53 protein-coding genes and 1 pseudogene (2 of these 54 running past the window's edge) are annotated in these 57,671 nt (G+C 34.0%); 48 read left to right on the top strand and 6 right to left on the bottom strand.

What is annotated here, in order from left to right; all coding sequences use genetic code 11:
* Positions 1-15: the start of an Rqc2 family fibronectin-binding protein gene (locus tag KA909_RS07050; RefSeq protein WP_193839443.1), read on the bottom strand. Its footprint begins 1,683 nt before the window's first position; only the first 15 of its 1,698 coding nucleotides appear in the window; its start codon is at positions 13-15; its stop codon lies off the left edge, out of view.
* 158 nt (positions 16-173) lie between these two features.
* Between KA909_RS07050 and gmk the strand changes: the two genes are divergently transcribed.
* The 4 genes from gmk to priA all read left to right on the top strand — a co-directional run bounded on the left by gmk (position 174) and on the right by priA (position 4,778).
* Positions 174-797, top strand: a complete 624-nt coding sequence (gmk, locus tag KA909_RS07045) for a guanylate kinase (protein WP_053029214.1) — start codon at positions 174-176, stop codon at positions 795-797.
* A complete protein-coding gene (gene rpoZ / locus KA909_RS07040; protein ID WP_011275989.1) occupies positions 797-1,009 on the top strand; it encodes a DNA-directed RNA polymerase subunit omega in 213 nt (70 codons plus the stop codon). The genes gmk and rpoZ overlap by 1 nt, the downstream gene beginning before the upstream one ends.
* 161 nt (positions 1,010-1,170) lie before the next feature.
* The gene (gene coaBC, locus KA909_RS07035) at positions 1,171-2,370 is read left to right on the top strand and encodes a bifunctional phosphopantothenoylcysteine decarboxylase/phosphopantothenate--cysteine ligase CoaBC (RefSeq protein WP_193839442.1); all 1,200 of its coding nucleotides are present in this window, start codon (positions 1,171-1,173) and stop codon (positions 2,368-2,370) included.
* The gene (gene priA, locus KA909_RS07030; RefSeq protein ID WP_193839441.1) at positions 2,370-4,778 is read left to right on the top strand and encodes a primosomal protein N'; all 2,409 of its coding nucleotides are present in this window, start codon (positions 2,370-2,372) and stop codon (positions 4,776-4,778) included. The genes coaBC and priA overlap by 1 nt, the downstream gene beginning before the upstream one ends.
* Before the next feature lie 73 nt (positions 4,779-4,851).
* Here the strand turns inward: priA and KA909_RS07025 are convergent, their stop codons facing one another.
* Positions 4,852-5,055 carry a TM2 domain-containing protein gene (locus KA909_RS07025; RefSeq protein ID WP_053029220.1) on the bottom strand — a complete coding sequence of 68 codons (204 nt, stop codon included), beginning with the start codon at positions 5,053-5,055 and terminating at the stop codon, positions 4,852-4,854.
* A gap of 177 nt (positions 5,056-5,232) precedes the next feature.
* On the opposite strand from KA909_RS07025, the gene KA909_RS07020 reads away from it, so the two are divergent.
* From KA909_RS07020 to KA909_RS06980, 9 genes are all read left to right on the top strand, one after another.
* Positions 5,233-5,721, top strand: a complete 489-nt coding sequence (locus tag KA909_RS07020; protein WP_193839440.1) for a peptide deformylase — start codon at positions 5,233-5,235, stop codon at positions 5,719-5,721.
* The gene (gene fmt / locus KA909_RS07015; RefSeq protein ID WP_193839905.1) at positions 5,714-6,646 is read left to right on the top strand and encodes a methionyl-tRNA formyltransferase; all 933 of its coding nucleotides are present in this window, start codon (positions 5,714-5,716) and stop codon (positions 6,644-6,646) included. The genes KA909_RS07020 and fmt overlap by 8 nt, the downstream gene beginning before the upstream one ends.
* Complete coding sequence (rsmB, locus tag KA909_RS07010) at positions 6,643-7,950, top strand: 16S rRNA (cytosine(967)-C(5))-methyltransferase RsmB (protein ID WP_210130070.1); 1,308 nt, start codon at positions 6,643-6,645, stop codon at positions 7,948-7,950. Before fmt ends, rsmB begins: the two co-directional genes overlap by 4 nt.
* Before the next feature lies 1 nt (position 7,951).
* Complete coding sequence (gene rlmN / locus KA909_RS07005) at positions 7,952-9,046, top strand: dual-specificity RNA methyltransferase RlmN (RefSeq protein WP_053029227.1); 1,095 nt, start codon at positions 7,952-7,954, stop codon at positions 9,044-9,046.
* 5 nt (positions 9,047-9,051) lie between these two features.
* Positions 9,052-9,795 carry a Stp1/IreP family PP2C-type Ser/Thr phosphatase gene (locus tag KA909_RS07000; protein ID WP_193839904.1) on the top strand — a complete coding sequence of 248 codons (744 nt, stop codon included), beginning with the start codon at positions 9,052-9,054 and terminating at the stop codon, positions 9,793-9,795.
* Entirely contained in the window at positions 9,792-11,819 is a 2,028-nt protein-coding gene (gene pknB / locus KA909_RS06995) for a Stk1 family PASTA domain-containing Ser/Thr kinase (protein WP_193839437.1), read from the top strand. The genes KA909_RS07000 and pknB overlap by 4 nt, the downstream gene beginning before the upstream one ends.
* Before the next feature lie 203 nt (positions 11,820-12,022).
* On the top strand, positions 12,023-12,898 hold the full coding sequence (gene rsgA / locus KA909_RS06990; protein ID WP_193839436.1) for a ribosome small subunit-dependent GTPase A: 876 nt from the start codon (positions 12,023-12,025) through the stop codon (positions 12,896-12,898).
* Positions 12,898-13,542 carry a ribulose-phosphate 3-epimerase gene (rpe, locus tag KA909_RS06985; protein WP_075108528.1) on the top strand — a complete coding sequence of 215 codons (645 nt, stop codon included), beginning with the start codon at positions 12,898-12,900 and terminating at the stop codon, positions 13,540-13,542. Before rsgA ends, rpe begins: the two co-directional genes overlap by 1 nt.
* A gap of 7 nt (positions 13,543-13,549) precedes the next feature.
* On the top strand, positions 13,550-14,191 hold the full coding sequence (locus KA909_RS06980) for a thiamine diphosphokinase (protein WP_193839435.1): 642 nt from the start codon (positions 13,550-13,552) through the stop codon (positions 14,189-14,191).
* Positions 14,192-14,251: 60 nt separating this feature from the next.
* Here KA909_RS06980 and rpmB read toward each other — a convergent pair whose 3' ends face one another.
* Positions 14,252-14,440, bottom strand: coding sequence for a 50S ribosomal protein L28 (gene rpmB / locus KA909_RS06975; protein ID WP_210130069.1), 189 nt, complete (start codon positions 14,438-14,440; stop codon positions 14,252-14,254).
* Positions 14,441-14,722: 282 nt separating this feature from the next.
* On the opposite strand from rpmB, the gene KA909_RS06970 reads away from it, so the two are divergent.
* Both KA909_RS06970 and fakA read left to right on the top strand, forming a co-directional pair.
* The gene (locus KA909_RS06970) at positions 14,723-15,091 is read left to right on the top strand and encodes an Asp23/Gls24 family envelope stress response protein (RefSeq protein WP_011275975.1); all 369 of its coding nucleotides are present in this window, start codon (positions 14,723-14,725) and stop codon (positions 15,089-15,091) included.
* Between the two features lie 20 nt (positions 15,092-15,111).
* Positions 15,112-16,770, top strand: coding sequence for a fatty acid kinase catalytic subunit FakA (gene fakA / locus KA909_RS06965; protein WP_193839434.1), 1,659 nt, complete (start codon positions 15,112-15,114; stop codon positions 16,768-16,770).
* Here fakA and KA909_RS06960 read toward each other — a convergent pair.
* Positions 16,746-17,265, bottom strand: a pseudogene (locus KA909_RS06960) (transposase); the annotation flags it as partial. The gene fakA and the pseudogene KA909_RS06960 sit on opposite strands and share 25 nt — an antisense overlap.
* A gap of 127 nt (positions 17,266-17,392) precedes the next feature.
* Here KA909_RS06960 and KA909_RS06955 point away from each other — a divergent pair.
* The 16 genes from KA909_RS06955 to rplS all read left to right on the top strand — a co-directional run bounded on the left by KA909_RS06955 (position 17,393) and on the right by rplS (position 34,213).
* Complete coding sequence (locus tag KA909_RS06955; RefSeq protein ID WP_193839433.1) at positions 17,393-18,208, top strand: thermonuclease family protein; 816 nt, start codon at positions 17,393-17,395, stop codon at positions 18,206-18,208.
* Positions 18,209-18,468: 260 nt separating this feature from the next.
* A complete protein-coding gene (recG, locus tag KA909_RS06950) occupies positions 18,469-20,520 on the top strand; it encodes an ATP-dependent DNA helicase RecG (RefSeq protein WP_193839432.1) in 2,052 nt (683 codons plus the stop codon).
* Positions 20,521-20,655: 135 nt separating this feature from the next.
* A complete protein-coding gene (fapR, locus tag KA909_RS06945) occupies positions 20,656-21,216 on the top strand; it encodes a transcription factor FapR (protein ID WP_075108534.1) in 561 nt (186 codons plus the stop codon).
* Between the two features lies 1 nt (position 21,217).
* A complete protein-coding gene (gene plsX, locus KA909_RS06940) occupies positions 21,218-22,204 on the top strand; it encodes a phosphate acyltransferase PlsX (RefSeq protein ID WP_210130068.1) in 987 nt (328 codons plus the stop codon).
* Entirely contained in the window at positions 22,197-23,126 is a 930-nt protein-coding gene (gene fabD, locus KA909_RS06935; RefSeq protein WP_193839430.1) for an ACP S-malonyltransferase, read from the top strand. Before plsX ends, fabD begins: the two co-directional genes overlap by 8 nt.
* A complete protein-coding gene (gene fabG / locus KA909_RS06930) occupies positions 23,116-23,853 on the top strand; it encodes a 3-oxoacyl-[acyl-carrier-protein] reductase (protein ID WP_053029252.1) in 738 nt (245 codons plus the stop codon). The genes fabD and fabG overlap by 11 nt, the downstream gene beginning before the upstream one ends.
* A 177-nt stretch (positions 23,854-24,030) precedes the next feature.
* Complete coding sequence (locus tag KA909_RS06925; protein ID WP_001830184.1) at positions 24,031-24,264, top strand: acyl carrier protein; 234 nt, start codon at positions 24,031-24,033, stop codon at positions 24,262-24,264.
* A 71-nt stretch (positions 24,265-24,335) separates the two neighbouring features.
* Positions 24,336-25,088 carry a ribonuclease III gene (gene rnc / locus KA909_RS06920; RefSeq protein WP_228480599.1) on the top strand — a complete coding sequence of 251 codons (753 nt, stop codon included), beginning with the start codon at positions 24,336-24,338 and terminating at the stop codon, positions 25,086-25,088.
* Between the two features lie 73 nt (positions 25,089-25,161).
* Positions 25,162-28,731, top strand: coding sequence for a chromosome segregation protein SMC (gene smc, locus KA909_RS06915; RefSeq protein WP_210130067.1), 3,570 nt, complete (start codon positions 25,162-25,164; stop codon positions 28,729-28,731).
* Positions 28,728-29,954, top strand: coding sequence for a signal recognition particle-docking protein FtsY (ftsY, locus tag KA909_RS06910; RefSeq protein WP_193839427.1), 1,227 nt, complete (start codon positions 28,728-28,730; stop codon positions 29,952-29,954). Before smc ends, ftsY begins: the two co-directional genes overlap by 4 nt.
* Positions 29,941-30,273 carry a putative DNA-binding protein gene (locus KA909_RS06905; protein WP_053029260.1) on the top strand — a complete coding sequence of 111 codons (333 nt, stop codon included), beginning with the start codon at positions 29,941-29,943 and terminating at the stop codon, positions 30,271-30,273. The genes ftsY and KA909_RS06905 overlap by 14 nt, the downstream gene beginning before the upstream one ends.
* Before the next feature lie 27 nt (positions 30,274-30,300).
* Complete coding sequence (gene ffh / locus KA909_RS06900; RefSeq protein WP_070855507.1) at positions 30,301-31,671, top strand: signal recognition particle protein; 1,371 nt, start codon at positions 30,301-30,303, stop codon at positions 31,669-31,671.
* Between the two features lie 451 nt (positions 31,672-32,122).
* On the top strand, positions 32,123-32,398 hold the full coding sequence (gene rpsP / locus KA909_RS06895; RefSeq protein ID WP_011275962.1) for a 30S ribosomal protein S16: 276 nt from the start codon (positions 32,123-32,125) through the stop codon (positions 32,396-32,398).
* Between the two features lie 119 nt (positions 32,399-32,517).
* Positions 32,518-33,021, top strand: coding sequence for a ribosome maturation factor RimM (rimM, locus tag KA909_RS06890; protein WP_070855509.1), 504 nt, complete (start codon positions 32,518-32,520; stop codon positions 33,019-33,021).
* On the top strand, positions 33,021-33,758 hold the full coding sequence (gene trmD, locus KA909_RS06885) for a tRNA (guanosine(37)-N1)-methyltransferase TrmD (protein ID WP_107630040.1): 738 nt from the start codon (positions 33,021-33,023) through the stop codon (positions 33,756-33,758). The genes rimM and trmD overlap by 1 nt, the downstream gene beginning before the upstream one ends.
* 104 nt (positions 33,759-33,862) lie before the next feature.
* Positions 33,863-34,213, top strand: a complete 351-nt coding sequence (gene rplS, locus KA909_RS06880; RefSeq protein WP_002448843.1) for a 50S ribosomal protein L19 — start codon at positions 33,863-33,865, stop codon at positions 34,211-34,213.
* Between the two features lie 160 nt (positions 34,214-34,373).
* On the opposite strand, the gene KA909_RS06875 is transcribed toward rplS, so the two are convergent.
* On the bottom strand, positions 34,374-36,983 hold the full coding sequence (locus KA909_RS06875; protein WP_193839426.1) for a YfhO family protein: 2,610 nt from the start codon (positions 36,981-36,983) through the stop codon (positions 34,374-34,376).
* A 1-nt stretch (position 36,984) separates the two neighbouring features.
* On the bottom strand, positions 36,985-39,579 hold the full coding sequence (locus tag KA909_RS06870) for a YfhO family protein (protein ID WP_193839425.1): 2,595 nt from the start codon (positions 39,577-39,579) through the stop codon (positions 36,985-36,987).
* Between the two features lie 235 nt (positions 39,580-39,814).
* Here KA909_RS06870 and ylqF point away from each other — a divergent pair, with 235 nt between their 5' ends.
* From ylqF to KA909_RS06785, 17 genes are all read left to right on the top strand, one after another.
* Entirely contained in the window at positions 39,815-40,702 is an 888-nt protein-coding gene (ylqF, locus tag KA909_RS06865) for a ribosome biogenesis GTPase YlqF (RefSeq protein ID WP_193839424.1), read from the top strand.
* Positions 40,683-41,450 carry a ribonuclease HII gene (locus tag KA909_RS06860; protein WP_210130066.1) on the top strand — a complete coding sequence of 256 codons (768 nt, stop codon included), beginning with the start codon at positions 40,683-40,685 and terminating at the stop codon, positions 41,448-41,450. Before ylqF ends, KA909_RS06860 begins: the two co-directional genes overlap by 20 nt.
* Positions 41,451-41,561: 111 nt before the next feature.
* Positions 41,562-42,728, top strand: a complete 1,167-nt coding sequence (gene sucC / locus KA909_RS06855; RefSeq protein ID WP_053029276.1) for an ADP-forming succinate--CoA ligase subunit beta — start codon at positions 41,562-41,564, stop codon at positions 42,726-42,728.
* Between the two features lie 21 nt (positions 42,729-42,749).
* Entirely contained in the window at positions 42,750-43,655 is a 906-nt protein-coding gene (gene sucD / locus KA909_RS06850; protein ID WP_053029278.1) for a succinate--CoA ligase subunit alpha, read from the top strand.
* Positions 43,656-43,948: 293 nt separating this feature from the next.
* Positions 43,949-45,178 (top strand): aminoacyltransferase, encoded by a 1,230-nt coding sequence (locus tag KA909_RS06845; RefSeq protein WP_210130065.1) that lies wholly within the window; start codon positions 43,949-43,951, stop codon positions 45,176-45,178.
* 263 nt (positions 45,179-45,441) lie between these two features.
* The gene (gene dprA, locus KA909_RS06840; RefSeq protein ID WP_075108548.1) at positions 45,442-46,305 is read left to right on the top strand and encodes a DNA-processing protein DprA; all 864 of its coding nucleotides are present in this window, start codon (positions 45,442-45,444) and stop codon (positions 46,303-46,305) included.
* Between the two features lie 179 nt (positions 46,306-46,484).
* Entirely contained in the window at positions 46,485-48,554 is a 2,070-nt protein-coding gene (topA, locus tag KA909_RS06835; protein ID WP_210130064.1) for a type I DNA topoisomerase, read from the top strand.
* Positions 48,555-48,578: 24 nt separating this feature from the next.
* Positions 48,579-49,886 (top strand): FADH(2)-oxidizing methylenetetrahydrofolate--tRNA-(uracil(54)-C(5))-methyltransferase TrmFO, encoded by a 1,308-nt coding sequence (gene trmFO, locus KA909_RS06830; protein ID WP_075108550.1) that lies wholly within the window; start codon positions 48,579-48,581, stop codon positions 49,884-49,886.
* A gap of 174 nt (positions 49,887-50,060) precedes the next feature.
* Positions 50,061-50,924, top strand: coding sequence for a tyrosine recombinase XerC (xerC, locus tag KA909_RS06825; RefSeq protein WP_228480623.1), 864 nt, complete (start codon positions 50,061-50,063; stop codon positions 50,922-50,924).
* The gene (gene hslV, locus KA909_RS06820) at positions 50,925-51,470 is read left to right on the top strand and encodes an ATP-dependent protease subunit HslV (RefSeq protein ID WP_053029290.1); all 546 of its coding nucleotides are present in this window, start codon (positions 50,925-50,927) and stop codon (positions 51,468-51,470) included.
* A gap of 57 nt (positions 51,471-51,527) precedes the next feature.
* A complete protein-coding gene (gene hslU / locus KA909_RS06815) occupies positions 51,528-52,931 on the top strand; it encodes an ATP-dependent protease ATPase subunit HslU (RefSeq protein ID WP_053029292.1) in 1,404 nt (467 codons plus the stop codon).
* A gap of 21 nt (positions 52,932-52,952) precedes the next feature.
* The gene (gene codY, locus KA909_RS06810; protein ID WP_210130063.1) at positions 52,953-53,726 is read left to right on the top strand and encodes a GTP-sensing pleiotropic transcriptional regulator CodY; all 774 of its coding nucleotides are present in this window, start codon (positions 52,953-52,955) and stop codon (positions 53,724-53,726) included.
* 278 nt (positions 53,727-54,004) lie between these two features.
* Positions 54,005-54,793, top strand: coding sequence for a 30S ribosomal protein S2 (gene rpsB / locus KA909_RS06805; protein WP_011275944.1), 789 nt, complete (start codon positions 54,005-54,007; stop codon positions 54,791-54,793).
* A gap of 164 nt (positions 54,794-54,957) precedes the next feature.
* Positions 54,958-55,836 (top strand): translation elongation factor Ts, encoded by an 879-nt coding sequence (tsf, locus tag KA909_RS06800; protein WP_053029296.1) that lies wholly within the window; start codon positions 54,958-54,960, stop codon positions 55,834-55,836.
* 136 nt (positions 55,837-55,972) lie between these two features.
* Positions 55,973-56,695 carry a UMP kinase gene (gene pyrH, locus KA909_RS06795; RefSeq protein WP_053029298.1) on the top strand — a complete coding sequence of 241 codons (723 nt, stop codon included), beginning with the start codon at positions 55,973-55,975 and terminating at the stop codon, positions 56,693-56,695.
* Positions 56,696-56,712: 17 nt separating this feature from the next.
* Positions 56,713-57,267, top strand: coding sequence for a ribosome recycling factor (gene frr / locus KA909_RS06790; RefSeq protein ID WP_053029299.1), 555 nt, complete (start codon positions 56,713-56,715; stop codon positions 57,265-57,267).
* Positions 57,268-57,492: 225 nt separating this feature from the next.
* Positions 57,493-57,671, top strand: the 5' portion of a protein-coding gene (locus tag KA909_RS06785) for an isoprenyl transferase (RefSeq protein ID WP_075108556.1). 592 nt of this gene lie beyond the right edge of the window; the window shows 179 of its 771 coding nt (coding positions 1-179); it begins with the start codon at positions 57,493-57,495; the stop codon falls past the right edge of the window.

Raw genomic sequence — 57,671 nt, 5'->3', positions numbered from 1 at the left:
GCCATCATATGCCATAAATAATTTCCACCTTCAATTTAATCATTCAGTATATTGTAACATGGTAAAAAGATAGCGTCATGATTTAAGTTTATGTTACATACTCTATACAATTTTCACTACAATATGATATTATATTTAAATAATAGAAGAATAGCTTAGAGAGGTCGTAAGGCATGGATAATGAAAAAGGATTACTAATTGTTCTTTCAGGTCCTTCAGGAGTAGGTAAAGGAACTGTACGCAAAGAGATATTTGATGATCCAACTACATCATATAAGTACTCTATTTCAATGACGACACGTAATATGCGTGAAGGCGAAGTTGATGGTGTAGATTACTTTTTTAAGACGAAAGAAGAATTTGAAGCTTTAATTCAGGAAGATCAATTTATTGAATATGCTGAATACGTTGGGAATTACTATGGTACGCCTGTTCAATATGTTAAAGATACTATGGCTGCTGGACATGATGTATTTTTAGAAATTGAAGTAGAAGGTGCTAAACAAGTAAGAAAGAAATTTCCAGATGCATTATTTATCTTCCTTGCACCACCTAGCTTAGACCATTTGAAAGAACGATTAGTTGGACGTGGCACTGAGTCAGATGAGAAGATTCAAAGCAGAGTAAATGAAGCACGTAAAGAAGTAGAGATGATGAATCTTTATGATTACGTTGTAGTCAACGATGAAGTCCATTTAGCGAAAGATCGTATTCAATCAATTGTTGAAGCAGAACACTTAAAACGCGAACGTGTTGAAGCTATATATAGAAAAATGTTATTGGAGGCCAAAAAATAATGTTAAACCCACCATTAAACCAGTTACAATCGAAAATCAATTCTAAGTATTTAATTGCTACGACTGCAGCTAAGCGTGCACGTGAATTAGATGAAAGACCTGAAACAGCTTTATTAAGTGGATATCATTCAGCTAAACCAGTTGGTGAAGCATTAGAAGAAATTGCTAGCGGTAAAATTACACCAGTCGTTTCTGACGAATTCACTATGTAAAACCAAATGAAATTAATTTATCCATATGCACATCTTATTGATTTGAGTATTACGCTTCTTCAATAAGATGTGTCTTTTTAATTACACCTTTAATTTGTGTATAATAAATTTAATATAAATTATGATTAATAATCGATATAGTAAAAGGGAGAAATACGATTATGAAACACATTTTGCTAGCTGTTACAGGTGGTATTGCAGCATATAAAGCTATAGATTTAACGAGTAAATTAACACAAGCTGGTTACGATGTACGCGTAATGTTATCTGAACATGCGCAAGAATTTGTTACACCACTTGCTTTTCAAGCAATTAGTAGAAACCCAGTCTATACCAATACATTTAAAGAAGAAAACCCACAAGAAATTCAACATGTCGCATTGGGTGATTGGGCAGATGCGATTATCATTGCGCCTGCAACTGCAAATGTGATTGCGAAATTGAGTGTGGGTATTGCAGATGATATACTGACATCTACGTTGTTAGCAACTGAGACACCTACCTTTATTGCTCCGGCAATGAATGTACATATGTATGAGAATAAGCGTACACAGCACAATATTAACGTATTAGCACAAGATGGCTATCGCTTTATTGAACCTGGGGATGGTTATTTAGCGTGTGGTTATGTAGCAAAAGGAAGAATGGAAGAACCATTACAAATTGTTAAAGTTATCAACGACTTTTTCCATTCGCAAAAGGTAAAGGCACATAGTTCATTTAAAGGTAAACATGCATTAGTCACAGCTGGGCCAACTGTAGAAGTGATTGATCCTGTTCGTTACGTATCCAATCGTTCTTCAGGGAAAATGGGTTACGCGCTAGCTGAAGCGCTACAAAAAAGAGGCGCACACGTTACGTTAGTGACAGGACCAACGCAATTAGTAGATCCTATTGGTGTAAACGTTGTGCATATTGAAAGTGCGGAAGACATGTTTGAGGCAGTAACGACACGTTTTGATCAGCAAGACATTGTATTTAAAGCGGCAGCTGTCTCTGATTATACCCCGATTGAAGTATTAGATCATAAAATGAAGAAACAAGATGGCGACTTAGCCGTTACCTTTAAACGAACTAAAGATATTCTAAAATATTTAGGTGAACATAAAGCACATCAATATTTAGTAGGTTTCGCTGCTGAAACGCAAAATATCGAAGCCTATGCGCAAGATAAATTAAAACGAAAAAATGCTGATGTGATTATTTCGAATAATGTAGGTGACAAAACGATTGGTTTTAAATCAGATGATAATGAATTAACCATGCATTTTAAAACTAATGAAATGATTAATATTAAGAGAGGCAAAAAGGTTCAATTAGCTGAACAAATTTTAGATGAATTAGAAACTAGGTGGCAATAATGATTGCGAAGGTAATCGTAGATATTCCTTCTAAGAGTGTGGACTTTAAATTTGATTATTTGATACCAGAGCATTTAGAGGCTTTTATTCAGGTAGGGGTTAGGGTGGTTGTTCCATTCGGTCCGCGTACAATTCAAGGATATGTCATGGCTATTGAAAATGAACCTAGTGATGATATTAATATTGAGAAATTAAAAGTAATCAAAGAAATTCAAGATATGAAACCTGAATTAACCTCTGAATTGATTCAATTGAGTGAATGGATTAGCCACTATCATGTATCCAAGCGCATTTCAGTACTTGAAGTAATGTTGCCCAGTGCAATTAAAGCAAAGTATACGAAAGTCTTTGAAGTTGTGAAATATAATGATATCGATGATCAATTGCTTGAATACTTTGATGCTACGGGTCAATATAAGTATAAAGAAGCGCAAAAGAATAATCATCTACCTGTTTTAAACAAATTGTTAAAAATGGGCGCAGTGAAAGAAGTTACAATATTATCTCAAAATGTAAAAAAGAAAACACAGAGAGCGGTACGTATCGTAGAAGGTTATCATCCAGATGAGGTCTTAGCTAAACTTGAGAAGAAAATAAAGCAGTATGACGTGTATGCCTATCTATTAGATGAACAGCATAATACAGTATTTCTAAAAGATATGGAAGAGATGGGATTCTCGAAATCAAGTATAGATGGGTTAGTTAAGAAGGGTTATATTGAGAAATATGATGCCGAAGTAGAACGTGATCCGTTTGCACATCGTATATTTGAACGTGAAGAGAAGCGGGAACTTACTTCAGAACAGCGTGTTGCTTTTCAACAGATTAAAGACAAAATCGATAATAAAGCGCAACGTACATTCTTATTACATGGTGTGACAGGTTCAGGTAAAACAGAAGTTTACTTACAGACAATCGAAGAAGTGCTCAATGAAGGTAAAGAAGCAATGATGTTAGTGCCTGAAATTGCTTTAACTCCACAAATGGTCTTACGATTTAAACGCCGATTTGGTGATGACGTAGCGGTGCTACACTCTGGTCTATCTAATGGAGAACGCTACGATGAATGGCAAAAGATTAGAGACGGTAGAGCACGTGTCAGTGTTGGTGCACGATCAAGTATCTTCGCACCATTCAAAAATTTAGGCATAATTATTATTGACGAGGAACATGAATCAACATATAAGCAAGAAGATTATCCACGGTATCATGCTAGAGATATCGCTGAATGGAGAAGTCAATATCATCAATGTCCTTTAGTATTAGGAAGTGCAACACCAAGCCTTGAATCATACGCACGAGCTGAAAAAGGCGTGTATCAGTTACTGTCGTTACCTACTAGAGTGAATCAACAAGCATTACCATCGATAGATATAGTTGATATGCGCGAAGAATTGAGTGCGGGAAATCGTTCAATGTTTTCTAACGAATTAAGAGAAGCAATTGAAGAGCGCTTACGTAAAAATGAACAAATCGTTTTATTTCTTAATCGTCGTGGCTATGCATCATTTATGTTATGCCGAGATTGCGGTTATGTGCCTCAATGTCCACATTGTGATATTTCATTAACGTACCACAAGTCAACAGATCAATTGAAGTGTCATTATTGCGGTTACCATGAAGTACCTCCAAATAAATGTCCTAATTGTGAAAGTTCTCATATTCGCCAAGTAGGCACGGGTACACAACGTGTGGAAGAAATATTACAACAAGAATTTGAAGGTGCACGTATTATACGAATGGATGTAGATACTACTTCTAGAAAAGGTGCGCATGAAAAATTGCTATCCGAATTTGAACAAGGAAAAGGCGATATTTTATTAGGCACACAAATGATTGCAAAAGGGTTAGATTATCCAAATATCACCTTAGTAGGCGTTTTAAATGCTGATACTATGTTGAATCTACCTGATTTTCGTGCGAGTGAGCGGACATATCAACTGTTAACACAAGTGGCTGGAAGAGCAGGGCGACATGAAAAGCCAGGTAGCGTCATTATTCAAACTTACAATCCTGACCATTATGCAATCGAAGATGTTCAAAAAAATGATTATTTAACTTTCTATCATAAAGAAATGGAATATAGAAAAATGGGCAAGTATCCACCTTATTATTTTCTAATCAATTTTACGATTTCGCATAAAAATATGAAGAAAGTGATGGAAGCATCCAAACATATACATCAAATCTTACTGCAGCATCTCACAGATCGTGCGTTAGTGTTAGGCCCATCACCAGCTGCAATTGCACGTATTAACAACGAACATCGATTTCAAATTTTAGTGAAATACAAGCGTGAACCGGAATTGTTAAAAGCACTACAATATTTAGATGATTATTATCATGAGGCCTATCTTAAAGACAAACTTGCATTAAAAATAGATATCAATCCGCAAGTATTAATGTAAATAAAAAGAGTTACGTAGTTATTAGGTTTAAAGACCTAACTTACGTAACTCTTTCTTTTGTAAATATTAGTTTTTACATGACAACATTACCGTTTTCATCTGCTGGTCTAAATAGTGTAAGAATAGCACTAATGATTGCAATGATATGTGGAATACCTGTCCAACAGAATAATAAGTGTAAAAGACCAGACATTGTTTTACCGGCATAGAATTTATGGACACCGAAACCACCTAAAAATATAGCTAAAACAATATAAATAATTTTATTTACTTCCATGTTGGCACCTCCTTTAATTGTGCAAGTGATGATAAGTTAAGTTACTTTTATTTTAATAGACTGAAAAATAAAAGCAATTAATAGTAGCTGGAATGGATAAATTTCAGACTAAGGTCGCAATTCAAAGTGAATTAAGTTATAATTGTATGATGAATTTTTTCAGGAGGAGCAAAATAAATGGCGATACAAAAATTAGTCCAGTCAACGCATCCTGTATTAACGAAACAAGCGGAACGCATAACAACATTTGATGCTTCATTAAAAGATTTGTTATTAGATATAGAAGATACATTATATGCTAATGAGGCATCAGCGCTTTGCGCACCTCAAATTGGTATTAGTAAGCAAGTAGCTATCATTGATATGGAACTTGAAGGATTGCTACAACTCATCAATCCTATAATTAAAACGGAGTCTAAAGATAAAGTTATAGATCTTGAAGGTTCAGTAAACACACCAGGTATTTACGGGGAAGTCGAACGAAGTAAAATGATAACTGTAGAAGCCAATGATTTAGAAGGTAATACGATAGAATTAACCGCTTATGATGATATAGCGAGAATGATTTTACACATCGTTGACCAATTAAACGGTATATCATTTACTAAGCGTGCACAGCATTTATTAACTGATGAAGAAGTGGAGGCGTATTTTGAAAATGACTAAAGTGATATTTATGGGAACACCTGATTTTTCAACTAAGGTATTAGAAATGTTAATAGAAGAACACGACGTTATCGCAGTCGTAACGCAACCTGATAGACCAGTGGGACGTAAACGTGTATTAACACCACCACCTGTTAAACGAGTGGCTGAAGAACACCATTTACCTGTATATCAACCAGAAAAATTAGCGCAATCTGACGAATTGGCACAACTGTTACAATTAGAACCTGATTTAATTGTCACTGCTGCATTTGGTCAATTATTGCCTGAGACATTACTACAATTACCTAAATTAGGCGCTATTAATGTCCATGCATCACTGTTACCTAAATACCGTGGTGGTGCGCCCATACATCAAGCAATTATTGATGGTGAGGCACAAACTGGTATAACAATTATGTATATGGTTAAAAAGTTAGATGCTGGCAATATTATTTCACAAAAAGCAATTGATATAGAAGATGATGATAATGTAGGCACGATGCATGATAAGCTTAGTATATTAGGCGCAGATCTATTGAAAGAAACATTACCAGCAATTATCAATGGTACAAATGATAGTACGCCTCAAGATGATACGCAAGCCACATTCGCTTCAAATATTAGTAGAGAAGATGAACGTATTGATTGGACAATGACTGCTGAAGATATTCATAATCATATACGTGGATTATCACCATGGCCTGTTGGCTATACTACGATGGATGATACAAACTTGAAATTGTATGCTGCACATATCGTGCATAATAAAAATGGACAACCAGGGGAAATCGTCGAAACGACTAAAAAAGCGATTATAGTTGCTACAGGCTCTGATGATGCAGTTGCCTTAACTGATATTCAATTAGCTGGTAAAAAACGTATGCTAGCAGCAAATTATTTAAGCGGTGTTCAAGAATCGCTAGTTGGGAAATTATTAAAATGACACAAACAGTAAGAGAATTAGCATTTCAAACAATTCAAGAAATCTTTAATGATTATGCGTACAGTAACCTAAGAATCAATGAGGTACTTTCTACCGGGGACGTGTCTAGTATTGATAAACCTTTGTACACTGAACTCGTGTATGGAACTGTAAAACGGAAAATGACGCTGGATTTTTATCTTAGACCTTTTGTAAAAACGAAAATTAAAAGTTGGGTCAGACAATTATTATGGATGAGTTTGTATCAATATATTTATTTAGATAAAGTGCCTAATCACGCCATTATAAATGAGGCAGTTAATATTGCGAAACGTCGTGGTGGTCCTCATAATGGTAATGTTGTTAACGCTATATTGAGAACAATTTTTAGAAGTGAATGTCCAAGTTTAGCGACCATTAAAAATGAAAAGCAGCGTATGGCGATTGAATATAGTATTCCAAAGTGGATTATAGAGCATTGGATTACGCATTATGGCGTTGAGACCACACGTGAAATAGCAGCTTCATTTATGGAACAAACTGCAAGTACTGTGCGTGTCAATACAAGTAAAAATAAAGTTGAAGATGTCGTTTCAGGGTTACAAGCAGAGGGATATGACGTTGTAGTGGATGAACAGATTCCTTATTGCTTACATTTAAAAGGACGTCCAATAATTGAATCCGACAATTTTAAAAATGGAAATATTTCAATTCAAGATAAGAGTTCAATGTTTGTAGGATATTTAATGGGTGTCGAAGACAATGATGTTATTTTGGATGCATGTAGTGCACCAGGTGGCAAAGCGTGTCATATTGCAGAATTATTAGCATCAAGTGGTCATGTAGATGCGACAGATATTCATAAGCATAAAATTGGTTTAATTAAAGAAAATATTGGAAAATTACAACTTAAGAACATTAAAGCATTTGATCATGATGCAACAAAACCATATAAAGATGTATATGACAAAATACTTGTTGATGCACCATGTAGTGGTTTAGGCGTATTACGACATAAGCCAGAAATTAAATATGTTCAAACAAAGCAAGATATTCAAGACTTGGTTGAATTACAGTTACAGATATTAGACAATGTTAAAGAAAACTTGAAACCTGGTGGGACTCTAGTCTACTCAACGTGTACGATTGAACAACTCGAAAATGAAAATGTGATTTATACCTTCTTAAAAAATAATAAAGACTTTGAATTTGAATTAATGACACATCCTGTTAGCGGTGAACTAGTCAAAACAATACAGATTTTACCCCAAGATTTTAATTCAGATGGCTTTTTCATCACAAAAATAAAAAGAAAGGAAAGTTAAGATGATAACTACTGAAAAAAAGAAGAAAAATAAATTCTTGCCTGACTTTGATAAACAGTCGATTTATTCACTTAGATATGATGAAATGCAAGAATGGTTAGTAGACCATGGCCAACAAAAATTTAGAGCTAAGCAAATATTTGAATGGCTATATCAAAAACGTGTAGATAGTATTGATGAAATGACGAATTTATCCAAAGATCTTCGTCAAGTGCTAAAAGATAACTTTGCTATGACCACTTTAACGACTGTTGTAAAACAAGAAAGTAAAGATGGGACAATAAAATTCCTATTTGAATTACAAGATGGTTATACAATTGAAACCGTATTAATGCGCCATGACTATGGTAATTCAGTTTGCGTAACGACTCAGGTTGGATGTCGTATCGGTTGTACGTTCTGTGCTTCTACATTAGGTGGCTTAAAACGTAACTTAGAAGCAGGAGAAATTGTTTCACAAGTTTTAACAGTTCAAAAAGCATTAGATGCGACAGATGAACGTGTATCTCAAATTGTAATTATGGGAATTGGCGAACCATTTGAGAACTATGATGAAATGATGGATTTCTTACGTATCGTTAATGATGACAATAGTTTAAATATCGGTGCACGTCATATAACAGTGTCAACATCAGGTATTATTCCACGTATTTATGATTTTGCTGAAGAAGATATTCAAATTAACTTTGCCGTAAGTTTGCATGCAGCCAAAGATGACATTCGTTCTAAATTAATGCCAATTAACAGAGCTTACCACGTAGATAAATTAATGGAAGCAATTCAATATTATCAAGAAAAAACAAATCGTCGTGTGACATTTGAATATGGATTATTTGGTGGCGTCAATGACCAATTAGAGCATGCACGTGATTTAGCGCATCTTATTAAAGATCTAAACTGTCATGTTAACTTAATACCAGTAAACCATGTTCCAGAACGTAATTACGTTAAAACACCTAAAGATGATATTTTCAAATTTGAAAAAGAATTAAAACGATTGGGCATAAATGCTACAATTAGAAGAGAACAAGGATCAGATATTGACGCGGCATGTGGACAATTAAGAGCGAAGGAACGACAAGTAGAAACGAGGTAATCACAATGCTAAACGCACAATTTTTCACAGATACTGGACAACATAGAAATAAAAATGAAGATGCAGGAGGTATTTTTTATAACCAAACTCACCAACAATTATTAGTACTATGCGATGGTATGGGTGGTCATAAAGCGGGGGAAATTGCAAGTCAGTTTGTTACGTATGAGCTTCAAAAACGTTTTGAAGCTGAAAATTTTATTGAGTATGAACAAGCCGAAACTTGGTTGCGTTTCAATTTAAAAGAGATTAATCGTGAGCTATTTGAATACGCTCAAACAAATGAATCGTATAAGGGTATGGGTACAACATGTGTTTGTGCCCTTGTATTCGATAAGCACTTGGTTGTGGCAAATATAGGGGACTCTAGAGCATATCTTATTAATTCTAGAGAAATCGAACAAATCACGTATGATCATTCATTTGTTAACCATTTAGTTATGTCAGGTCAAATTACTGAAGAGGAAGCATTCACACACCCACAACGTAATATTATTACTAAAGTGATGGGAACAGATAAACGTGTAAGTCCAGATATATTTACGAAACGATTTAATTATTATGACTTTTTAATGTTGAATTCTGATGGTTTAACAGATTATGTCAGAAGTGAACGTATTCTTGAAGCGTTCAATACGTCGTTATCATTAGAAGAACATGGTGAACAGCTTATTCAATTAGCACTAAACCATGATTCTAAAGACAATATTAGTGTTTTAATAGCAACTATTGAAGGTGATCATCTATGATTGGAAAGTTAGTTAGTGAACGATATAAGATAGTGGATAAGCTTGGTGGCGGAGGAATGAGTACCGTTTACTTAGCTGAAGATACCATTTTAAATCGTGAAGTGGCGATTAAAGCAATCTCAATTCCTCAGAATGAAAAAGAAGAAACAATGAAACGTTTCGAGCGAGAAGTCAATAATGCAACGCAACTCTCACATGAAAACATTGTTGAAGTGTATGATGTTCAAGAAGATGAAGAGTGCTTCTTTTTAATCATGGAATATATAGATGGACCTACTTTATCTGAATACATACATAGTCATGGCCCTTTAAGTATTGATACAGCAATTGATTTTACCAATCAAATTTTAAAAGGTGTGGCGCAAGCGCATGATAAACTTATCATACATAGAGATATTAAACCTCAAAATATCTTAATTGATAAGAATAAGACACTTAAAATTTTCGATTTTGGAATTGCCAAAGCTTTAAGTGAAACATCTATGACGCAAACAAACCATGTGCTCGGTACTGTACAATACCTTTCACCAGAACAAGCCAAAGGTGAAACTACGAATGAAGCGACAGATATTTATTCCATAGGTATTGTACTTTTTGAAATGTTAGTTGGGGAACCCCCTTTTAATGGCGAAACAGCTGTTAGTATAGCGATAAAACATATTCAGGATTCCGTACCTAATGTAACCGAGTTAAGATCTGATATACCTCAATCCTTAAGTAACGTTGTCCTTAGAGCAACAGAAAAGAAAGCAACGGATCGTTATCAAAGTGTCAATGATATGAAAGAAGACTTAAGTAGTGTCCTTGTATCTAGTCGTGCTAATGAAAAAAAGCATTCAATTGAAGAAGATGATACAAATACCGTTGCCATTGATAGACAAGATATCAGAAGTAAAATAAAGGAAGAAAATGAGCAGAAACAAATCGCTCAAACCATGCAAATACCTATTGTCAATGAGCACCATTTCCAAACTAACGAGGCGCAAATTTACGAGCCACCAAAGAAAAAGCGTTCTAAAAAGAAAAAATTTGCTATTGCGTTGATTTTACTGTTATTAGTCGTAAGTTTATTTGGGTTTATTGCGATGGGCATGTTTGGCAGTAAGTATTCAGAAATGCCAGATCTTAAGGGTAAAACTGAAAAAGAAGCAGAAAAAATATTACGCCAATCTCATTTAGAAATTGGCAATATTTCTAGAGACTATAGTGATGACTATCCAGAAAATAAAATCATCGAGACAAAACCGAAACAAGGTGAAAGAGTGAATCAACATGAAAAAGTTGATATCGTGCTTTCAAAAGGACCGGAACGTGCTAAAATGCCGAATGTTATAGGAATGAAAAAAGCTGATGCACTTGATAAATTAAAACAATTTAAACTTGATCATGTAACAGTGAATCAAGAATACAATAATCAAATACCTAAAGGTGCTATTGCCAAACAAAGTGTTAATCCGGATAGTTATGTTCGTGTGAATGATCACCAAATCACGTTAACTGAGTCTTTAGGTGTTAAAAAAGTATACGTGAAAAATTATGAACATAAAAATGTTGAAACTGCTCAGAAAGAACTTGAAAAAAATGGTCTTAAAGTACAAATAACGACTGAATCAAGTAATAATGAGAAAAAGGATAATATTATTTCACAAAGTCCAAAAAATACAGAAATTGATGAAGGAAGTACAGTTCAACTGATTGTTTCGAAAGGAAAATCAACTTCTAAAGACGAAGATAAAGAAGACGAAAAATCTAATGATTCTAGTAAAGATAAGGACGACGACGCTAAGAAAGTTAAAAATTACACCGAAACATATCATATCCCATATACGGGAGACGATGAAAGTCAAAAAGTTCAAGTTTATATAAGAGATAAAGACAATAGTGGCGCATCTGCGAGTCAAACGTTTAGTATAAAAGGTGATAGAACAATCACGATTCCGCTTAAAATTGAAGAAGGATCTGACGCGGGTTACACCATTAGAGTAGATGGCGATATTATTGCAGATAAAGATATAGAATATTAAAATTCAACCTTTTAGTGAATGAAAGCGATCAAACATTCACTAAAAGGTTTTTTAATTTTTATATCGAACTATAAAAATATTATGTAAACATAAATCGAACTCGCTTTGATAACATTGACTTTAAACAAATATGTTCTGGATATAATATTCTCTAAGGTTTTGCTATAATAGTGAAATATAAATAATGATTAAGAGGTGTCATTTTGGAAACTGGACGTATTATTAAATTAATTAGTGGTGTATATCAAGTAGATGTAGATGGAACTTTATATGATACTAAACCACGTGGTCTTTTCAGAAAAAAGAAGTTTTCACCAATTGTAGGGGACATTGTTGATTTTGAAATTCAAAATACCAATGAAGGTTACATTCATCATGTTCACGATCGTCATAATGCATTGAAACGACCACCAGTTAGTAATATTGACGGCTTAATCATCGTGATGAGCGCTGTAGAACCAGATTTCTCAACACAATTGTTAGATCGTTTTCTAGTTATTGCGCACTCATATGATTTAGAACCGAGTATACTAGTGACTAAAAAGGATTTAGCGTCTGATGATGACATTAAAAAAATTAATGAATGGTTAAACATTTATGAAACTATTGGCTACAATACTCAATTTGTTGGCAAAGATACGTCTAAACAGGAAGTAGTCGCTTCTTGGCCGAAAGGACTTATTGTACTAAGTGGTCAATCAGGTGTCGGTAAGTCGACATTTATAAATGCGTTTAAACCAGAATTAAATTTAGAAACCAATGATATATCAAAATCCCTTAACCGTGGTAAACATACAACGAGACATGTAGAATTATTCGAAAGGGAATCTGGTTTTATTGCAGATACACCAGGCTTTAGTGCATTAGATTTTGATCATATTGAAAAAGATGAATTGAAACACTATTTTATAGATATTAATCACTATGGCGAGGCATGCAAATTTAGAAACTGTAATCATATTAAAGAACCTCATTGTCATGTTAAGCAACAATTGGAGAGTGGTCATTTAGCACAATTCCGCTATGATCATTACATTCAATTATTTAATGAAATTTCAAATAGAAAGGTAAGATATTAATGAAAAAAATCTATCCATCACTTTTATCCGCTGATTTTTTAAATTTAGAAGATGAAATTAAAGCTTTAGAAAAAGCACAAGTTGATGGTTTACACTTTGATGTGATGGACGGTCAATTTGTACCAAATATTTCGATTGGTTTGCCAATTCTTGATTCAATTCGAACTGCTACTCAATTACCAATTGATGTTCACTTAATGATTGAGCAACCTGAGCAGTATATTAACACCTTTGCTGAACACGGTGCTGACATGATATCCGTGCACGTCGAGTCTACGCAACATATTCATAGAGCGCTTCAAATGATTAAGAATGCTGGTAAAAAAGCTGGCGTTGTCATTAATCCTGGTACACCAGTTGAAGTATTATTACCAGTTCTTGAGATTGTAGATTATGTATTAGTGATGACAGTCAATCCAGGTTTCGGTGGTCAATCATTTATTGAAGCATGTGCATCAAAAGTGAAGTCACTTAGAGATTTAAGACAATCTTTAAATTTAAATTTTGATATTGAAGTTGATGGTGGCATCAATGATGAAACTATCCAATTATGTGCTGATAATGGGGCAACTATGTTTGTTACAGGTTCTTATTTCTTTAATCAAAAGGATTATAGCAATGTGACACAATTACTGAAAGGCTGATTTTATTATGCGAATCAATTTATTATGTAGTGACCGACATTTACCTCCACAAGTATTGAGTACTCAAAAGCATGAACATTGGGGTGGTATTGATAGAGGAACACTGATTCTTGTTAACCATGCCATCACACCGACGTTCTCAATTGGTGACTTTGATTCTGTTTCAGATGAAGAACGTCACCAACTCAAACATCAGTTGAATATTAAGCCGGTCAAAGCTGAAAAAGATGATACGGATTTAGCATTAGGTGTAGAAGAAGCTGTTCATAGAGGCTTTACGCAAATACATATTTATGGCGCAACTGGTGGTAGGTTAGATCATTTTATGGGTGTCATGCAAATATTGCAAAAACCAAAGTATATAGAACGAAATATTTCAATTATTGTGGAAGATGATCAAAATGAAATTAAATTATTGAAACAAGGTACCCATCAAATTCAAAAATCACTTCATTTCCCATATGTATCATTTATTCCAGTAACTGAAAATGTGGTTTTATCATTGAAGGGCTTTAAATATAATTTGAATAAGCAACTTCTAGAAAAAGGATCGACACTTACATTATCTAATGAAGTAAAAGAAGTTGTCGCGGAAATCATCTTACATAACGGACAAGTACTTCAAATGAGAAGTAAGGATGCAAGTTAAAAAAGAACATAAAAAATGCCTTCACCACATATGAAGGCATTTTTTAGTGCATTATATTTATTAAACTCTAGTAACTTTACCAGATTTTAAAGCACGAGCAGAAATCCAAACTTTTTTAGGTTTTCCGTCAACTAAAATTCTAACTTTTTGAAGGTTAGCATTAAATCTGCGTTTATTCGCATTTAAAGCGTGTGAACGATTATTACCAGTCGATGCTTTACGACCTGTTACGTAACATTGTTTACCCATCAAAGTACCTCCTTTAATAAATATAAATACACTTGACTACTTATATACTTAAATAAGATACCATATATAAATTTTTAAAGCAATGAAATTAAAGGGTATTTCTCTAAAAATGTTTTGAATTTTATAATTTATGGTATAATTGTAAGCTGAGGAGTTATGTAGTACATTTAATTAGGTTATAAAGACTTATTTATGGAAGAATCGGTTAATTTCTACAATGAATTTAATTGTAAATGTTTATAGTTTCGTCATTTTTAAACAAAATTCAGGAGGAATATAAAGATGACAATAGAAATCTCAAATGATTATGGTAAAATCGATATCTCAAATGAAGTCATTGCTTCAGTAGTAGGCAGTAAAGCTGTTGAAAGTTATGGTATTGTTGGTATGGCATCTAGACAACAAGTGCGAGATGGTATTGCCGAAATTTTAGGACATGAAAATTATGCTAGAGGCATCGAAGTCAAAGAAAACAATGGTGTCATTGATATAGATATGTATATTATCGTTAGCTACGGTGTTAAAATCTCAGAAGTAGCTAATAATGTACAATCATCAGTAAAATACACACTAGAAAACTCACTCAATGTAAAAGTGAATTCAATTAATATATTTGTACAAGGTGTAAGACTTAATAATAAGGGCAAGTAGGTATAGGAGGACTTAGCAGGATGATTAGCAAAATTAATGGTAAATTATTTGCCGATATGATAATACAAGGGGCACAAAATTTATCTAATAATGCAGATTTAGTAGATTCTTTAAATGTATACCCTGTGCCAGATGGTGATACAGGTACTAATATGAATCTTACAATTACTTCTGGACGTGAGGAAGTTGAAAATAATTTATCTCAAAGTATTGGTGAATTAGGGAAGACATTCTCTAAAGGATTACTTATGGGTGCTCGAGGTAACTCAGGTGTAATTCTTTCTCAATTATTTAGAGGATTCTGTAAAAATATTGAAACGGAAAATGAAATTAATGCACAACAACTTGCTAGTAGTTTCCAAGCAGGTGTTGACACTGCTTATAAAGCTGTAATGAAACCAGTCGAAGGGACAATCTTAACTGTTGCTAAAGATGCAGCCAAGGCAGCGGTTAATAAAGCTGAAGAAACAGATGATTGTGTTGAAGTTATGGAATATACAATTGCAGAAGCTGAAAAGTCATTAAATAATACACCCAATTTACTTGCTGTATTAAAAGAAGTTGGCGTAGTTGATAGTGGTGGTAAAGGGCTATTATGTGTTTATGAAGGTTTCTTAAAAGGTTTAACAGGCCAAACGATTGAAGTGAAAAAAGAAAAATTAAACACAGAAGAGCTAGTGCATGAAGAGCATGACTTCCATGGCGTAATTAACACTGAAGACATTAAGTATGGCTATTGTACTGAAATGATGGTACGTTTTGGAAAAGATAAAAGAGAATTTGATGAGCAAACATTTAGAACAGATATGAGTCATTTTGGTGATTCATTACTCGTTATTAATGACGATGAAATTGTAAAAGTCCATGTACATACTGAAACACCAGGTGATGTGTTTAACTATGGTCAAGAGTATGGTGAGCTTATTAAATTAAAAGTTGAAAATATGCGTGAACAACATCGTGAAGTCATTAGAAAAGAAAAGCAAAATCATCATGCAGACCAACAAGAAGAATCAAAAACAGTTGAAACAGCAATTATTGCTATTTCTATGGGTGATGGCATTTCAGAATTATTTACATCTATGGGTGCGACACATATTATAAGCGGTGGACAAACAATGAATCCATCTACTGAAGACATTGTAAAGGTTATTGAACAATCTCAATGTAAACGTGCCATTATTTTACCAAATAATAAAAATATAAGAATGTCGAGTGATCAAGCTGCAACTTTAGTTGAAGCAGATACAGTTGTAATTCCTACAACATCTATTCCACAAGGTATTGCGGCCTTGTTCCAATACGATCCGTCATCATCACTTGAAGATAATCAATCTCATATGACAACCGCTTTAGATAGTGTAAAATCAGGCTCAGTAACATTTGCTGTTCGTGACACTAAAATTGATGGCGTAGAGATTAAAAAAGGCGAATTCATGGGATTATCTGAAAGTAAAATTGTGACAAGTAATGATGATGAATTTGCGACAATCACAGGTTTACTTAAAGCGATGTTAAATGAAGAAAGTGAAATCTTAACTATTATCGCTGGTGAGGATGCAAATACTGAAACATCAGATAAATTAGTAGCGTGGGTTGAAAGTGAATATCCAGACGTTGAAGTAGAAGAACATGACGGTGGCCAACCTATCTATCAATATTTATTCTCAGTCGAATAAATATCAATTGAAAAGCTATGAAGGATCCGGGACATAAAGTTCCTGGATGAGTAAATTAAGACAATTTCTATTGAAATAATATAGAAATTGTCTTTTTTTATAATTTTTGTGATTATTTTCAGCTCGTTGAGTTGTTACCTTTCTTATATTAAGTGTGATTCATACAAAACCAAGTTCTCTTTTGACTTTATTTATCCCTCATACAGACATTCGAGCAAGACCCAAAATTGCCTTCATAAATCCAAAAGTCAGCACCACATCAAATTTCCTTTGACTGTAGATGATTTTCGTTTCTAGTTCTGAAAGCTTTTTGTTAATTTGGTATTTAAAATACTCCCAGTTATAATGCTTCATTATTATTTTATTTGTTTTTGAATGGAAGTTTATACATTGATTCTTCAGCGGACATTCTGAACAAACATTTCATTCATATAATTTGAAGTTTCATTTAAAACCATACTTATCATGACGATAGGTATACCGTTTAAAACATAAAATAGTTCATATCTACATGTGTTTAATGCTTACAAAAAATACAAATGTTAAAATATTAAAATTTTAATAGTATTTTTAATATGTATTAGTATAAAATATATGTATATTAAACAATAGGAGTATGCACATGGGAAATATACTTTTAGTAGTTATTGGTCTTAGTATCATATGTTTTATATTCATGCTTTTTAAAAAGAAACCAATTGCAGTTACAGCTTTGGTGATTTTAATCACAACATCATCTACACTTATAGCAATGCCACTCAATAGAGTTAATGCACAAAGTAGTGCACTTACTAAAGAGAAAGTTAAATTTGTTAAAGGTATTGATGGAGACACTGTTCAATTACTTTATAAAGGGAAGAAATCAACCTTTAGATTATTGTTGATTGATACACCTGAAACTAAGGATCCACGAAAGCCTGTTCAAAAATATGGTCCGGAGGCTAGTCAATTTACAACACGAATGTTGGCTAATGCGCGTACGGTACAAGTTCAATTTGATCGTGGTCAACGAACAGATAAATATGGTCGTTATTTAGCATACGTTTATGCAGATGGTAGAATGGTTAATGAAGCGGTTGTCAGACAAGGATTAGCTAGAGTGACTTATATCTATCCGCCGAACAATACATTTGAACAAATGTTAAAGGTAAGCCAATCCAAAGCACAAGCTGAAAAGCTAAATATATGGTCTACAACAACGTCGAACACGAAAGCTAAGACGGGTCAAACATCATCTGCAAAAGCATCTGTAAAATCATCAACTAAACCGAAAACATCAACGTCGTCAACTTCAAAGACAACGAAAAAGCAATCAACAGAAAATTATAAAAATTGCACTTTATTGAGAAAGAAATATCCAAATGGAGTGAAAAAGGGTCATCCTGCTTATCAAACAAAGTTTGACCGCGATAAAGATGGATGGGCATGTGAACGTTAAACATGTATCGTTCAGTGAATTAGAGTGAGGCTTGGACATAAATAATATAATACATAAATAATATAATAAAGCTATTTTGCAAATTCGCAGTAGCTGACTGTACTGAGAAGACGCTTAAATCAAGCTGGGGGTGGGACGACGAATTCAAAAAGAATTCTGTCCCACTCCCGCCTTTTTAAATATCAAAGGTTTAACAATCAATTATTCTGCTTAATCATGATAAAATAAATATTAATATGATAAATACTAGGTGAGAAGTTATGTCTAAAGTCAATTTAATAGAAAGTCCATATCCGCTTCAAAAGATTAAAGGGCTAGGACCAAAACGAATTGCTTTATTGCAAGAACTCAATATTAATACGGTAGAAGACTTGATGCTTTATTTGCCGAGTCGCTATGAAGATAATACAGTTGTAGACTTAAATATGGCTGAAGATCAATCTACAGTGACAGTTGTTGGAGAAGTTTATTCTATGCCGACGGTTGCCTTTTTCGGTAGAAATAAATCGAAGTTAACAGTCCATTTGATGGTGGACAATATCGCAGTTAAATGTGTCTTCTTTAATCAACCTTACTTAAAAAAGAAAATTGAACTTCATGGAACGGTAACTGTTAAAGGAAAATGGAATCGTGCGAAACAAGAAATTAACGGAAATCGTATGTTCTTTAATGCACAGTCTCAAGATGCATCTGAAGTTAAATTAGAACCTGTGTATCGTATCAAAGAGGGCATTAAACAAAAGCAAATGCGAGATATGATTTATCAAACGTTAGATGATGTTACGATACATGAATGGTTGACAGATGAATTAAGACAGAAGTATAAATTAGAATCTTTATCTGATACCATACATGCACTGCACCATCCTAAAGATCGCCATGACTTATTACGTGCTAGACGGACGTATGCCTTTACCGAATTATTCATGTTTGAATTACGAATGCAATGGTTGAATCGTTTAGAGAAGACATCGGACGAAGCCATTGAAATCAACTACGACATCCAAAAGGTAAAAGCGTTTATAGAAACGTTACCTTTTGAGTTAACGGATGCGCAAAAAAAGAGTGTGAACGAAATCTTTAGAGATTTGAAAGCACCGATTCGCATGCATCGACTATTGCAAGGTGATGTAGGTTCAGGGAAGACAGTTGTTGCAGCTATATGTATGTATGCGTTAAAAACAGCTGGATATCAATCTGCGCTAATGGTTCCTACTGAAATTCTAGCAGAGCAACATGCAAATAGTTTAGCTGAGTTATTTGGAGACTATATGAACGTCGCATTATTAACTGGATCCGTTAAAGGTAAAAAAAGAAAAGTCCTCTTAGAACAATTAGAGAATGGCACCATTGATTGTCTAATAGGCACACATGCGCTTATACAAGATGATGTAGCATTTCAAAATGTAGGACTTGTTATTACCGATGAACAACACCGTTTTGGGGTCAATCAACGTCAACTGTTAAGAGAAAAAGGAGTGATGACGAACGTCCTCTTCATGACAGCAACACCGATTCCTAGAACGCTAGCTATTTCAGTATTTGGTGAAATGGATGTTTCATCTATTAAACAGTTACCCAAAGGACGTAAACCGATTATTACGAACTGGGCAAAACACGAGCAATACGAACAAGTGCTGTCTCAAATGACAGCTGAACTTAAAAAAGGTCGTCAAGCTTATGTGATTTGTCCGCTCATTGAAAGTTCGGAACATTTAGATGATGTACAAAATGTAGTTGAGTTGTACGACTCACTTCAAGCCTACTATGGAGAGGGGAGCGTCGGTTTATTACATGGCAAAATGTCTGCTGAAGAAAAAGATGAAGTGATGACGCGTTTTAGTCAACATGATATAGACATTCTTGTCTCTACAACTGTAGTAGAAGTTGGTGTTAATGTACCGAACGCAACGTTTATGATGATTTATGATGCAGATCGATTTGGACTATCTACTTTACATCAGTTAAGAGGTCGTGTTGGACGAAGCGAACATCAAAGTTATTGCGTACTTATTGCGTCACCTAAGACGGAAACAGGAATAGAACGAATGACTATAATGACGCAAACAACGGATGGTTTTGAGTTGAGTGAACGCGATTTAGAAATGCGTGGACCCGGAGATTTCTTCGGCGTTAAACAAAGTGGTTTACCGGATTTCATGGTAGCGAATATTGTGGAAGATTATCGAATGCTTGAAGTCGCTCGAAATGAAGCGGCAGAGTTGATTCAATCGGGAGAATTCTTTACAGAAGCATATCAACATTTACGTGATTTTATTGATCAGAATTTACTACATATGAGTTTTGATTAGTGTTTAAAGGTAATTATTTTTAAAAAGTAAAATATAGCACTATGATATTTGTTGAGCTTATTAAACGGAAAGTGTTATGATATGTGAGGAATGTTTAAGACTTGGTACTAATTTCGCATTTAAAGGGGGATATATATGAAATTAAAAAAAGCAGAACGTCGTGAGGCGATTCAAAAAGCAATTGAGCAAAACCCCTTTATTACGGATAGTGAATTATGTGAACAGTTTGAAGTAAGTATTCAAACGATACGTTTAGATAGAACAAATCTAAATATTCCAGAACTACGTAAGCGTATTAAATTAGTAGCTGAGCAGAACTATGAACAAATTCGTGCGCTTGAAGCAAATGAAGTGGTTGGAGATTTAATTCAAGTTGAACCAGACATAACTGCACAATCACTCATTGAAATCACTGAAGAATCAGTCTTTGCAAAGACACAGATTGCACGAGGTCATGTTTTATTTGCTCAAGCGAATTCGCTTTGTGTCGCTCTAATACATAAATCAACCGTATTAACACAAGAAAGTAATGTCGCTTTTATCGAGAAAGTAAAACTGGATGACACTGTAAGAGCTGAAGCACGCGTTGTTAATAAAACATCGCAGCATTATATTATTGAAGTGAATTCATATGTAAGAGATACATTGGTGTTTAAAGGAACGTTTAAAATGTTTTATATAAGCGAGGATGAATAACATGGTTAAGATTGCTATTGATATGATGGGCGGAGATGACGCGCCTGGTATCGTGTTAGAGGCTGTTGAAAAAGCAGTAAATGATTTTAAAGATTTAGAAATAATTTTATTTGGAGATAAAAACCAATATACACTCAATCATGAACGAATTGAATTTAGACATTGTTCTGAAAAAATAGAGATGGAAGACGAACCAGTGAGAGCGATTAAACGTAAAAAAGATAGCTCAATGGTCAGAATGGCTGAAGCAGTGAAAAATGGCGAAGCGGACGGATGTGTTTCTGCAGGTAATACAGGCGCGCTTATGTCAGCTGGATTGTTTATCGTCGGACGTATTAAAGGTGTTGCCAGACCAGCCCTTGTAGTAACATTACCAACAATTGATGGTAAAGGTTTTGTATTTTTAGATGTTGGTGCCAATGCTGATGCAAAACCTGAACATTTATTACAGTACGCGCAACTTGGTAATATCTACGCTAAAAAAATTCGAGGCATTCAAAATCCTAAGGTCTCATTATTAAACATCGGTACAGAACCAGCTAAAGGTAATACTTTGACTAAAAAAGCATATCAATTACTAAAAGATGATCAAAGCTTCAATTTTGATGGTAACATTGAAGCTAAAACATTAATGGAAGGTAACACTGACGTTGTTGTAACTGATGGCTACACTGGAAATATGGTGTTAAAAAATATCGAAGGTACTGCAAAATCAATTGGTAAAATGTTGAAAGAGATATTCTTAGGAAGTTTAAAAAACAAACTTGCAGCATTAGTGTTAAAAAAGGACTTAGACACCTTTACTAAAAAAATGGATTATGCAGAATACGGTGGTTCGGTATTATTAGGTCTAGATGGTACAGTTGTTAAAGCACATGGTGGTTCTAATACGCGCGCGTTTTATTCTGCAATCCGACAAGCTAAAATTGCCGGTGATGAGAAAATTGTCGAAATTATGAGAGAGACGGTAGGTGAAAAGGATGAGTAAAGTAGCAATTATTTTCCCAGGTCAAGGTGCACAAAAAGTAGGTATGGCTAGCGATTTATATAATGAAGACACAAAAGCAACAGAGATTCTAAACATAGCACAAGAAGCCGTAGACTTCGATTTATTAGAAACGATGTTTACGGATAGTGACAACAAATTAGGCGAAACTGAACATACACAACCAGCTTTATTAACACATAGCATCGCCTTATATCGTGCCTTAAATCAACTTAATGCTGACTACACGATGGGACATAGTCTAGGTGAATACTCTAGTTTAGTCGCTGCAGGCGTATTAAAGTTTGAGGATGCAGTTAAGATTGTTCGTAAACGTGGTCAACTCATGGCTCAAGCTTTTCCAAACGGTGTAGGTAGTATGGCGGCTGTATTAGGGTTAAGCTATGAAGAAGTAGATAAAATTTGCAAAGACTTATCAACATCTGAAGAACTGATTGAACCTGCAAATATTAACTGTCCTGGACAAATTGTAGTGTCAGGTCATAAACCACTCATTGATAAATTAGTTGAAGAAGGTAAATCATTAGGCGCTAAACGTGTTTTACCTTTAGCGGTTTCTGGCCCATTCCATTCGTCAATGATGCAAGTGATTGAAAAAGACTTCGAGTCGTATATAAATCAATTTGAGTGGCATGATGCAGCATTCCCTATTGTGCAAAATGTGAATGCGCAAGGTGAAACGGACGCAACAACTATTAAGCAAAATATGATTAAGCAGTTATATTCACCAGTTGAATTTATTAATTCTGCAGAATGGTTAATTGAGCAAGGTGTCGATCATTTTATAGAAATTGGTCCAGGCAAAGTGTTATCCGGTTTAATTAAGAAAATCAATCGTGATGTTAAATTAACATCAATTCAAACATTAGAAGATGTGAAAGGTTGGAATAATCATGACGAATAAAAATGCATTAGTAACTGGTGCTTCAAGAGGTATAGGTCGTAGTATCGCTTTACAATTAGCTGAAGATGGTTTCAATGTAGCTGTTAACTATGCTGGTAATAAAGAAAAGGCTGAAGCGGTTGTGTCTGAAATTAAAGCAAAAGGCGTTGAAAGTTTTGCAATTCAAGCTAATGTAGCTGAAGGCGACGAAGTTAAAGCGATGATTAAAGAAGTCGTTAGTCAATTTGGTTCATTAGATGTACTTGTAAATAATGCTGGTATCACGCGTGATAATTTGTTAATGCGTATGAAAGAGCATGAATGGGATGATGTAATTAATACAAACTTAAAAGGCACTTTCAATTGCATTCAAAAGGCGACGCCACAAATGCTTCGTCAACGTGGTGGTGCAATTATTAACTTATCAAGTATTGTTGGTGCAATGGGTAATCCAGGTCAAGCAAACTATGTCGCTACGAAAGCAGGTATAGAAGGATTAACTAAATCAAGTGCACGTGAACTTGCATCACGTGGTATTACTGTAAATGCTGTAGCACCAGGATTTATCGTTTCAGATATGACAGATGCACTTAGTGATGAATTAAAAGCACAAATGTTAGAACAAATTCCATTATCTCGATTTGGTCAAGATACAGATATAGCGAATACAGTTGCATTTTTAGCATCTGATAGAGCAAAATACATTACTGGCCAAACCATTCATGTTAATGGTGGTATGTACATGTAATCATCTAAAGTTGGTTAGTTGAAATAAGTTTTATTTCGATAACACTTTGATGAGAAATCGCTTTGTTAAACAAAATACTATTTATAATGAGTATTTAAGAAATGCTTGTATTTTACCCATTAAAATGGGAAAATATAATAGTCTATGGATAGACACTTTCAAAGGAGGTGAATCGACGTGGAAAACTTCGATAAAGTAAAAGATATCATCGTTGACCGTTTAGGTGTAGATGCTGACAAAGTAACTGAAGACGCATCTTTCAAAGATGATTTAGGCGCTGACTCACTTGATATCGCTGAATTAGTGATGGAATTAGAAGACGAATTTGGTACTGAAATTCCTGATGAAGAAGCTGAAAAAATCAACACTGTTGGTGATGCAGTTAAATACATCAATAGTCTTGAAAAATAAAAAACTTACATCTGAGTCGTCTACAAGATGGCTCAGATTTTTTTCTTAAGAATCAAACAAAGCATAAATATATGGGAGGTTCTAATGTGACTAATCCAAAAAAAATAGAAATGGTTAATGATTTTCAACAACAGTTTGCGAAGAAAATGAATGAATTAGGATTTACATATTCAAATATCGAGTTATATCAACAAGCATTTTCTCATTCAAGTTTTATCAATGACTTTAATATGGATCGTTTAGCGCATAATGAGCGACTCGAATTTTTAGGCGATGCGGTATTAGAATTGACGGTATCACGCTACCTTTTTGATAAACATCCTGATCTTCCTGAAGGTAACTTAACAAAAATGCGTGCAACAATTGTATGTGAGCCCTCACTTGTAATATTTGCTAATAAAATCGAGCTAAATCAACTCATCCTATTAGGTAAAGGTGAAGAAAAAACGGGTGGAAGAACGCGCCCTTCACTTGTGTCTGACGCATTTGAAGCCTTTGTTGGGGCTTTATATCTCGATCAAGGATTAGATGTCGTATGGCAATTTGCTGAGAAAGTCATTTTCCCATATGTAGAGGATGATGAATTAGTTGGTGTTGTCGACTTTAAAACACAATTTCAAGAGTATGTTCACAGTCAAAATCGTGGAGATGTAACTTATCGATTAATTAAGGAAGAAGGCCCAGCGCATCACCGTTTATTTACATCGGAAGTTATTTTGGAAAATCATGCAGTTGCAACAGGTCAAGGTAAAACTAAAAAAGAATCTGAACAAAAAGCAGCAGAGCGTGCTTACTCAGAACTTAAGAATAATAGCAGTGTTTAAGATGACCAATCATCTTTAAAATATTGTCCTCCTCTCAACTAGAATGAGTGGAATGATTAGCAAGGAGAATAGTATGGTGTATTTAAAATCAATTGATGCCATAGGTTTTAAATCATTTGCAGATCACACAGATGTTCAATTTGATAAAGGTGTGACAGCAATAGTTGGGCCTAATGGTAGCGGCAAGAGTAACATTACCGATGCTATCAAATGGGTATTAGGTGAACAGTCCGCAAAATCATTACGTGGCTCTAAAATGGAAGATATTATCTTTTCAGGAGCTGAACATCGAAATGCTCAGAATTATGCAGAAGTACAATTGAAACTTGATAATAAAGCCAGAAAATTACAAGTTGATTCAGATGATATTGTTGTAACGCGTCGCTTGTACCGCAGTGGTGAGAGTGAATATTATCTTAATAATGATAAAGCACGCTTAAGAGATATTACTGAATTGTTTTTGGATTCTGGTTTGGGAAAAGAAGCATTTAGCATTATATCTCAAGGTAGAGTTGATGAAATTTTAAATGCCAAACCGATTGATCGACGTCAAATTCTTGAAGAATCTGCTGGTGTATTAAAATACAAAAAACGAAAAGCTGAATCACTACAAAAATTAGACCAAACAGAAGACAATCTTACACGAGTTGAAGATATCTTATATGACTTGGAAGGGCGCGTAGAACCATTAAAAGCAGAAGCGTCCAGCGCAAAAGAATATTTGAAACTCTCTGAAGAAATGAAACAAAGCGATGTCATTGTTACTGTACATGATATCGATCAGTATTCGGAAGATAATCGTGAATTAGACGTCAAACTTAATGACCTAAAAAGCCAACAAGCAGATAAAGAGGCGAAACAAGCACAAATAAATCAATATATTCAAAAACAAAAGTCTCAACGTCAACATATTGATAATGACATTGAACAATTGAATTATGATTTGATTAAAGCTACAGAAGCATATGAGAAGTTTACAGGTCAATTAAATGTCTTAGAAGAAAGAAAACGTAATCAATCAGAAACGAATGCGCGCTTTGAAGAAGAATTAGATAATTTAAATCACGAATTAAAGAACGCTCAAGATGAAAAAAATGAGATTACGCAACAAATTGAGACGTTAAAAGAAAAGCAGAAAACGTTAAATAATGATATTCATGAACTAGAATCACAACTTTACGTTTCTGATGAACAACATGATGAAAAGCTCGAATCTATTAAAAATGAATACTATGAATTAATGTCTGAACAATCAGATGTCAATAATGACATTCGTTTCTTAGAGCATACCATTAAAGAAAATGAAGCTAAGAAATCACGCTTAGATTCACGTTTAGTTGAAGCATTTAATCAACTCAAGGCGTTACAAAGCGAAATTGCTTCTACAGAACAACATCATCAAGCTACAGTTAAACAATTGAGCAATTTAGAAGACCAAATAAGTCGTATTGAGCAACAATTATCAAAAGCGAAACAAATTCAAACTGAATACGAAGATAAATTGTATCAAGCATATCGTTATACGGATAAAATGAGAGCTCGAATTGAAAGTTTGGAAACACAAGAGGAAGACTATACGTACTTCTTTAATGGCGTTAAGCATGTGTTAAAAGCTAAAAATGATAGCTTACAAGGTATTCATGGTGCAGTTGCAGAAGTGATTTCTGTACCATCAGAATTGACACAGGCAATTGAGACCGCATTAGGCGCTTCATTGCAACATATCATCGTTGACAACGAAAAAGATGGTCGCCAAGCAATCCAATTCTTAAAGCAAAAAGGACTTGGTAGAGCAACATTCTTGCCATTAAATGTCATTAAATCAAGACAGCTATCTCATCATATTCGTCAAATTGCTGAAAGTACAGCTGGTTATATTAATGTTGCTTCTGATGCAATAACAGTGAATGCGCAATATCAAGCCGTAGTTGAAAATTTAATTGGTACGACTATTATTGTAGATAATCTAAAGCATGCTAATGAACTGGCGAGAGCGATTCAATATAAAACACGTATCGTTACTTTAGAAGGCGATATTGTCAATCCTGGAGGTTCTATGACTGGTGGTGGTGCGCGTAAGACGAAGAGCATTTTATCACAAAAAGATGAACTCACTACAATGCGTGACCAATTAAAAAATTATGAATCGCAAACTAAAGATTTTGAAAAACAATTGCAAAATCAAAAAGATGACGTCGAGCAGTTAAGTGAAACGTATTTTAATTTGAGTCAACAATATAATGAAGTGAAAGAACAATCACATAACGAAGCGTTAGCATTAGACCGTCTTAAAACACAAGAAGCACATATTAAAGATGAGCATGAAGAATTTGAGTTTGAAAAGAATGACGGTTACCAAAGTGAAAATAGTCGTGTAACTTTAAATGAAAAGCAAGCACGTTTATCTATTATTCAAGGTAAGTTAAAACAACTTGAAACGGACATTGAACGTTATACACAATTATCTAAGGAAGGTAAAGAGACGACTACGCAAGTACAACAGCAATTAAACCAAAAACGCTCTGATTTAGCAGTTATTAAAGAACGAATACATGCGCAAAAAGGGGCATTAACCCGTACAGATAAACGGATTGCAACGATTAATCAACAGTTAACGAACGTTGAAGACAAGATTAAACTCTTTAATTCTGACGAAATGATGGGTGAACAAGCATTTGATAAATTACAACAAGAGATTAAATCTAAGGAAAATTCACGACAATCGATTACTAATCAATTAAAAGATTTGAAAAAGCAACGTGTAGATGTCAATGAAGATGTGGAAATACATGAAGCACAGTTACAAGAATGCCATCAAGATTTATTATCAATAGAAAGTTTCTATCAGGATATCAAAGCGCAACAATCAAAATTAGATGTATTAATTCATCATGCCATTGATCATTTAAATGATGAATATCAATTAACAGTCGAACGTGCCAGAGATGAATTCTTCTCGGAAACACCAATTGAGTCGCTAAGAAAGAAAGTTAAATTAACTAAAATGTCAATCGATGAATTAGGCCCTGTTAATATTAATGCGATTGAACAATTTGAAGAGTTAAATGAGCGCTATACTTTCTTAGATGAACAACGCACAGACTTGCGTGAAGCGAAACAGACACTTGAGCAAATTATTAATGAGATGGATCAAGAAGTAAAGGGTCGTTTTAAAGAGACATTTTTACAGGTTCAATCTCATTTTACGACAGTATTTCAGTCGTTATTTGGTGGAGGACATGCTAAATTAGAATTAACAGATGATGACTATTTATCAGCTGGTGTCGATATTATTGTTCAACCGCCAGGCAAAAAATTACAACACTTGTCGTTGTTAAGTGGTGGTGAACGTGCCTTAAGTGCAATCGCATTGCTATTTGCTATCTTGAAAGTACGATCTGCACCATTTGTTATACTAGATGAAGTAGAAGCGGCACTTGATGAAGCAAATGTCATTCGATACGCACAATTTCTAAAAGAGTTATCAATGCAAACACAATTTATTGTGATTACGCATCGAAAAGGGACAATGGAATATTCAGATCGTTTGTATGGTGTGACAATGCAAGAATCAGGGGTTTCAAAATTAGTAAGTGTTAACTTAAATACTATTGATGAGGTCATGAAGGAGGAACAAGCATGAGTTTCTTTAAACGTTTAAAAGATAAATTTTCTACGAAATCAACGGAAGATATAGAACAAGAAGTATCACAAGATGAAAGTGAGCAGAGTAGCACATCACGTGATGATAATGAAGAAATATCACAACCGGCACCTAAGAAGAAACCACGTAAGTTAAGTGAAGCAGATTTTGATGATGATGGTTTAATCTCGATTGAAGATTTTGAAGAAATTGAAGCACAAAAAATGGGTGCTAAGTTTAAAGCAGGTCTTGAAAAATCACGTCAGAACTTCCAAGAACAACTTAATAATTTAATCGCACGTTATAGAACGGTTGATGAAGATTTCTTCGAAGCACTTGAAGAAATGTTAATTACTGCCGACGTTGGTTTCAACACAGTGATGCAATTAACAGAAGAATTACGTACGGAGGCACAACGTCGTAATATTAAGGAAACGGAAGATTTACGTGAAGTCATTGTCGAAAAGATTGTTGAAATATACCATCAAGAAGACGATCAATCTGAAGCTATGAATCTTGAAGATGGCCGATTAAACGTCATTTTAATGGTTGGTGTAAACGGCGTAGGTAAAACAACTACTATCGGTAAACTTGCACATAGATATAAAATGGAAGGCAAAAAAGTAATGCTTGCAGCTGGAGATACATTCAGAGCTGGTGCTATTGATCAATTACAAGTGTGGGGTGACCGAGTAGGTGTTGAAGTTATACGCCAAAGTGAGGGGTCTGACCCTGCAGCAGTTGTTTATGATGCAATCAATGCGGCTAAAAATAAAGGCGTCGATATTTTAATTTGTGATACTGCAGGACGTTTACAAAATAAATCAAACTTAATGCAAGAACTAGATAAAATGAAGCGTGTTATTAGCAGAGCTGTACCAGATGCACCTCATGAAGCTTTATTGTGTTTAGATGCAACAACAGGCCAAAACGCCCTATCTCAAGCACGTTCATTTAAAGAAGTTACAAACGTATCAGGTATCGTATTAACTAAATTGGATGGTACGGCTAAAGGTGGTATTGTGCTTGCAATTAGAAATGAACTTCATATCCCAGTTAAATATGTAGGCTTAGGTGAAAAACTTGACGACTTGCAACCATTTAACCCAGAAAGCTACGTTTATGGATTATTTGCAGATATGATAGAACAAAATGAAGATATTCCAGATGAAGTTGCTGAATTAGATTTTAATAACGAGGATCATCCACATGGGGAAAAATGATTTAGTTAAAACATTACGAATGAATTATTTGTTTGATTTCTATCAAACGTTATTAACTGATAAGCAAAGAAATTATTTAGAGTTATTCTATTTAAAAGACTATTCATTAAGTGAAATTGCAGAGACATTTGATGTGAGTAGACAAGCAGTTTATGATAATATAAGAAGAACTGGCGATTTAGTTGAAGATTATGAATCTAAGTTGAATTTATATGAAAAATTCGAACAACGTCGTAACATTTATGAAGCAATGAAACAATCTTTAAATGATGCTACAGCGTTAGAACAATATATTAATCAATTAGAAGAATTAGAATAAACAGATATATAAAGGAGGGCATTTGGTATGGCATTTGAAGGATTATCCGATCGCTTACAAGCTACGATGCAAAGAATGCGTGGTAAGGGTAAAGTCACAGAAGCTGATATTAAAGCTATGATGAGAGAAGTACGATTAGCATTATTAGAAGCCGATGTAAACTTTAAAGTAGTTAAAGAATTTGTGAAAACTGTGTCAGAACGTGCCTTAGGATCAGATGTAATGCAATCATTAACACCTGGTCAACAAGTCATTAAAATTGTACAAGACGAATTAACACAATTAATGGGTGGCGAAAACGCAACGATTAAAATGGCGAACAAGCCACCAACTGTTGTGATGATGGTTGGTTTACAAGGTGCAGGTAAAACGACTACTGCCGGTAAATTAGCATTATTAATGCGTAAGAAATACAATAAAAAACCTATGTTAGTAGCTGCAGATATTTATCGCCCAGCTGCAATTAATCAATTACAAACTGTAGGTAAACAACTTGATGTGCCTGTATATAGTGAAGGTGATCAAGTCAAACCACAACAAATCGTGGAAAACGCATTAAAGCATGCTAAAGAAGAACATTTAGATTTTGTAATCATTGATACAGCAGGTCGTTTGCATATTGATGAAGCATTGATGAATGAATTACAAGAAGTTAAAGAAATTTCTAAACCAAATGAAATTATGTTGGTTGTGGATGCAATGACTGGTCAAGACGCAGTTAATGTTGCACAATCATTCGATGATCAATTAGATGTGACTGGCGTTACATTGACTAAATTAGATGGCGATACGCGTGGTGGTGCAGCGTTATCAATTCGTTCAGTAACACAAAAGCCAATTAAGTTTGTTGGTATGAGTGAGAAGATGGATGGACTTGAACTCTTCCACCCAGAGCGAATGGCTTCTCGTATACTTGGTATGGGCGATGTACTAAGTCTTATCGAAAAGGCACAACAAGATGTTGACCAAGAAAAAGCTAAAGACTTAGAACAAAAAATGCGTAATTCAACATTTACATTGGATGATTTTCTTGAACAATTGGATCAAGTTAAAAACCTTGGCCCACTTGATGATATTATGAAAATGATTCCTGGAATGAACAAAATGAAAGGCATGGATAAGCTTAATATGGATGAAAAACAAATTGACCATATTAAGGCGATTATCCAGTCTATGACACCAAGTGAAAGAGAAAATCCAGCAGTCTTAAATGTTTCTAGAAAAAAACGTATTGCTAAAGGTTCAGGTCGTTCATTACAAGAAGTGAATCGCTTAATGAAACAATTTAATGATATGAAGAAAATGATGAAACAATTTAGTGGTGTTGGTCGTAAAGGTAAAAAAGGTAAACGAAGTCAAATGGAAAATATGTTAAAAGGCATGAACTTACCATTTTAGTGATTCAAAAATATCGGACGCTTTTTGATAAGCGCTCGATATTTTTATGTCGATTTATTTCATAAACCCAGCTAAAGGTTCGCCTGAGCTAAAGCTCTAACGCAGTGGTTGATTGGACTTGAAATAAAATATTTCAAGCACCTAATCAACTGTGCGAGGGGGGGGCGGGCCCCAGCACAGAGAATTTCGTTAAGAAATTCTACAAGCTAAGCAAGCTGGGGTGGACGAATTTAAAATTCTATCTGACTCCCATAACCAAATCTACGGTTTATTTCATAAACCTAGATAAAGGAACACCCTAGCTAAAGCTAGTGCGTAAGTCCCACTAACTAAATAAATTTAGAAGTGGGGCTTTAGGTAAAGAAAAAAGTCTTTACAAATAATCAAGTTACTGTTAATATTATTTCTTGTAGAAAATAAAAAGTAAAAGATTTAAAGGAGAGTTTTATATATGGCAGTTAAAATTCGTTTAACTCGTTTAGGTTCAAAAAGAAATCCATTCTATCGTATCGTAGTTGCAGACGCACGTTCACCACGTGATGGTCGTATTATCGAACAAATCGGTACTTACAACCCAGCTAGTGTTAATGCTCCAGAAGTTAAAATTGACGAAGAATTAGCATTAAAATGGTTGAAAGACGGTGCTAAACCAACTGATACAGTTCATAATATCTTATCTAAACAAGGTATTTTAAAAACTTTTGATGAACAAAAACACGCTAAATAATTTAGCTTAAACTTTAATACAAAGTTTCTTAAGGCGCCATTTCGTGGCGCCTTTTTCAATACTGAAATATTCATGTTAATATGAAAGAAATAAATTAATGTATTAAGAGAGGTGCGACTATGCAAGTTGAAGTGGGTCAAATTGTAAACACTCACGGTATTAAAGGTGAAGTCAAAGTCAAATCGAATTCTGACTTTACAGAAACGCGTTTTCAACCTGGTGAAGTATTAACAGTAAAACATAATAACAATGAAATTCAATTAACGGTCACATCGTATCGTGTACACAAAGGTTTCCATATGCTTAAATTTAAAGACATTAATAACATTAATGAAGTTGAACAGTATAAAGGTGACTTCTTATATCAAGAACGCGATCACGAAGATATTGAATTAGCAGAGAATGAGTTTTACTATTCAGATATTATAGGATGCACCGTGTTTGATGATGAAGAGACACCTATTGGGCGAGTCATCAATATTTTTGAAACTGGCGCAAATGATGTTTGGGTCGTTAAAGGTGATAAAGAATACCTAATTCCTTATATAGCTGATGTTGTTAAGGCCATTGACATTGAAAATAAAACCATCCACATAACACCTATGGAAGGGTTGTTAGACTAATGAAAATTGACTATTTAACTTTATTTCCAGAGATGTTTGATGGCGTACTCAATCACTCCATTTTAAAACGAGCGCAAGATAAAGAAATTATTAGTGTAAATACAATTAATTTCAGAGATTACGCTATCAATAAACATAATCAAGTAGATGATTATCCATTTGGTGGCGGGCAAGGTATGGTATTAAAACCAGAGCCGGTTTTCAATGCTATGAAAGACTTGCAACGTACTGAACAGACGCGTGTGATTTTAATGTGCCCTCAAGGTAGACCATTCTCTCAAAGTATTGCACAAGAGCTAAGTGAAGCAGAACATATTGTATTTATTTGCGGACATTATGAAGGTTATGATGAACGTATCAGAGAACATCTTGTGACAGATGAAATTTCAATGGGAGATTATGTGTTAACTGGAGGCGAATTGCCTGCCATGACGATGACAGATGCAATTGTACGATTAATTCCTGGCGTATTAGGTAATCAACAGTCACATCAAGATGATTCTTTTTCAGATGGACTTCTAGAGTTTCCACAATATACACGTCCTAGAGTATTTGAGGATATGACTGTTCCAGATGTATTGTTGTCAGGTAATCATGCAAATATCGAACAATGGCGACATGAACAAAAATTAATTCGGACGTTTAATAAGCGACCGGACTTACTTGATCATTATCCTCTAACAGAAGAAGATAAAAAAATAATAGAAAGCTATAAAAAGCAATTGAAAAACAAGTAGTATTATGCTAATATATATCAAGTGTGAAAAGACACTAAATATCACTATGGTCCGCTGCTATATGAATGTCTAGGCAAGAACATAGGTTGAAGGAGAGTATATCAATGAGTAATCATAAGTTAATCGAAGCAGTTACTAAATCACAATTACGTACAGACTTACCAACATTCCGTACTGGTGACACTTTACGTGTACACGTACGTATCGTTGAGGGTTCACGTGAACGTATCCAAGTTTTCGAAGGTGTTGTAATCAAACGCCGTGGTGGAGGAATTTCTGAAACTTTCACAGTTCGTAAAATTTCTTCAGGTGTAGGTGTGGAACGTACATTCCCATTACACACTCCAAAAATCGAAAAAATCGAAGTTAAACGTCGTGGTAAAGTACGTCGTGCTAAATTATACTACTTACGTAGTTTACGTGGTAAAGCTGCTAGAATCCAAGAAATTCGTTAATCAGCAAATTGAGTATATGAATAAGATAAAGGTTAGTTACAACGTTTGTCTTACTAACAAAGCTTCCAATCATCTTCTTTTTCAAGTTGAGATTGGAAGCTTTTATTTATTGTATTTAAAATTTTGAAGTCTGACCTTAGACGTAGTTGTTTATTTCAGTTTATTGTTTTCTTTTTACCCATAAGCTAAATAGTACGCTACCTATAACGCCGATGATACTTAAAATGGTAAGTAGATAAAAATGCGGCGGGGTATAAGAGACTTTAATCACCTTATCGCCTTTATTTACCGGTATTGCCGTCATAATACCATTGACTTGTTGTACGGGTACATCTTTACCATCTACGTGTGCATGCATGCCTTTTACATATACAGTTGGTAGGACAACATAGCCTGATGCATTTTTGGGTTTATGAACAATATAACCATTTCTCATGCTTTTAACCTTCACAGGTGTAACGTCTTTAGATGCTTTTTGTAAAGTACTGTAATCTTCACCATAGATGCCTTTAACAGATAAACGATAATGACCTTTAGATAGTTGAATATTAAGTTTATTAGATGCTTTTACGCGCATTGTAACAGGAGTGACAAAACGTCGATATTTATAACTTAGTTTATTTCGGCTTTGTGAATATTCGTTTACACCGACTGAATGCGCTTTGTCAGGCGACAGCAATTCGACATCCATTTCCACATACATATCTTTATATTGATTAGCGACTGATTTAGGTAAAGATAACGTAACACCTCCATTATCCTTATGCACAGTAAGATGGTTGTGATTGTGCCATGTTGAATCATTTGTCGACATGTTCGCTTTGTCTAACAAGTTTTGATTTGATTTAAATGAAGTATTCGCTTTCTCTGGCTGACCATTTAACACGATGCCTTTTAACATTGCTTGTTCACGATCTAATGGTGACTTTAAATCATTAGAATTATAAATTCGATTCGTCACATGAGCTGCTGGGTAGTCAATCGTATTTTCGGAGTGGATGAGTGTATCTTTACCATTCAAAATGGTATCTTTCTTTTTAAATCCGTAGGGCATATTTTGATCTTCAGGATGACGTAAACGATCTTGAACATTCCATAGCGCAGCTAAGTTCGCTCGATTTCCCAAAAAGCGATACGTGCTATTTTTATCCACAGGCATATTGATTTGCATTAATTTATCATAATATTTCAATATATCGCCATCAAAAATGCTAGAATATAGCGATATACCATTATAGTGATAAATAAATGGTGAATTTAGTGCGTATGCTGACATATAATCGATACGATGAAATGGGTCATTTTGATGCTGTGTGATCGTATCGATTTTTTTGGCAATTGTGTCATCAAAGTATGATGGATCATTTAAAGTATGGATTGTCGTTGCATATGGATCTATTGTTCTTTGTCTTGAATCATGTGTCATTACAATTTGCTGACCGAAAAAGAGCACAATCAACGATAACATGATTATTGGTTGCTTAAGTAGAGATTTACGATAAATGATTAAACCTAATACAATGATGATAAATAATGCTATAGGCATCCAATCCACAAAATCATCGGCAATGATGTATCGGCACAATCCTGCAATAAATACAGGTATAGCAGCAAATAAATATCGTTTCATTGTTATTTCAGATAAATGATGAATATATAACGCAATAAGTCCACTTGTAGATAACACTAAGAAATAAACCCAGCGACGTTGCGGTAAAGAGAAACCGTTAAAAGCACTATCAAAGTATTGTGATAATGAACCAATAAGTAAGAACCAAGTTATAATCGCAAAAACTTTATAGTAGTAGTGTTTGTATAATTTTGGCGTTAACAATGCCACGAGTGCGACAAGTGAAATTGTGACATAGAAACCATTTGAAAATATGTAATAATTATTTTTGGTTAAATCAGTAAACAAAGAAATATTAAATTCTGAATTTTGTTGACGATCATTATTTAAGAATGATGATACACCAGTGTAAAATCCTAATATACTTGATAAAAGCGCAAACATAGCACCAATAATTAATAAGTAACATTTTTGCCAGCGTGATACGATATCATAGCGATATTGAAACACAACTCGCAAAATGAAATAAATACCTAACACAATGGCTTGATAATAAGTAAAATAGAAATTTGAAAAGAGTGTAATCGCTACTGCAAAAATAAACAAACCAATCTTCTTACGTTGGAAAAAGCGTTCCATTCCCCATAAAGATAATGGTAATACAATTAATAGGTCGCCATAAAATGACCATGTGAAATTGTAATATAATACGACTGTTGATGCACCATATAGTAGTGTTGCTATTAATAGAGGTACAGATTTTAATCTTAAATATCTAAAATAATAAAATGCACAAATAAAAGTGATTATCGTACGGACATAAGCTACAATGAGTTGGTTTGTTGGCCAAAAGCGGATATTGTGCGGTTGCCAATGAAATAATTGCTCGCCAATCCATACAAAAATAAAATTAACCCACATGATGGGGGATAAGGAATAATAGTAAGCTAAACCTTTTACATAATCCCCACCCAGTCCAAATGAGTGATCGTAAAATCCTTTTAAGTGTGTGTAATGTTCATATAAATATAATTGAAATGGCATCATTTGTCTAAAGCCATCGCCAGATCCACTAAACACTACACCATCTTTAAGATAATCGCGTATAAACGGATAATAAATCGTTAGTGTTACGATATTAGCTATGATAAAAATAAAACCAAATGTCCATAAGGGTTTCGACCATATTTTTTTAATCAATTTACTTCCTCATCTTTCGTTTTTTTAAATTACCATTTTTAATAAATATAGCACTTAAAAGCATGCTTATGAGTGATGTGATAATCATAGTATTCCAGTAAGGTGGTTGATATTTGATGACAATCTGCTTAGCATTTTTATTGACTGAAACACCAGTCATCATATAATTAACTTTCTGAACTTTGGCAGGTGCACCATCTACGTACGCATGCATACCTTTACGGTAAGGAATATTAATGGCAGCAATACCACCATCATGATGATTAAGATTGACTTGAACACCATTTTTAATATCCTTATAACCAGCACTAAAATGAGCATCCCGATGTGCCTTTTTAAGCGTATCATAATTCTCACCATTTAATTGTTGTAAATCGATATAAAATTCGCCATCAGGTGAAAGGGTTATCGTAATATCACCATTTTTATCTGGTTGTGCTCGATAAAGTTGCGTATCTACCCCTGTACGATAAGTAGAGTTGTTAAACAAGCGATGATTAGCATAATTATTAATCGCAACTGTGTAATTACTATCAGGATTGCCTCGCTTAATCTTCATAGTTAAATAAAAGTCATCGTATTTATCACGTAAATGTTTCGGTAAATGTAGTTTTATTGTGCCACCTTGTTCACCGGTAACTTTATAGCGATGTTTACCATTAAGTTTAATATTCTGATGTTGGATATCGACTTTCGATAATAAATTCGGCGACGATGATTTATAAGACGTACCTTTATTATCCATTACGACACCGTTCAACATTGCATGTTCTCGATCGATAGCTGTGTTTAAAGATTTAGAATGATAGATGTTATTTGTTACTTTTACGCTTGGTAAGTTAAGTGAATTTTCATATATAGTGTATTGTCCACTTGTTTTAATTTTTTTAAAATAAGCAGGCAAATTGCCTTGGTAATCTTTCAACATCATATAGCGTACGGAGAAAAGGCTTGCGATATTTTGTCGACCATTTGTTGATTGATAGCGACTTAACGATTCTTCGGCAAGATTGATTTTAAGGGCATCGTAATAGTAATCTAGAATATTATGATGGAAGATGCTAGAATACAAACTCAATCCCTTAAAGTGTTGATACATCGGTGTATTATCCTGTTCATTTACACGCCAATCAATACGTTCATCTTCCCTTTTACTGTTATTCATTATATTGACTAAAGAACGTTGTAAATCTGAACTATATAAACTTGAGTTAATATAAAACGTATTCGCACGTTCTTCATGATCTTTAAAATAAATTTGATTTTTAATAAAGACGAAAGAAACCATTATGTTGAGTAAGAGAATGGATATTCCAAAAATATAACTTAAATTAATACGGTAATATCTGTCTTTTAAAATTAAAATAAGTAAACCTATAATTGAAACGATTGGTACAAGGATAAGCCAAGCTACAAATTTATGATACGTAATCGCACTGGCAAAAATGATGAGTTCAGCAATAATATTACTAAATACGTAAGTTTTAATTTTTAATGTTCTAAAATATTTCATGAATAACCCAATTAACATTGCTGAATTGAATGAAAGTATAAAATGCCAGCGTTTTTGTGGTGCGGAAAATCCATTAAACACCTGATCAATAAATGGCACAAAGCTGAGTAAGATAAACACTAGTGTTAACATGGCGAATAAGCGATAGTAGTAATGTTTATAAAGCTTAAAGCATAATAGCGCTTGAATTGTTAAGAAGAGTAACACAATTAAATAGTTATCAAAGAAGATATTTGTATTAATATTCAGCTTTTCAAAGGTATCCACCGTTCCAGAGAAGGGGACACGACGATTGTTTAGGAAGCTTTGAACACCATGGAAAAACATAAATAAACTGTTACCTAACCCTAAAATAGCACTAATTACAAATAATATTATCGCTTTACCGCGTGAAATAATATCTTTTGAATGTCTAAAGATGATACGAATAAGAATGTAACCTGCACCTATTAGACAAAGGTAATATGCAAAATAGAAATTATTTATCATGATCAGTGTGACTGTAACAATGAAAAGACCCAATTTCTGTTTTTGAAGCACGCGTTCAATCGAGAGCAGGAGTAACGGCAACCAAATGAAGACATCACTAAAGAATGGCCAATACACTGTAAAGCGATAATATAGTGGCGACATGACAAATAAAAACGCCATAATAAGACTTATCCACGTATTACGTGATAAGTACTTGCTATAAAGATAGGTACAATACATTGCAATTGCAGCTTTAATTATAGAGATAACGAGTGCATTTACCATCCAAAATAGTAAGCCTTGTGTGTTTATATGTATGATCGTTTTTAATAGTATGATACATAGAACATTGATAATAAATAGTATGTTCGTTGAAAAGTAATAACTTAAATCAGTGAAAAAGTCTCCACCTAATCCAAAATCAGAAGCATAAAAGAGGTTACCGTGACTCCACTTTTCAAATAAAAACATCTGAATCGGTACCATCTGTTCAATACCATCATTTGGCCCTGTAAATAATATACCGTCATGAATGAAGCGGTAAATAATATAGCTATGTCCTAAGAGTGACAAAGTAAAAAATATACCTATATATATAAATATTTTCTTCATAACTTACCTCTAATAATCGGATTGAAATTAAAATAGTACATTTAAATTGTAGGGGATAGTTCATATGAATAAAAGTAATTATGCTTTTTATCATGATTCCTTTTATTGCACTTTCTCGTTTTAAATGATGAATGCTAAAATAAAGGGTGAACCAATTAAACAGTGGCTCTTATTTATAATTTCAATTATAATCAACAAGTTAAAGTAAAATATAAAGAAAGTAAGGTGACAATCAATGGCAATACAATGGTATCCAGGACATATGGCAAAAGCTAAAAGAGAAGTTACAGAACAACTGAAGAAAGTAGACGTTGTATTTGAATTAGTTGATGCACGAATTCCATATAGTTCTCGTAATCCAATGATTGATGAAGTAATTAAACAGAAACCACGTGTGGTTATTCTCAATAAAAAAGATATGGCTAATTTAAATGAGATGCAGAAATGGGAAAGTTTCTTTATAGACAAAGGATATTATCCTGTTGCAGTCGATGCAAAACATGGTAAAAATTTAAAGGGCGTCGAAACTGCGGCGATTGCTGCAACAAAAGAAAAGTTTGAGCGTGAGAAAGCTAAAGGTCTTAAACCAAGGGCCATTAGAGCTATGATTGTGGGGATACCTAACGTGGGTAAATCGACATTAATTAATAAATTAGCAAGAAAGAATATTGCTCAAACTGGTAATAAACCTGGTGTGACAAAACAACAACAATGGATTAAAGTAGGACAGTCGCTACAATTGTTAGATACACCTGGTATCTTATGGCCTAAATTTGAAGATGAAACGGTTGGGAAGAAATTAAGTCTAACGGGTGCGATTAAAGATAGCATCGTACATTTAGATGAAGTTGCAATCTATGGTCTACAATTTTTAATTCATCATGATTTAGATGGATTTAAACAGCATTATAAAATTGATGTACCTGTAGATGCCGAAATATTAGAATGGTTTGATGCGATTGGTCGTCGACGCGGTCTTCTACAAAGAGGAAATGAAGTCGATTATGAAGCGGTTATTGAACTTATCATTAACGATGTACGTAATGCTAAAATTGGGACATATTGTTTCGACTTATATTCAGAAATGAAGTGTGAATTAGAAAATGACACAGACAATAAATGAAATTAAACGTATATTAGCTGACATACATTCATTAGATGAATTAGAGCAGCATGAATTTAACCAAGACACCCGTAAAGGTGTACATCAAGCTATATCAAGATGTCGTAAACAACTGCTTAAAGAACAAGACATTGTCGACCACTATTATCAAATGAATCAATTTGAGGATGCGTTGTTAGCTACCAATCCTCAAACATTAATCTGTGGGATTGACGAAGTGGGTCGCGGTCCGCTTGCAGGACCCGTGGTTGCGTGTGCGGTTATATTAAATCAAGGTCATCGCTATTTAGGTTTAGATGACTCTAAGAAAGTATCGGCGACTAAAAGACGAGTGCTAAATGCACAACTAAAAGAGGGTGTACTTGAATATGCCTATGGTATAGCAAGTCCTGAAGAAATTGATGAATTCAATATTTATAATGCAACCAAAATAGCAATGAATCGAGCTTTGACCCAACTGGTAAATCAGCCAGACCATTTACTCATTGATGCAATGGCTTTAGACACTCAAATCCCTCAAACATCGATTATTAAAGGTGATGCTAAAAGTGTATCAATTGCTGCAGCGAGTATAATGGCAAAAGAATATCGAGATGATTTGATGAGAGAAATTGCTGAGGAATATCCAGGTTATGAATTTGAAAAAAATGTTGGTTATGGAACGAAAGCACACTTAGAAGGTTTAGATAGCTATGGCATTACGCCTCATCATCGACGCAGCTTCGAACCAATCAAATCTATGACGTAATTATTTGAATTTTAAATTAATTGCAAAAAGTAGAATACTTTCAGTTTACAATAGCGCTTTCATTTTCTATAATTATAACTGAACTTAACCTAAGAAGTAGGAGGATGGAAGATGAATATCCACGAGTATCAAGGTAAAGAAATATTTCGTTCTATGGGCGTAGCCGTTCCAGAAGGACGAGTTGCATTTACTGCTGAAGAAGCAGTGGAGAAGGCAAAAGAATTAGACACTGAGGTTTATGTGGTTAAAGCACAAATCCACGCTGGGGGTAGAGGTAAAGCAGGTGGAGTTAAAATTGCTAAATCATTATCTGAGGTTGAAACTTATGCCAATGAATTATTAGGTAAGCAATTAGTCACACATCAAACTGGTCCTGAAGGTAAAGAAGTAAAACGTTTGTACATTGAACAAGGTTGCGATATTCAAAAAGAATATTACGTAGGTTTTGTTATTGATCGTGCAACTGATCGCATTACTTTAATGGCTTCAGAAGAAGGCGGTACTGAAATTGAAGAAGTTGCTGCTAAAACACCAGAAAAAATATTCAAAGAAACAATCGATCCAGTTGTTGGTTTATCACCATATCAAGCGCGTCGTATTGCTTTCAATATTAATATTCCAAAAGAATCAATTAACAAAGCAGCGAAATTCTTAATTTCTCTATACAATGTATTTATTGAAAAAGACTGCTCAATCGTTGAAATTAACCCATTAGTTACTACTGGAGACGGTGACGTTTTAGCGTTAGATGCTAAAATTAATTTCGATGATAACGCATTATTTAGACATAAAGATATTCAAGAATTACGAGACTTAGAAGAAGAAGATCCGAAAGAAATTGAAGCATCTAAATATGACTTATCATACATTGCATTAGATGGAGATATTGGTTGTATGGTTAATGGTGCTGGTTTAGCTATGGCTACAATGGATACAATTAATCATTTTGGTGGAAATCCAGCTAACTTCCTAGACGTAGGGGGCGGTGCTACAAAAGAAAAAGTTACTGAAGCATTCAAAATCATCTTAGGTGACGACAATGTTAAAGGTATCTTTGTAAACATCTTCGGTGGAATCATGAAATGTGATGTTATCGCTGAAGGTATTGTGGCAGCAGTTAAAGAAGTTGAATTAACTTTACCACTAGTTGTCCGTTTAGAAGGAACAAATGTAGAACGCGGTAAAGAAATCTTAAATGAATCAGGTTTAGCAATTGAACCAGCAGCTACAATGGCTGAAGGTGCACAAAAAATTGTTAAGCTTGTTAAAGAAGCGTAAGGAAAGGATGGGAACACTAAGATGAGTGTATTTATAGATAAGAATACTAAAGTAATGGTACAAGGTATTACAGGGTCTACTGCCCTTTTCCATACAAAACAAATGCTTGATTATGGCACACAAATTGTCGCAGGGGTAACACCAGGTAAAGGTGGACAAGTGGTTGAAGGCGTGCCTGTTTATAACACTGTTGCTGAAGCTAAAGAAGAAACAGGTGCTAATGTATCTGTAGTATATGTTCCAGCGCCATTTGCTGCGGACTCTATTTTAGAAGCTGCGGATGCAGATTTAGATATGGTAATTTGTATCACTGAACATATTCCTGTTGTAGACATGGTCAAAGTTAAACGTTATTTAGAAGGTAGAAAAACACGTTTAGTAGGACCTAACTGTCCAGGTGTTATTACTGCTGATGAATGTAAAATTGGTATTATGCCAGGCTATATTCATAAGAAAGGTCACGTTGGTGTTGTATCTCGTTCTGGTACATTAACATATGAAGCAGTTCATCAATTGACTGAAGAAGGTATTGGTCAAACTACAGCTGTAGGTATTGGTGGCGACCCAGTCAATGGTACAAACTTTATCGACGTGCTTAAAGCATTTAATGAAGATGAAGACACGAAAGCTGTAGTAATGATTGGTGAAATCGGTGGTACAGCTGAAGAAGAAGCTGCTGAATGGATTAAAGCTAATATGAATAAACCAGTTGTTGGATTTATTGGCGGTCAAACAGCGCCTCCAGGCAAACGTATGGGTCACGCTGGTGCAATCATCTCTGGTGGTAAAGGTACAGCAGCCGAAAAGATTAAAACATTAAATGATTGTGGTGTCAAAACTGCTGATACACCTTCAGAAATCGGTACAACATTAATCGAAGCAGCTAAAGACGCTGGTATCTATGAAGAATTATTAACAATTAAATAATGAGATTGTAAATCAATAAATGATCCACTATACTCCGTTCAAAGTATTATAACTTCTAAATACTTTGAACGGAGTTATTTTGTTTTAAAATACATCTCTTTTTATAATAAATTTCGAGAAATTTATTTGTTTTTTTATTTAATAGCGATATTATATTTATAGTGTATAAATGATAGGAGAGAACAACATGAAACGACAACATTTAATAATAAGACCACTTTGAATTTATGATTTGTACTGAAGACGTATCTTATATTAGGGCCATCATAAATGATTGGAAGTGAGTTTTAAATATGATTTTTACAAAGCTTAGCATAGAAGAATTTAATACATTCGTAGGTCATCATTTTTCATATTATACACAGGTAAATGATTTATACATATATCGTAAGGAACGACATTTAGGTGCTCACCTTGTCGGAGTGAAGGAAAATAACACTGTTATTGCTGCCTGTTTATTAACTGATGCTCGTATATTTAAGGTGTTTAAATATTTTTATACCCATCGAGGACCGGTGATGGATTATACTAATTTAGCGTTAGTTGAATTTTTCTTTAGAAAATTAACGCATTATGTACGTATGCGAAGAGGTGTTTTCATACTCGTTGATCCTTATGTCTTGGAGAATATAAGAAGTGCTGATGGTGAGATTATAGAACACTTTAACAATAAACAGTGGTTTAAGGTAATGCATAAATTAGGATACCAACATCAAGGTTTTACAACTGGTTATTCATCGATGAGTCAAATAAGATGGCATTCTATATTAGATTTAAAAGATAAAAGTGAACAACAATTATTAAAAGACATGTCATATCAAACAAGACGTAACATTATGAAGACAATTGAAATGGGTGTACAAATTAAAACTTTATCAATTAAAGAAACGAGTAGATTTTATCGACTGTTTCACATGGCTGAAGAAAAACATGGTTTTCATTTTCAAGAAGAACCTTATTTCAAACAAATGCTTGAAATTTATGGCGATAAAGCATGTATAAAGTTAGCTTATATTGATTTAAATAAGTATATAAATCTATTAAAACAACATGCGATAGAATTAGAAGAGGAAATGACTGAAATTAAACAATCATTAAAAGTGAATTCTAATTCAAAAAAGACAAAAACAAAATATCACCAATTAAATCAACAGCTAGAGAGCCTTTATAACAAAATAGCAAAAACTGAACAATTAATCATTACAGATGGTACATTATTAGATTTAGCAGCGGCATTATTTATTCATAATGCGCATGAAATGTATTATTTATCAAGTGGCTCAAATCCTAAATATAATGAATTTATGGGGGCATATCGATTACAATGGGATATGATATGTCACGCAAAAAAACTAGGTATTCATCGGTACAATTTTTATGGAATTACTGGTGACTTTGGCAATGAAGCAGAAGATTATGGTGTGCAACAGTTTAAAAAAGGATTTAATGCCTTTATTGAGGAATACGTAGGGGATTTTATTAAGCCAGTCAATAAATGTTTATACAAGCTATACCGAAAATGAGGAAAACTCATTGGGAACAACTAAATAAACGTTAACTTGAACGTTTCGTCTGCGGACACATGAAACTTGATAACTTCAAAATAATCTGAGACTTTTAAGTTTCAGATTATTTTATTTGTTTTAATCTATATTGGATAGTTTACATAATTCAATGTAGAAATTACTCATTAAGTGTTAATGAATATTTGTGCTAAATTGTATTGTAATTGAAATGTGCGCCAAAGACATATTTATTCTATAATGTTATCAAAGGAGACGACTTCATGATTAACAACGATATGATACTTTTGAAATTGATATGGGCGGGATATACGACACAACATCTTCATCATTTATTAAGATTGTATCCTGACTTTTTTAGCTACTCTAATAATGACCAAATTGGCACAATTAAAACCTGGGACACTCTATATCACCAAGGCCATTGTTACAATAAATTCTATGATCTAGACGAGAAAGATATTCTATCATTTCTTAACCAATATAATATAAATTTTATAACAATATTTCATGGGAACTATCCTAAACTATTAAAAGAAATTTACGATTATCCATTTGTATTATTTTACCGCGGTAAGATTAACTTGCTAACATCGTTAAATACATTAGGCGTTGTAGGCTCAAGAAGCGCAACACAGTATTCTGCTAAAGCAATTCAATACTTATTTCCACAATTTACGCATATTCCTTTAACAATCATTTCTGGTTTGGCGAAAGGTGCCGATAGTATGGCGCATCAATTCGCATTGAAATACCATCTTCCAACTATAGCTATCTTAGGTTATGGCCATTTACATCATTATCCCAAAGAAACTCAAAAATTACGCAATATAATTGAAGAAAAAGGATTAGTCATAAGTGAATATCCACCCTTTGACCGTATTAGACGCTATTACTTTCCGCAACGCAATCGATTGATAAGTGGTCTTTCTAAAGGTGTATTAATTACTGAAGCTCGGGTTAAGAGTGGTAGTCAAATTACTATTGATTGTGCACTAGAACAAAATAGAAATGTATACGTACTGCCAGGCTCACTTTTCAACCCATTAACGAAAGGGAATTTGAGACGTGCACAAGAAGGAGCGATGATTGTTACTAAAGCAGAAGATATCACTTGTGATTATTAACATTCTTAAATATAGCCGTTTTATTGTATAAATAATGTACATTTATTTCTAATATATAGCTAAAAATATTATTAAAATAAGTTTAAAAAACACATAAATAGAATTTAAACATTGACAAAATCAAAATTGACCGTTTATCATTTATCTTTAGTAATTGAAATAGCAAGGGGGAATTCACTTTGGCAGATAATTTAGTCATAGTTGAGTCGCCTGCAAAAGCTAAAACCATTGAAAAATATTTAGGTAAAAAGTATAAAGTGATAGCTTCTATGGGACACGTTAGAGATTTACCAAGAAGTCAAATGGGTGTCGATGTAGAAGATAATTTTGAACCGAAATATATTACAATTCGCGGTAAAGGTCCAGTAGTAAAAGATTTAAAAAAATACGCTAAGAAAGCTAAAAATGTCTTTCTTGCGAGTGACCCTGACCGTGAAGGTGAAGCGATTGCTTGGCATTTATCAAAAATTTTAGAACTTGATGATACAAAAGAAAACAGAGTAGTATTTAATGAAATTACAAAAGATGCGGTAAAAGAAAGTTTCAAACACCCTCGTGGCATTGAAATGAATTTAGTAGATGCACAACAGGCACGCCGTATTTTAGATAGATTAGTTGGTTATAACATTTCACCAGTTTTATGGAAGAAAGTGAAAAAAGGACTTTCAGCAGGACGTGTTCAATCTGTTGCTTTAAGATTAGTTATCGATAGAGAAAATGAGATTCGTAACTTTAAGCCTGAAGAATATTGGTCTATAGAAGGTGAATTTAGATATAAAAAATCAAAATTTACTGCTAAGTTTCTTCATTATAAAAACAAACCATTTAAGTTAAAAACTAAAAAAGATATTGAAAAAATCACAACTGAACTAGACGGCGATAAGTTTGAAATAACAAATGTGAATAAAAAGGAAAAAACTAGAAATCCTGCTAATCCGTTTACAACATCAACATTACAACAAGAAGCAGCGCGTAAGTTGAATTTTAAAGCGAGAAAAACAATGATGCTTGCACAACAATTATATGAAGGTATCGATCTAAAACGACAAGGCACAGTTGGATTAATCACATATATGCGAACGGATTCTACTCGTATTTCACAAACAGCAAAAGACGAAGCAAAAAAATATATTGAAGATAAGTATGGTAAAGATTATATTTCTAATCGAACAGCGAAAGGTAAACAAGGTGATCAAGATGCCCATGAGGCAATTCGTCCAACAAGTACTTTACGCACACCTGATGAAATGAAATCGTACTTAACGAGAGATCAGCATCGTTTATATAAATTGATTTGGGAACGTTTTGTGGCAAGTCAAATGGCACCAGCAATCCTAGACACGGTTGCTTTAGATGTTACTCAAAATAACATTAAATTTAGAGCGAACGGTCAAACAATTAAATTTAAAGGTTTCATGACACTTTATGTTGAGGCCAAAGACGATAAAGATAATGAAAAAGAAAAAAAATTACCAAATTTAAGTAAAGGTGATGAAGTAACTGCGACGCAAATTGAGCCAGCACAACACTTCACACAACCACCGCCACGATATACAGAAGCACGTTTAGTCAAAACATTAGAAGAACTAAAAATCGGTAGACCATCAACTTACGCACCTACTATTGATACAATCCAAAAACGTAATTACGTCAAACTTGAAAGCAAACGATTTGTTCCTACAGAATTAGGTGAAATCGTTTACGAACAAGTAAAGGACTATTTCCCTGAAATTATTGATGTGGAATTTACGGTTAATATGGAAACATTATTGGATAAAATTGCTGAAGGAGATATCGGGTGGAGAAAAGTAATTGATAACTTTTATGGAAGTTTCAAATTAGACGTTGAACGTGCTGAGGAAGAAATGGAAAAAGTTGAAATTAAAGATGAACCAGCCGGTGAAGATTGCGAAGTTTGTGGTTCGCCTATGGTAATTAAAATGGGACGCTATGGTAAATTCATGGCATGTTCAAACTTCCCAGATTGTAGAAATACGAAAGCGATTGTTAAAACGATTGGTGTTACATGTCCTAAATGTAAAGATGGAGATGTTGTTGAAAGAAAATCTAAGAAAAATAGATTATTCTATGGTTGCTCAAATTATCCCGAATGTGATTTTATTTCTTGGGATAAACCTGTTGGCCGTGATTGTCCTAAGTGTAATCATTACTTAATGGAACATAAAAAAGGACGTAGCTCACAAGTTATATGTTCTAACTGTGATTACAAAGAAGAAGTTCAAAAATAGATAGAAATTAAAAGGAGGAAAACCATGAGTCAAACTGTAAATATTGTTGGCGCAGGCTTAGCTGGTTCAGAAGCTGCTTACCAATTAGCTCAACGAGGAATCAAGGTTAATTTGATTGAAATGCGTCCTGTTAAACAAACACCAGCGCATCATACTGATAAATTTGCAGAACTAGTATGTTCTAACTCACTTCGTGGTAATGCTTTAACAAATGGTGTAGGTGTACTAAAAGAAGAAATGAGACGATTAGACTCGTTAATTATTTCTGCTGCTGATAAAGCAAGAGTGCCTGCTGGTGGTGCATTAGCAGTTGATCGACATGATTTTTCTGGTTACATTACTGAAACTTTAAGAAATCATCCAAACGTTACAGTAATTAATGAAGAAATAAATAGTATTCCTGAAGGGTATACGATTATTGCTACGGGCCCATTAACTACTGAAAATTTAGCTAAAGAAATCGTAGACATTACTGGTAAAGATCAACTTTATTTTTATGATGCTGCCGCTCCAATAATAGAAAAAGAATCCATAGATATGGATAAAGTGTATTTGAAATCACGTTATGATAAAGGTGAAGCAGCTTATCTTAATTGTCCAATGACAGAAGAAGAATTCAATCGCTTTTATGATGCAGTACTTGAAGCAGAGGTTGCACCAACAAATGAATTCGAAAAAGAAAAATACTTTGAAGGATGTATGCCTTTTGAAGTAATGGCTGAACGCGGACGTAAAACATTATTATTTGGACCCATGAAACCAGTGGGACTTGAAGACCCAAAAACAGGCAAACGTCCATTTGCTGTTGTTCAATTAAGACAAGATGATGCTGCAGGCACGCTATATAATATTGTTGGTTTCCAAACACACTTAAAATGGGGTGCTCAAAAAGAAGTCATTCGCCTTATCCCTGGTTTAGAAAATGTTGATATCGTTCGATATGGTGTCATGCATCGAAATACTTTTATTAACTCTCCTGACGTGTTAAATGAAAAGTATGAATTGATTAAAGAAAATCGAATTCAATTTGCAGGTCAAATGACAGGTGTTGAAGGCTATGTTGAGAGTGCAGCAAGTGGCCTTGTTGCTGGCATCAATCTAGCTCATAAAATATTAGATAAAGGTGAAGTAATATTCCCAAGAGAGACAATGATAGGTAGTATGGCGTATTACATCTCACATGCCAAAAATGAAAAGAATTTCCAACCTATGAATGCTAATTTTGGTTTACTCCCATCACTTGAAAAACGTATCAAAGATAAAAAAGAACGTTACGAGGCACAAGCAAATAGAGCACTCGAATATTTAGAAAATTATAAGAAAACACTTTAAAAATAATATAAACTTTATAATTGATAGAAAATGTGTCAATTCAAAGTTTTAAAGAATTCTCAAAAGATTTTGAATTCTATAGCTAATTGTTTTAGTCCCTTTCATGTTATATGCTACAATGCATATGATGGAGGGGATTTTTAAGTGGAAGAAATCCAAGTTACATTCTTAAATATGCTCAAAGTTGAAAGGAATTTCTCCGACCATACTTTAAAATCATATCATGATGATTTAGTACAATTTAATCGTTTTTTAGATCAAGAGTTGTTAAGCCTAAAAAAATTTGAATATAAAGATGCTCGAAATTATTTAAGTTATTTATATTCGCAAAATTTGAAACGTACTACTGTATCAAGGAAGATTTCAACGTTAAGAACTTTCTATGAGTTTTGGATGACACAAGATGAGACAATCATCAATCCTTTTGTTCAACTGGTTCATCCTAAGAAGGAAAACTATTTACCACAGTTTTTTTATGAAGAAGAGATGGAGGCTTTATTTAAAACTGTAGCTCAAGATTCTAAAAAGGGATTACGAGATCGAGTTATTTTAGAATTATTATATGCAACTGGTATACGTGTTTCAGAACTAGTAAATATACAACTTAAAGATATTGATATGTCTTTACCTGGTGTCAAGGTACTAGGAAAGGGAAACAAAGAGCGATTTGTTCCGTTTGGAGAATTTTGTCGCCAAAGTATTGAACAATATTTAAGTGAATTCAAACCGATACAACATGCCAAACATTCATATTTATTAGTTAATATGAATGGCGCACCTATAACTGAAAGGGGCGTTAGGTATGTATTAAATGATGTTGTAAAACGTACAGCAGGAGTGACAGAAATTCATCCCCATAAACTTAGACATACGTTTGCAACACACTTACTTAATCAAGGAGCGGATTTGAGAACGGTACAATCTTTATTAGGACATGTAAATCTTTCAACCACTGGACGATATACACATGTATCTAATCAACAATTACGTAAAGTGTATTTAAATGCACATCCTCGAGCGAAAAAGGAGAGTAAATAAATGAGTAAAACATCATTACATGCAACAACGATTTATGCTGTTAGACACAATGGTGAAGCGGCAATGGCTGGTGATGGACAAGTGACACTTGGTGAGCAAGTCATTATGAAACAAACAGCACGTAAGGTTCGTAGATTATACGAAGGGAAAGTACTTGCTGGATTTGCTGGAAGTGTTGCAGATGCTTTCACATTGTTCGAGAAATTCGAAACAAAGTTACAACAATTCAGTGGTAACTTAGAACGTGCAGCTGTTGAGCTAGCACAAGAATGGCGTGGGGATAAACAACTGCGTCAATTGGAAGCAATGCTAATTGTAATGGACAAAGATGCAATATTAGTGGTGAGCGGAACTGGAGAAGTGATTGCACCAGATGATGATTTAATTGCAATTGGTTCAGGTGGAAACTACGCATTAAGTGCTGGAAGAGCATTGAAACGCCATGCTAGTCATTTGTCAGCAAAAGAAATGGCTTATGAAAGTTTGAAAGTTGCATCTGACATTTGTGTGTTCACTAATGATAATATTATAGTGGAAACACTTTAACGTTAAACAAATGGAAATGAATATAAATGGACGTATATTAGGTTGGAGGTAAAAGATATGGATGCAAATGGTATAAAATTAACACCTAAAGATATCGTATCTAAATTAAATGAATATATAGTTGGGCAAGATGATGCTAAACGTAAAGTTGCCATTGCGTTAAGAAATCGTTATAGAAGAAGTTTGCTTGACGAAGAAACTAAGCAAGAAATCGCACCTAAGAATATTTTAATGATTGGTCCAACTGGTGTTGGTAAAACGGAAATAGCTAGACGTATGGCTAAGGTTGTTGGCGCCCCATTTATCAAAGTGGAGGCCACTAAGTTTACTGAAGTAGGTTACGTTGGACGAGATGTTGAGAGTATGGTTCGTGATTTAGTGGATGTGGCAGTAAGACTTGTTAAAGATCAAAAGAAAGACTTGGTCAAAGATGAAGCGCTTAATAAAGCAAATGAAAAATTAGTTAAATTATTAGTGCCAAGTATGAAGAAAAAAGCATCAAATAACAACAATCCATTAGAGTCATTATTTGGTGGCGCAATTCCAAACTTTGGTAATAATGATGATGAGGAAGAAGAAACACCAACTGAAGAAATTAAAACGAAGCGTTCAGAAATCAAAAAACAATTATTAGATGGTAAACTTGAAGAAGAGAAAGTTAGAATTAAAGTTGAACAAGATCCAGGTGCACTTGGAATGCTAGGTACTAATCAAAATCAGCAAATGCAAGATATGATGAATCAACTCATGCCTAAACGTAAGGTTGAACGTGAAGTGCCTGTTAAAACAGCACGTAAGATTTTAGCTGATGATTTCGCGGATGAGTTAATAGACCAAGAGACGGCGAATCAAGAGGCATTAGAGTTGGCAGAACAAATGGGTATTATCTTCATTGATGAAATTGACAAAGTAGCAACGAATAATGCTAATAGTGGTCAAGATGTTTCAAGACAAGGTGTTCAACGAGATATCTTGCCAATCTTAGAAGGTAGCATGATTCAAACTAAGTATGGTACTGTAAATACTGAACATATGCTATTTATTGGTGCGGGGGCATTCCACGTATCTAAACCTAGCGATTTAATACCTGAATTGCAAGGTCGTTTCCCGATTAGAGTAGAATTAGAAAGCTTAACTGTGGATGATTTCTACAGAATATTAACAGAACCTAAACTATCACTAATTAAGCAATATGAGGCACTACTCCAAACTGAAGAGGTCACTGTGAACTTTACCGAGGAAGCGATTACAAGATTAGCTGAAATGGCTTATCAAGTAAACCAAGACACTGATAACATTGGTGCGCGTCGTTTACACACAATCCTAGAAAAAATGCTTGAAGATTTATCATTTGAGGCACCTAGCATGCCAAATGCTGTAGTAGATATAACACCACAATATGTTGATGATAAGTTGAAATCTATTTCAACAAATAAAGATTTAAGTGCATTTATTTTATAATATAAATAAAGGAGAAATTTTATGAGCTTATTATCTAAAACTAGAGAATTAAATACACTATTACAAAAACATAAGGGTATTGCCGTTGACTTTAAAGACGTGGCTCAAACAATTAGTAGCGTTACTGTAACGAACGTATTTATTGTTTCACGTAGAGGCAAAATTTTAGGTTCAAATTTAAATGAACTTTTAAAGAGTCAAAGAATCAATGACATGTTAGAAAGTAAACATATTCCTAGTGAGTATACTGAACTATTAATGGATGTTAGACAAACTGAATCAAATATTGATATTAATAATGAATTAACAGTATTCCCTCCAGAAGACAAAGAATTATTTAACGATAGTCGTACGACTGTATTCCCTATTCTTGGTGGGGGAGAAAGATTAGGTACATTAGTACTTGGTCGTGTTAAAGATGACTTTAACGAAAATGATTTAGTATTAGGTGAATATGCTGCTACAGTAATTGGAATGGAAATTTTACGTGAGAAGCATAATGAAGTTGAAAAAGAAGCGCGTGATAAAGCAGCTATTACAATGGCAATTAATTCATTATCTTATTCAGAAAAAGAAGCTATTGAGCATATCTTTGAAGAATTAGGTGGTAATGAAGGCTTACTTATTGCTTCTAAAGTAGCAGATAGAGTAGGTATCACACGTTCAGTTATCGTTAACGCATTACGTAAACTTGAAAGTGCTGGTGTAATCGAATCACGATCCTTAGGGATGAAAGGTACCTTTATTAAAGTTAAAAAAGAAAAATTCCTTGAAGAATTAGAACGTAATAAATAATTAGTATTAGCATAATTATTCTAATAAATTGAAGTTTAACTGCTGCGAGGCTAAAACATGTATCTGCAGCAGTTTTTTAATTGCTCGAAATATCGAAAGTGTTACGTATTGACGTATTCAATAAATTAACGTTGCACGGCAATTAAAAGTATGATATTATTATTGTCGGCTATAAAGCCAATACACACATAATAAACGCACATGTAGAGGGTGCAATTCAATCATTGTCTTTATATGAGTTTATTATGGAGGTAAATAACCACTAGGAGGAATTTAAAATGGCAGTAATTTCAATGAAACAATTACTAGAAGCCGGTGTTCACTTCGGTCACCAAACACGCCGTTGGAACCCAAAAATGAAAAAATATATCTTCACTGAAAGAAATGGTATCTATATCATTGACTTACAAAAAACAGTGAAAAAAGTTGAAGAAGCTTATAACTTCATCAAACAAGTATCAGAAGATGGCGGTAGAGTCTTATTCGTTGGTACTAAAAAACAAGCACAAGAATCAGTTAAAGCTGAAGCAGAACGTGCTGGTCAATTCTACGTTAACCAAAGATGGTTAGGCGGAATTTTAACTAACTATAAAACAATTTCTAAACGTATTAAACGTATTTCTGAAATCGAGAAAATGGAAGAAGACGGTTTATTCGACGTTTTACCTAAAAAAGAAGTTGTTGAACTTAAAAAAGAATACGACCGTTTAATTAAATTCTTAGGCGGTATTCGTGATATGAAATCAATGCCTCAAGCATTATTCGTAGTTGACCCTCGTAAAGAGCGCAACGCGATTGCTGAAGCACGTAAATTAAATATTCCAATCGTTGGTATTGTTGACACTAACTGTGATCCAGATGAAATTGATTATGTTATCCCAGCGAACGACGACGCTATTCGTGCCGTTAAATTATTAACTGGTAAAATGGCTGACGCTGTCTTAGAAGGTCAACAAGGTGTTTCTAACGATGAAGTAGCTGCAGAGCAAAACATCAATTTAGATGAAAAAGAAGAATCTCAAGAAGCAGAATCAACTGAAGAAAATACTACTGTTGAATCAAACTAAGATATAGTTTAAATGGGTGATAAGATGTAATGCTTATCGCCCTTTTTTCAAATAATAAAAAATAATAATTAAAGTTAACTAGAGTATTGGAAATTATAGTGACTTTAATGGTAATATTTAGGTATCATCTATTATTACAATTAGAAATATTGGAGGAATAATTAATGGCAATTTCAGCAAAACTTGTTAAAGAATTACGTGAAAGAACTGGCGCTGGTATGATGGATTGTAAAAAAGCGCTAACAGAAACTGATGGTGACATCGATAAAGCGATTGATTACTTACGTGAAAAAGGTATCGCTAAAGCAGCTAAAAAAGCAGACCGTATTGCAGCTGAAGGTTTAGTACATGTTGAAGTTAAAGGAAACGAAGCTGCTATCGTTGAAATCAACTCTGAAACTGACTTCGTAGCTCGTAATGAAGGCTTCCAAGAATTAGTTAAAGAAATTGCTAATCAAATTCTTGATAGCAAAGCTGAAACAGTAGATGCTTTATTAGAAACTAAATTATCAAGTGGTAAAACAGTTGATGAAAGAATGAAAGAAGCAATCTCAACAATCGGTGAAAAATTAAGCATCCGTCGTTTCGAAATCAGAACTAAATCTGATAACGATGCATTTGGTGCATACTTACACATGGGTGGACGCATTGGTGTGTTAACTGTAGTTGAAGGTTCTACTGATGAAGAAGCTGCTAAAGATGTAGCAATGCACATCGCAGCTATCAATCCAAAATATGTTTCTTCTGAACAAGTTAAAGAAGAAGAAATTAACCACGAAAAAGAAGTATTAAAACAACAAGCATTAAATGAAGGTAAACCAGAAAAAATCGTTGAAAAAATGGTTGAAGGTCGTTTACGTAAATATCTTCAAGAAATTTGTGCAGTTGATCAAAACTTTGTTAAAGATCCAGATCAAACAGTTGAAGCTTTCTTAAAATCTAAAGGTGGTAAACTTGTTGACTTCGTTCGCTATGAAGTAGGCGAAGGTATGGAAAAACGTGAAGAAAACTTCGCAGATGAAGTTAAAGGTCAAATGAAATAATCTGTCGACAGGATTTACAAGAAAGAAGACACCTTTGAGGTTTTCTATTATAAAGTCATACTTTATGTTAGAAGGCGCGTCAGTGTCTTCTTTACTTGTATATATTACATATTTTTACAATAGAGAGGAAAAAACAATGGCGCAAACTTCTAAATATAAACGTGTAGTATTAAAACTTAGTGGTGAGGCACTCGCAGGAGACAAAGGTTTTGGTATTAATCCAATCATTATTAAAAGTGTAGCACAGCAAGTAGCTGAAGTTGCTAAGATGGATTGTGAAATCGCAGTTATCGTTGGTGGCGGTAATATTTGGAGAGGAAAAACTGGTAGTGACTTAGGTATGGACCGTGGTACAGCAGATTACATGGGTATGCTTGCTACAGTTATGAACGCTCTTGCACTTCAAGACAGTTTAGAACAATTAGAATGTGACACTCGCGTGTTAACTTCTATTGAAATGAAACAAGTAGCTGAACCTTATATTCGTCGACGAGCTATTAGACATTTAGAGAAGAAACGTGTTGTAATTTTCGCAGCAGGTATTGGTAATCCTTACTTCTCTACAGATACAACTGCAGCGTTACGTGCAGCAGAAGTCGAAGCCGATGTTATTTTAATGGGTAAAAATAATGTTGATGGTGTATATTCAGCAGACCCTAAAGTAGATAAAAATGCGGTTAAGTATGATCACTTAACACATATCCAAATGTTACAAGAAGGATTACAAGTGATGGATTCAACAGCTTCATCATTCTGCATGGATAATAATATTCCATTAAATGTATTCTCAATTATGGAAGAAGGAAATATTAAACGTGCAGTTATGGGCGAGAAAATAGGTACATTAATAACTAAATAATTAGAGGTGTAATTAGTATGAGTGACATTATTCAAGACACTAAAGCTAGAATGAGTAAATCTATTGATAATTTATCACGTGAATTAGCAAATATCAGTGCTGGAAGAGCAAATTCAAATTTATTAAGTGGCGTAACAGTTGATTATTATGGAGCTCCAACTCCAGTTCAACAATTAGCTAGTATCAATGTGCCAGAAGCACGTTTATTAGTTATTTCTCCATATGATAAAACTTCAGTGGCTGATATCGAAAAAGCAATTAACGCTGCGAACTTAGGTGTAAATCCTACAAGTGATGGCGAAGTTATTCGTATCACAGTTCCTGCTTTAACTGAAGAACGTCGTAAAGAGTTAGTGAAAAATGTTAAGAAAATTGGTGAAGATGCGAAAGTTTCAATTCGAAACATTCGTCGCGATATTAACGACCAATTGAAAAAAGATGAAAAAAATGGAGACATTACTGAAGACGACTTAAGAAGTCAAACAGAAGATGTACAAAAAGCGACTGATAATTCTATTAAGGAAATTGATCAATTAGTAGAAGACAAAGAAAAAGACATTATGTCTGTTTAATGAGTTCGACAATAAATTAATTCATTTAATAATGTGTAAGTTGTATTCAAAGTGTACTTTATACATTACTATAAATTATTTTAGTCTAAACTGTGCCAATTCAGACTTTGGTACAGTTTTTTCATTTGCTTATTCAATGCCATTATCGAGTATGATAAAATGATAGATGATTTCTTAAATAACTAATATAATATAATAGAGATGATCAGGCTCGGAGGAAAGACCATGTTTAAAAAGCTAATAAAAAGAAATAAGACTAAAATCAGTCAGAACGATGATTTAGATTTACATAATTTACCTGAACATGTAGCGATTATCATGGATGGCAATGGACGTTGGGCCAAAAAGCGTAAAATGCCTAGAATAAAAGGCCACTATGAAGGTATGCAAACGATTAAAACGGT

Origin of the sequence: Staphylococcus sp. GDX8P54P (assembly GCF_017893165.1) — a bacterium.
Lineage (GTDB): Bacteria > Bacillota > Bacilli > Staphylococcales > Staphylococcaceae > Staphylococcus > Staphylococcus borealis.
Note: the sequence above shows the minus strand (reverse complement) of the source record. Positions and strands in the feature narration are given on the sequence as shown.

Coding starts and splice junctions, on each gene's coding strand:
- trmFO (WP_075108550.1), top strand. CDS start 48,579: ATGAGTCAAACTGTAAATATTGTTGGCGCAGGCTTAGCTGGTTCAGAA.
- rpe (WP_075108528.1), top strand. CDS start 12,898: ATGAAAAAAATCTATCCATCACTTTTATCCGCTGATTTTTTAAATTTA.
- tsf (WP_053029296.1), top strand. CDS start 54,958: ATGGCAATTTCAGCAAAACTTGTTAAAGAATTACGTGAAAGAACTGGC.
- rimM (WP_070855509.1), top strand. CDS start 32,518: ATGCAAGTTGAAGTGGGTCAAATTGTAAACACTCACGGTATTAAAGGT.
- frr (WP_053029299.1), top strand. CDS start 56,713: ATGAGTGACATTATTCAAGACACTAAAGCTAGAATGAGTAAATCTATT.
- KA909_RS06970 (WP_011275975.1), top strand. CDS start 14,723: ATGACAATAGAAATCTCAAATGATTATGGTAAAATCGATATCTCAAAT.
- fakA (WP_193839434.1), top strand. CDS start 15,112: ATGATTAGCAAAATTAATGGTAAATTATTTGCCGATATGATAATACAA.
- KA909_RS06870 (WP_193839425.1), bottom strand. CDS start 39,579: ATGAAGAAAATATTTATATATATAGGTATATTTTTTACTTTGTCACTC.
- KA909_RS06905 (WP_053029260.1), top strand. CDS start 29,941: ATGGGGAAAAATGATTTAGTTAAAACATTACGAATGAATTATTTGTTT.
- plsX (WP_210130068.1), top strand. CDS start 21,218: ATGGTTAAGATTGCTATTGATATGATGGGCGGAGATGACGCGCCTGGT.
- recG (WP_193839432.1), top strand. CDS start 18,469: ATGTCTAAAGTCAATTTAATAGAAAGTCCATATCCGCTTCAAAAGATT.
- rlmN (WP_053029227.1), top strand. CDS start 7,952: ATGATAACTACTGAAAAAAAGAAGAAAAATAAATTCTTGCCTGACTTT.
- sucC (WP_053029276.1), top strand. CDS start 41,562: ATGAATATCCACGAGTATCAAGGTAAAGAAATATTTCGTTCTATGGGC.
- ffh (WP_070855507.1), top strand. CDS start 30,301: ATGGCATTTGAAGGATTATCCGATCGCTTACAAGCTACGATGCAAAGA.
- rplS (WP_002448843.1), top strand. CDS start 33,863: ATGAGTAATCATAAGTTAATCGAAGCAGTTACTAAATCACAATTACGT.
- ftsY (WP_193839427.1), top strand. CDS start 28,728: ATGAGTTTCTTTAAACGTTTAAAAGATAAATTTTCTACGAAATCAACG.
- sucD (WP_053029278.1), top strand. CDS start 42,750: ATGAGTGTATTTATAGATAAGAATACTAAAGTAATGGTACAAGGTATT.
- rpsP (WP_011275962.1), top strand. CDS start 32,123: ATGGCAGTTAAAATTCGTTTAACTCGTTTAGGTTCAAAAAGAAATCCA.
- fapR (WP_075108534.1), top strand. CDS start 20,656: ATGAAATTAAAAAAAGCAGAACGTCGTGAGGCGATTCAAAAAGCAATT.
- rsmB (WP_210130070.1), top strand. CDS start 6,643: ATGACACAAACAGTAAGAGAATTAGCATTTCAAACAATTCAAGAAATC.
- KA909_RS06860 (WP_210130066.1), top strand. CDS start 40,683: ATGACACAGACAATAAATGAAATTAAACGTATATTAGCTGACATACAT.
- KA909_RS07020 (WP_193839440.1), top strand. CDS start 5,233: ATGGCGATACAAAAATTAGTCCAGTCAACGCATCCTGTATTAACGAAA.
- rpsB (WP_011275944.1), top strand. CDS start 54,005: ATGGCAGTAATTTCAATGAAACAATTACTAGAAGCCGGTGTTCACTTC.
- KA909_RS06845 (WP_210130065.1), top strand. CDS start 43,949: ATGATTTTTACAAAGCTTAGCATAGAAGAATTTAATACATTCGTAGGT.
- KA909_RS07000 (WP_193839904.1), top strand. CDS start 9,052: ATGCTAAACGCACAATTTTTCACAGATACTGGACAACATAGAAATAAA.
- KA909_RS06980 (WP_193839435.1), top strand. CDS start 13,550: ATGCGAATCAATTTATTATGTAGTGACCGACATTTACCTCCACAAGTA.
- rnc (WP_228480599.1), top strand. CDS start 24,336: ATGGGAGGTTCTAATGTGACTAATCCAAAAAAAATAGAAATGGTTAAT.
- KA909_RS06955 (WP_193839433.1), top strand. CDS start 17,393: ATGGGAAATATACTTTTAGTAGTTATTGGTCTTAGTATCATATGTTTT.
- KA909_RS07025 (WP_053029220.1), bottom strand. CDS start 5,055: ATGGAAGTAAATAAAATTATTTATATTGTTTTAGCTATATTTTTAGGT.
- ylqF (WP_193839424.1), top strand. CDS start 39,815: ATGGCAATACAATGGTATCCAGGACATATGGCAAAAGCTAAAAGAGAA.
- rpmB (WP_210130069.1), bottom strand. CDS start 14,440: ATGGGTAAACAATGTTACGTAACAGGTCGTAAAGCATCGACTGGTAAT.
- pyrH (WP_053029298.1), top strand. CDS start 55,973: ATGGCGCAAACTTCTAAATATAAACGTGTAGTATTAAAACTTAGTGGT.
- fabD (WP_193839430.1), top strand. CDS start 22,197: ATGAGTAAAGTAGCAATTATTTTCCCAGGTCAAGGTGCACAAAAAGTA.
- pknB (WP_193839437.1), top strand. CDS start 9,792: ATGATTGGAAAGTTAGTTAGTGAACGATATAAGATAGTGGATAAGCTT.
- hslU (WP_053029292.1), top strand. CDS start 51,528: ATGGATGCAAATGGTATAAAATTAACACCTAAAGATATCGTATCTAAA.
- rpoZ (WP_011275989.1), top strand. CDS start 797: ATGTTAAACCCACCATTAAACCAGTTACAATCGAAAATCAATTCTAAG.
- priA (WP_193839441.1), top strand. CDS start 2,370: ATGATTGCGAAGGTAATCGTAGATATTCCTTCTAAGAGTGTGGACTTT.
- coaBC (WP_193839442.1), top strand. CDS start 1,171: ATGAAACACATTTTGCTAGCTGTTACAGGTGGTATTGCAGCATATAAA.
- xerC (WP_228480623.1), top strand. CDS start 50,061: ATGCTCAAAGTTGAAAGGAATTTCTCCGACCATACTTTAAAATCATAT.
- trmD (WP_107630040.1), top strand. CDS start 33,021: ATGAAAATTGACTATTTAACTTTATTTCCAGAGATGTTTGATGGCGTA.
- smc (WP_210130067.1), top strand. CDS start 25,162: ATGGTGTATTTAAAATCAATTGATGCCATAGGTTTTAAATCATTTGCA.
- fmt (WP_193839905.1), top strand. CDS start 5,714: ATGACTAAAGTGATATTTATGGGAACACCTGATTTTTCAACTAAGGTA.
- fabG (WP_053029252.1), top strand. CDS start 23,116: ATGACGAATAAAAATGCATTAGTAACTGGTGCTTCAAGAGGTATAGGT.
- hslV (WP_053029290.1), top strand. CDS start 50,925: ATGAGTAAAACATCATTACATGCAACAACGATTTATGCTGTTAGACAC.
- gmk (WP_053029214.1), top strand. CDS start 174: ATGGATAATGAAAAAGGATTACTAATTGTTCTTTCAGGTCCTTCAGGA.
- codY (WP_210130063.1), top strand. CDS start 52,953: ATGAGCTTATTATCTAAAACTAGAGAATTAAATACACTATTACAAAAA.
- dprA (WP_075108548.1), top strand. CDS start 45,442: ATGATTAACAACGATATGATACTTTTGAAATTGATATGGGCGGGATAT.